Here is a 50,932-nt window from a genome sequence, read left to right on the forward strand (position 1 = left end):
TCGTTTGGAGAACAGGCTAACTTCAAACCGCGGACCTTTCAGGGGAGCAGGTCACTTACATAATTCATCTAATCTATCCCCAGTCATTCCAAAACCAATTTATCGTACAGCCCACGCGATCTATGTCGGCTAAGCGCGCACATACGGTAGATGGAGTCACTATTCTCAAGTGTTGTCATCCAGTTCTACAACTGCGAGACCGGATGACATGGCGGCTTTTGTCCGCAGGCGAGTAACAGAAGCCTGCGCAAACTTCAGGTTTGGCGGGCTTTAACAGCCTTCAGCAGACTGGGAAGATCACCCTGCGACGCAACCGGATTTTCCCAAGCCTCGCTAGTGAACGGCACTCTGGAGTTGGCTTTTGGATGGGGTTGCTACGCCCAGCAAATAAATGATGGCGTTCTGCGCCATGCTCGACGTCGATCCGCTCGCCATCTTCGGCTACAAAAGAAACGGTTACTTCAACAACTTTTCCCAGATTAGACGCATGCTTCAGCTCGGACTGGAGGCCACGGCGTTCTTAAGCTCCTCTTCCGTCTCTATCGGCCCGGCTTCGACTGGCCTGATGATGATGAGATCACCCACCTCTACGGTCGTCCCTAGCACGGGGAAGAGTTCGACAACTCCCAGCACTGGAAGTCGCGCGACTACGGCCTTGTCCGGGCGGTTTTCCGGAAACCGTTCGATCCCGTCGAACCCCGCGCCATCCATATCGACTACCGCCGCAAGAACTCGCCTGACAAGATGTAGCGCTCATCATAGGACAGCACCTCATAAGCTTGGCCTACACTAAGAAATTGTCCATGTACGCATCGGGAAGACCCGACGTGGCGAGAACGTCTTGAAGATCACTGTCGATATCCTTCGTTTGAGATGGAATTGGAGCTGGTGCATTTATAAGGGTATTCTCGAGCACAGCTTGAGGGGCAAACACGAACGCCTCCCCGCCCGCGTCGTCATCGAGGATCGTCGCCTCGACCAGCGAGATCGCGTCGAGCACCGGGCTGGCGCCGTCGCCCACCACCTCCTCGACCGACAGCGTGAAGGTCTCGGAGGCCTCGACAGCCGTGTCCCCCGTCACAACCACCGCGACCGACGCCGTCTGCTGACCCGCCACAAACCGAACCGTCCCAGACGTCGCCTCGTAGTCGGACCCCGCCTCCGCAGAGCCGTCCACCGTCGCATAGCGCACCTCGAACCCCGAAGGCGCAGGCCGCGACAGGGACAGCTCGAACACCGCCAGCCGCTCACCCGTGTCCCCCTCCCGCAACACGGGCCGCGACACAAACAGCGCAGGTCCATTCGCAGCCCCGTCATTGTCCAGCACCCAGGACGTCGCCCGAACCAACGGCGCACCGCCCGCAAAGGCCCCCCCGCTCACGCTGAACGCCTCCAGAACAACCGCCCCGTCGACCTCGTCGACGTTGTCCCCACTCGTCGCCAGCCGCACCGTCTTCGACGTCTCGCCGGCCGCGATGCCCAGAACGGCGCCCGCGGCGCCCACGGTCAGCGTCTCAGCAACGCCTGCGCCTACCTCCTCGGCAGGAACGATCGTGTCGATCGCTTTGACGACCGCTGCAGCGCCGTTGAGCACTGCGGCTGCGGACTCGCGCAAGCCCTCTATGGTGTTATCAAGAGCCTTTTCCAGCAGTCGCGTCGTGCGCTCGGAGAAGCCGAGCCAGCGCAGGAAAGCGGCGAACTTCCACCCGAGTGTGTTGACCCCTGTGTCGCCTTCGGATCGGAGGATCGTTCCGCCGTCTCCGTCGTCCACCACGATAGCGGTGCCGGTTTGGATCCAGACGCCGGCGTCGTGGTCGAAGCTGAGGATGGGGCGTTCGGCGCCCAGCTCCAGCTGGTCGATGTTGGGGAACTCGATCTGGGCGTTGCCGTCGACGTTGGTGGCGTCTTCGGCCTTGACCGTGAAGACCACTGTCGGGTCGAAGCCGGGCGGCAGGGGCGCGGGGATGCGGTCGGGCTCGAAGGCCATGACCTGGACCTGATCCACCAGGCTGCCGTCGTCGCGGGTCAGGCTGTCGGCGGGGATGATGACCTTCAGTTGCTCCCAATGGGCGGGGTCGATGCCGGGGAAGATCTCCGTCAGGTTGGCCAACCCGTTCTCGCCGATCCCGGCCTCGGTCGTCTCGCCGGGGGTCAACTCCGTCACATCCGCCTCGGCCAGGGCCGCGAAGTAGATGTTAAACGCCTTGTCCCCAGAGCGCAGACCAATGGTCTGACCCGCCACCGTCTCGACCGGTTTGTCGATGGTGCCGTAATCGAACTCCGGCCGGTTGGTGACGTTGGAGGCGTCGAATTGCAGATAGGCCAGCGGGATCGGCAGGTCTTCCAGCAGGAACCGCCCCGCCGCATCCGTGGTCGCCGTCACACCAGGCAGGCCGATCACCGAGACGACGACCCCCTCCAGCGGGATGTCGAGACCGTCCTCATCGCGGTAGTTGGCATCAAAGATGAAGCCCTCCACATTGGTCCCCGGCACCTGCGTCAGCGAGACCGTCTGGAAGCTGGCGGGCGGGGGCACCTGCACCGGTGCGCCATCGGCATCGCGGAGGCTGTCGTCGAAAGCCACGCGCACTTCGGTGCCCGCGGGCAGTAGGTCCTCGGGGAAAAACGTCAGCAGCTTGCCATCGGAGGACAGGTCATAGCGACCGGCCAGGGCCTCCCCCAAGGCGGTGATCTGCACGCTGCCCGCATCCAAGGTCGCCTCGTCCATGGGCGCGCTGAAGGCGACGGTGATCTTGCCGTCCAGGTTGGCCCGCTGCGCCCCATCGGCGGGGCGGATCTCGGTCACGCGGGTGGCCGCGTTGATCGTCACGTCGCCGCCGATTTGGCTGGTGTTCCCCGCCACATCCGCGACCGTGCCGGTGACGGCGAAGACCCCGCCCTCCAACGCCGAGGCGAGGTTGAGCCGCACCTCAGACGGGCTCAGCCGGTCGACCGAGGTGACCGTGACCGGACCATCCGCCCCCGTGACGGCAAACGCCTCCGGCAGCGGCGTGTCACCCGAGAGCGGCTCATCGAAGCGAAGGCGCAGGGACGAGACCACCTCGTCGAGTGTCACATCCAGGCCCGAGGCGAGGCCCGGCCCCGTGGCGTCGATGGTCAGGGGCAGGTCGGCCACGACCGATTTCCCCTCCACGTCGGTGACGCGGAACTCGGCGGCAAAGCTCCCTTCGCCCAGGCTGCGCGCCACCAGCGCCTCAGAAATGGCGAAGCTGTTGTCGGGGCGCAGGAACTGCGTGATGTCGATCCAGGGACCCCCATCCACGCGCACCTCCAGCCGGTCCAGCCCCACGTCGTCGGAGACCGTGCCCGTGATCCCGGTGGCCGTTGTCACGCCATCCGTGGCGCTGTCGCCGGTGTCGTCGGCTAGGGCAACCGCGATCTCTGGCGCGTCGCCGCCCAGGATGGCGTCCTGGGGGCTCAACTGGCCGATCCGCGTGATGCCCTCAAACACCAGCCGATGCCCGCCGCCGAAATCCAGCGCGATATTGCCGTCAACGGTCGTCAGGCGTCCGGCCAGATCGCCCAAGCTGGCAACACCCGGCAGGCCCACGAATTGCACCTTGTCCACGCCGGACGTGAACCCCCGGATCACATCCGTGGCCCCCGGCCCGCTCAGATCGGCGCCATTTATGCGGAACACATCCGCGCCCGCGCCGCCCTCCATGGTGTCGGCGCCCGCGCCCCCGATGATCGTGTCATCCCCGGCCCCGGCCTGCACGACGTCATCGCCCGCGCCCGCGTCGATCCGGTCATCCGTCGTACCGTTGGACGAATACCGATCATCGGCCTCAGTCAGGTGCAGCGGCGTCAGGCCATCGGTGTCAACGTCGCGCCCCTGATCCACCGCCAGCACATCCGCCAGGGACACCCCGGACAGGGAGCTGATCCCCGCCAACACAACGGCCTGTCCGTCGGCAAACGTCACCCGCAGGTCGCCGTCCACCCGGTCCACCGAGATGTCAGAGGGGCCCAACCGGCCATAGCCCGCCAGTTCGATCTGGTCCTCGCCCGCGATGTAATCGGCGATGACCTTGGTCCCGGATTGACCCGCCGTGATGGCGAAGCGGTCGCGCCCTGCCCCGCCCACCAGCGTGTCGGACCCCGCGCCCCCGATCAGCGTGTCGTCCCCGCCCTGCCCGTCCAGCAGGTCATCGCCTGCATCCCCATCGAGCAGGTCGCCCCCGTCACCGCCGCGCAGGGTGTCGTTGCCGCCCCCTGCGGCCACCACGTTGGGACCTGCATCCGCCGTCGCAAAGTCCTCAGTCGCCCCGCTCAGCACCACTTCGGAGCCATCGCCAAGCGTCGATGCCGCTTTGCCGGTCCCGTCCACACCCACTGAATTGCGCTGCTCCGCCATGGCCGCACCCCCTCGTCACACTCGCCACCACAGGATCGCGTCGCTGGCGCCAAATCCGCCAACCCACATCCTGCCTTAAATCTTCAATGCGCCGGTCCGCGCACTCTCTCCCAAGCCCAGACGACGCCCAAGCTTCGATCTGCACGGCCATGCTCAATGAGCCCCAGAGTCGCATGTCCCATTCGGATGCCGTCCAACACGACCTTATCCCGAGGGCGAAATAAGCCCCCATTTGCCCCTATCGCCCCCGACACAAAGGAGCGGGCCCTGAAATCCGCCCTCAACTCCACTCCGCATTCCGCGACAAGTCACCACTTGAAATTAAAGAAGTTTTGAGGCAGCGCAGCGAGATAAGTGACGCTCTCAAGCAATTAGATCGCGGCTTCTTCTCGCAATGCGCCGAGAAAGACCGTCGCGAAGACCGCCCTGTTGCGCCGCTCCAGCAGTGTTCTGCGCGGCATGGCTGCGAGCATCCCCTCGGCCTCCTGGATCTGCGGATAGTTCCGGCGCAGGCTGAGCAGCGCTTCGCCATAATCGACGCGAGAGGTGCAGGTAGTCCGGAAGATCCTTGGGCAGTGTCTCGAACGTCCTCTGCTTGAGACGCCATTCGAGGACTTCGCGAACGTTTCAGAGCCCATGAGCAATGGTCGACTTGGCCTTGGGGGCCTCGGATATCGTCGACACGGCATCCCGACAGTGATCGGGAGACGCACTGACGTCCCCTTGAGCGAAGCGGACCTTTAATCGAAAGATCCCCAAGGGCACAGGAGGTCTGGGCGATGATGCTGGTGGCGTGGTGGGCTTCCAGGCCACGGATTCGAGGGCATAGATCGAAGCGACGGTCGTGATCCCGTGTTGGCGGCCCTTTGGGACAGACAGCCGATTGTAGGCGAGCAACGCTTGGTGAAAGGGGCATAACGGTCGTGGAGGATGAAGGGCCGAACAAGGGCGCCGCTCTCATCGTCAGCATCTTCTTTCAGTCGGATCTTGTAGATGGCGCCAGACATGAAACGCCAACGCTGATCCCCGAGACACTGGCCTAGGAGCCATGCATCGCCTGGCGAATGCGATCATCAAGGAGGACGTGTCCATGGTCATCCCGTGGGGCATCGGCTTTCGCCGCCGTGGCCATGTCAATGCAGAGCGCAATGAGGACGCACGGGGCAAGCGCCTTCGCACCAGACGGCATCTTGGCACTTCACCATCCGCGCGCCAATAGAATGTGCAACCCTCTGGGGACTGTTGAAGAGATAGCTTGGGAAGCGCTCAGATTTGGATCGGCCCCAGATAATGGCCTCTGACGGTGACCATGAACTGCCCATGCAGAGGGCGGTTCTCACATCGAATGGCCACATCAACAGCGGGCGGAACCTGCCGGGAGATAGCCTCCAACATGGTCGCATCAACCTCATGATACGGCTCGGTTTGGCGCGTGCTACCCTCCTTTAATGGCCTGCCTCTCAGACACCGGTTGGTTAGAAGGAAGAGGGTGGGTCATACCCTCCATGACGCTCTGAGTGAAGGCGGCCAACTCGTCCCCACCCTTGGTGAACAGGCCGATATGCTCGCCAAGCTTGATGAGGGCGCGAAACTTGTCGCCGTTCAGCTTGATGCGCGACTTGGTAACTTTCGACACGACCTTACGGTTATCGCCATCACCGCTGTAGGTCGCGTCCACTTCTGTTTTGAACTGTGTGACGGCAATCAACGCTTCTTGGGGGGCACGATCTAAGGTGATCCGACGGTTGCCGTTTTCGTCTGTCTCAACGAAGTCGGCCATTGATGAGAAGGCGATAGCGGCCAGGTGCTGGACGACGCGAACGTTATCTATGTCCACCTTGGCGTTGCGGGCGGCTATAAGCTCGACAATTCGATCATCGACACACTTCAAAGTACGCAGGCGGCTGGCAGCCGAGCGATCACCTTTCCTTGGCCTATCAGCCCGCCCTTTGGCGCGGGCATAGGCTTTGGTCGCGTTTAGGTCTGTCAGGTACTCATGACAGAACCGCTCTTCGAAGTCTGAAAGCATGATACCTCCATTGCGTTGCACTGTTGCAGTCTCTCCTTAGGAACAAGATCTAAGTTCCCAATTAGGAATTCCTACCTTAAAATACCTATATGGGAACTTCATTCTAAAGTAAAGCCGCTGTTCTCGAGCAGGAAATGGTCGAAGGACTGGACTCTGCCGTGGCAGCAAGCGCCAATAAATGGCTGATTAGCGGCCGGTCGAACCGGTGCTTTTGGGACCGACCGAGCAGCGGACCACGCTTTTTCGTATTCCCGATCGCCTTCCAGACAGCCGTGCGGGAGGGAGCGCCCACCTGAACGCAGGTCTCTACAGGAGCCATGCCAGGTCGGGGGATGGCGTATCACTGAAGGCTACGGCGCGTAGATCGGCCACGAGCGATCCCGTGTGTGCGCATGCGACGCAGAGCGGAATTTCGAGCCATGAACCCTCGCACGGGTTTCATTCAAGGGTTCTTTTTTGAAGCGATGTACGAAGATGATAGCCGTCCTGTCTAAGACGAGCAGTATGTCACGAAAGTCGTATTTTTTACGACATTTTCGTAGGATACGCATCACGTTACTACGTTGAACGAGACCGCTTCCCGCGCCCCGTTCTTGTCTTTCTTATTCAGCACTAACAATTCGTTGTTCCAGTCGGCATCCACGAACTTTTTGTAGAAAGTGTGGCCGCTTGTCGTGAATGTTTTCACCGTGATCTTCTCGCTCTCTGCGTTGGGCCAACCTTGAAGGCTACTGACAGATGTCCTTGTTTCATTTGACAGTACTGCTTTGAACGTAAAGGTCCGATGCCCCAGCATCTCGGCGGCCTTCTCGGGCCTGTTATGCGCATCTCTGAACGAGCGCGGGGTGATAACCTGTTGTCAACAAAACGACCATGATGCTCAGTAGCAAGGGCTGGCATGTTTTTGTGAAGGCCCCCTTGTATAGCACGGTGGGAATTTACCTGTCAGGCAAAGCTGACAGTTACGAACAACTTTGCCTTGTGAAAGTAGAAAGAGAGGTCGGATGGGTGACAGTGCAAACGAGGTGTTCCGGCAGGCGGTTCGCGAGGCTCTGAAGCGACGTGGGCAGTCTGTTAGCATGATGATCGACGCGGGCGCCGTCAGTCGAAGTGTCGGCTACAAGTTCTTCAGCGGTGACATGGAGAACATCCGGTTGGTAGATGCCGTGGGTGTGGCGCGATACCTGGATCTGTCTCTGGACGATCTTCTGTCGATTGATGGGGTCGAGGGCGGGGATGACCTGGTGTCGGACCTTCTGGCCATTCAGAAACTCGTCATGAGCCTTACCCCTCCCGAACGGGGAGCCCTGCGATGTTCTCTAGAAGCGCTGTCCGCTCGTCAGGATCGAGCGTAGAGACGGCTTTTTCTCGCAGGTCGTCGTCCAACGCCACAATTCTGAACGTCAGGTCAAACCCATCATTGTTTAGCGGTGAGCGCTGGACCTTGAACTTCCCTTGCATATCCAGATCCCTCTGATCCTACCCGCTTAGCGTGTGGAGGTAGGTAATTCTTGTGTTTTTCTGCGGGAGGCCGCGCGGTGCCAGTTTTGCCGTGCGCGTTCTTTTCTTCTTTTCTAATTCTTCGGAAGTAAGGCGCTGTTTCTAAACGGTAATAGTCTTCTAACCATCACACTTTTCCCCCTCACCATTTTTGGCCAAATTTGCAATTCACAGGGTTATCCATAGGTTATCCAAATATGCCCTAGTTGATTTGTTGACGTTTGACTTGTTTATCCGGTAGCTTCCGTCGGCGGCATCTATCACATTTTGCCCCTCCAGTTACCAAATCGGGTACCAGGTCCGAACCGCTGTTTGGAACGGCCTCGCACGCACGCAAAGCTAGATCGGGCGCCGTAGCGAGCTTGTGGACCGCCCGATTGCGGTACGCGCAGCGGCTAGAGGGCAAAGTGTGCGATATCCGCGTTGAGGGCCGCGTGAGCCCGCCGGTGGTTGTAGAAGTCGAACCAGATCGCCGTCCGGCGCGAGCCTCGGACCCGGTCTCTCAGGCGTGCCGGTAGGCGCATTCATTGGTCACAGACCGCTAGAGCCGCTCGATGAAGATGTTGTCCGCTGCCCAGCAGGGCATTGCTGCAAGCAATGGCCCGCAGCAAAAGGAAGCGCTTCTTGCCGTCCATCCATTGCCCAGCTGGCGATCTGCTAGGCAACTCTGCCGGTAGGAAAGATGCGGATGCCTGCCTTTCGAGGCAACTTCGCCCAGGGGAACGCCGAGACCTGCGGCCCTTGGTTGCTTTCTTGGCAGAGCATCGCGCAGCAATATCCCGCGATGGCGTGTTCATAATACCGGCTCTCAAAGGCGCAATAGCCAAGTCAAGCGCGTCGGAGCAGAACTCCGCCTTTAGCGTGTTTCACAGCCGCAAGGACAGCACGCATCAGCTATATCAGTCCACACCTGGCGGGAATTCGTCTGTAACGATGCCCTGTCATACGGTGGATCGCAATGGAGTAGAAGAAGCCCTGCCACATGGGGCCGTAGGTGATGTCGGACCACCAGGGCCTGGTTCGGGCCGGTCAATCGTCAGCTCGCAGAGCAATTTGGGGAACGGTCGGCTGCCATTCGTCGAGCGATTTGTATTCTGCTTCCAGTAGATCGGGATGAGGCCCACAGAGGTCTTTCGAGAAGAGATGACGGACGAAATGCTCCAACGTCCCCCCTCTAAACGCCAATTCGAGCCGCAGATCAGGTAACGCTCACACGCGGTGCGCGGAGGCCCGCAGGACGAACACCGCGAAGGGCGGGCCGAGCGGGCCCAACGCCCAGAGACCGTTCCCAGCACGCCCTCCGAATGGTATTATAGAGCCCGACCTGCACTGACCGCCTCTTCCATTCGATACCGCAGTTGCCCTCCGTCTCGCTCATCGTCACCCAGTACTTCGCCGCTGCCGCCGGTTTCGTCCTGACCCCGGACGGACGCCTGTCCCAAGACGACGAAGCGCTCCTGACAGTGTCGGTCGCCAACGGCAAACTCGCGGCGCAGGCGCATTACGACATCCTCGGACTGGTCGCAGAACGGGTCCCGGACCGGGCGGCGGTCTCCATCCGGCACGCGCGGTCCATCGACATCGACCGGTTCGGGACCTTCGCGCTGGCCTGCAAAGCCGCACCGACCGTCGCGGGGGTGTTGGAGCGGATGGCCCGCTACCATTCGCTCCTGTCGGACAGCGTCCGATACCATCTGGACCAGCGAGACGGGGCTGCGGTGCTGCGGCAGGAGCTTCTGGCAGGGTCGGGCCCGGGCCTCGTTTTCTCGCCCGAGGCCGGGCTCTCTGCGATGTTCCGGGCGATTGATCAGGTGGCCGTGGGAAAGGTAACACCGGACTTGGTCACGTTCCGCCATTCCCCGCCCCGCGATGCGCAGCTCTTCGAGGACTTCTTTGGCTGCCACGTCCAGTTCCATGGGGCGGAGGACGCGATCCTGTTTGGCGAAGCCACGCTCGGGATCGAGAACCGGCTTGGCGACCGCGCGCTGTCGGATTTCCTGACGACGCATCTTGAGGCCGAACTGAGCGCGCTTGAGACCGAACCCACCCTCGTCCGCGCCACCAAGGACGAGATTGCGCGCGTCCTAAGCGAGGGTCTGCCGAAGATGGCGGACGTCGCCAGCACCCTTGGGCTGAGCGTGCGGTCGTTCCATCGTCGCCTTGCCGAACACGGTGTCAGCTTCCAGGCGCTGGCGGAGGAAACGCGCCGGGATCTGGCCCTCAGCATGCTCCGCGACGAGGCATGCGCGTTGTCCGAAATAGCCTTCCTGACAGGCTTTTCCGAGCAGAGCGCCTTCACCCGCGCCTTCAAGCGATGGACGGATCAGACGCCCGCAAGCTACCGGAAGTCGCTCGACCGGTAGGTGCATTTGGCCGCGCCGGTCAAAACGCTGGCAGTCCATGTCAAGAGACGCCTGAGACAGATGCCTATTCCTTGGCCTGCACATTCAGCCAAGGAGCCTCCCATGCAAACGCCCCCAATCCTCGTCATCGGCGCCACCGGCAAGACCGGCGCACGCGTCGTCTCCCGTCTCGACGCCAAGGGCATCCCCGTCCGCCGCGGGTCGCGTGGCGCCACCATCCCCTTCGACTGGGAGGCGCCGGAGACCTGGGCACCCGCGCTGACGGGCGTCCGGAAGGCCTATGTGACGTATTTCCCCGACCTGGCCTTCCCCGGCGCCGTCGAGAAATTGGAGGCGCTGACCGAGGTCGCGAAGGGCACGGGCCTCGAACAGATGGTCCTCCTGTCGGGGCGCGGCGAGCATTTCGCCGGGTTGGGGGAAGAGGTCGTCCGGAACTCCGGCCTAGGCTTTACCATCGTCCGCGCCGCCTGGTTCGCGCAGAACTTTAGCGAAGGCTACCTGCGTGACCCGATCCTAGGGGGCGTGCTGCCCATGCCGGGCGGCGAGATCGCCGAGCCGATCATCGACATCGATGACATCGCCGACGTCGTGGTGGCGGCCCTGACCGAGGACGGCCACTTGGGCGAGCGCTACGAGGTGACAGGCCCACGCCTGATGACCTTCGCCGAGATGGCCGAGGTGCTGTCCGACACGCTGGACCGGCCCATCCGGCACGTGCCGATCAGCTTCGAGGACTTCCACGCGAACGTGGCCGCCGCCGGTGACGACTTCGTGGCCGACGTCTTTACGAAGATCGCCCGCGAGACGCTGGACGGCCGCAACGCGTATGTCACCGACGGTGTGGAGCGGGCGCTCGGCCGGGGTCCGCGCGACTTTATCGAGTTCGCCCATGACGCGGCATCGCGCGGGGCCTGGACCATCGCAGCCTGACCACATGCCCGGCGGCAGCATCCGACCCTGACGGAGCCGTCGTCGGGCCCCAACACGCAAGGACTTCCCTATGACCCTGACCCGATTGGAAAAGCTGGCCCTCTGCCTGTCCGGCCTCACGGCTGTGGGCATCGGAGCAACGATCACCCTGGCACCGCAAACCTTCTATGCCAGCTATAGTATTGCCATCGCGCAAGACCCGAGCCTGCTGAGCGAGTTGCGCGCGCCAGGTGCCGGCCTGACCACGCTTGGCATCCTCATGCTGGTCGGCATCTGGCGCTCCGCCTTGGCGCAACTGGCGGTGGCCGCGACCCTCGTCGTGTTCCTTGCCTTCCCCACAGGGCGGTTCATCGGCCTGGCTGTTGATGGGCTACCCTCCCCCGGCATCCTCGCCGCGCTGGCCCTTGAAATCGCCATCGCCGCCTTCTGCCTCTTCGCCTTTCGCAGACGCCTGATCGCCCGCGCTGCACAGCCTTAGGCGCAAAGCGCTGCATCCCCTTGCCCACACCCAGGAGCCCTCCGATGTCCCCCTTCTTTTCCCTTTCCCTCCAACTCATCGTTATCGCCTATGCGCTCGTCGGCGGGGTCTTCCTGGCCTTCTCGGACTTCATCATGCGCGCACTCGCGCAGACCGGTGGCCATGCCGGTGTTGAGGCGATGCAAGCCGTCAACCGCGCGGTCTTCCGCTGGGTCTTCATGACGCTGTTCATCGGCTTGGCTCCCGTTTCGCTGGCAGTCGCCGCTTCGGGTTTCATCGTCGGCGGCGGGCCAGGAGTGATGCTGACGCTGGCGGGGCTGATCTACGCCATTGGCTGTTTCGGGGTCACGGTCGTCGTCAACGTCCCGATGAACGAGACACTCGCCCGGATGGATGCGGCCTCCGATACGGCCCGCGCCTATTGGACCGAGGTCTACTTGCCTCGCTGGACCCTGTGGAACAGCGTTCGGACAGTCGCCTGCGCCGCCGCCTCGGGCCTACTCCTGCTCGGGCTGCTTTGGTTGGCCGAAACGCAGGCCGCCTGAGCGATTGCGCCGGGGCCCGCTTTGCCCCTTTCGCTTCATCATTATTGACGAGGTCGAACCCCTTGTCGGTTGGCGTCAGCAGACGCAGTGGGTGCGCCACCCCTGTCCAGGCGAAGGCCGCGCATCCAAGCGCGGCTTTCGACCGTGTTAGCCCGGAAGTCCGGCGCAACCGACAGGCCTGCGTCGCGCAGCACCACCACATGCGTCTCCACCGTCTCCCGCAGCTCCTCCGGCTAGAGGGTCGCGTGCAACGCATCCTCCGAGATCAGGACGATGCAGTCCGCCGCCAGCGTTGATGTGCCAGCAGCGTTCTTGCCACAGAGCGGATGCCGGACTGGCTCCGGCACGCTCATCGTCGTCTCACCCATTTGCATGACCCCGACAAATGCCGGTTCCGCAGGCTGGACCCCGCCGCCCGCCATCTTGGCCGCACCGGTCAACACCCTGGCCCCGACGGTCAATCCTTGGCGCCGCTGTCTAGCCTATCCCGTCCCCAGAACCTCGAACAAAGGACGCCCGTCACGCTCTTCCGATGACGCCGCGTGCCGATCCCCGAGCCACACTCAGCAGGAGATGCAGAATGAAAGCCCTGATCATTTGTTCCGTCCACGCCCTCTGTGACATCTCGGCCTTCGAGCGACAGGCCTTCAACGACGCCTGCACAAGGCACGGGATCCCAGCGGTCCTCACCACCGAGGACCACGCGCAAAGCATCGCCGCGATCTCGATGCTTGACCTCATCAACCACTTGCCTGGATCACCCAAGCAACGCCGGGCGCTGCGTGACAGCTATCTGGACTTGCTGAACGAGGCTGTCTGGGGCGCGCCAATCGCCGTGCGCCAGAGCGTCTTCGAGGCCTTACGCAACCCGGGCGGGATGCCACGACCCACGGGCTTCGTCTCGGATTACCCGCAGTTGACCACGAACCTGGTCCGGGCAGCAGCCTTACGCACCGAGGCGACGCGATTGGGCAAACTGTCCCCTGTCCTCGCCCCCCCGGCCTCATCGCCCGTAGCCGCACGGCTAGAGTCCTTAGCCGCCTCGCTCGGCATGGCACACAGCGACATCCACGTCTTAGTCGCCCATCGGCGCGACTATTCCGCGGCCCGGTCGCTCGGCATGCAACCTCGCCTCATTGCGGAACTGAGGTCCTCAGCGCCGCCGGAGGTCATCGGTCGAACAACTCCGGACCTCGTGCGCAGTGTCTCTGCAATTGCCGCCTGACCGAGCCGTGACATCGCCCCATTCCGGAGCAGCTTTAGATCGAAAGCCGGGCAATACGACCCCTCCTCCTCACGCCCGTACTGGTCAGCGCGGGGCACAGCGCCTACGAATGCCGAGACGCAAACAACACGGGGGCAAGGTAGGTGGACGTCTTCGTCGCGACGCTTTTGCCCTTGGCGGTTGTCGTCATCATGGTCAGCCTCGGCTTGGACCTCACCACGGCGGACTTCCGTCGGATCGTGACGCGCCCCCGGGCCTTCTTCATCGGAGCCCTAAACCAGGTCGTGCTGCTGCCAGTGGTGGCTTACCTCATCATCCTGGCATTCGGCTTCACGGGCGAGACCGCGGTGGGCCTTATGATCCTGGCCGCTTGCCCCGGCGGCGCTGCGAGCAACGTCGTCACCAAACTTGCGGATTGGGATGTTGCGCTCTCGGTGACGCTCACAGCAACGTTCAGCCTGACCTGCATTGCGACACTTCCGGTGGTGCTCGCCTTCGCCATGGGACAGTTCATGGGGGAGGCCGTCTCGGACGTGAACATCGCGCAGGCGGCCTTCACGGCCTTTCTGCTGACCGCGCTGCCGATTGGCCTGGGCATGACCCTGCGGATCGCCGCGCCAGGCGCGATGGCGGCCATCGCACCGGCCTTCTCCAAGCTCGCCGTGGTGCTGTTCGTGGCGGTGATCCTCGGGGCCTTCGCGTCGAACTGGGACGTGGTGACCAACAATATCGGGCAGGTGGGCTTCGGGCTGTTGACCTTGCTCGCCCTTCTGACGGCCATCGGCTTGGCCGTGTCGCGAATGCTGGGTGCATCGGACCGCGAGGCGAAGACCATCGCGGTCGAGACCGGTGTCCAGAACGGCGCCCTAGCGCTCGCCATCGCGGCGTTGCTCCTCCCCGATGGCGAAACCTTCGGCGCCTACGCGATCCCAGCCGCGCTCTACGGCGCCGTCTGGATCGGGGCGACTGGGGCTGTCTTCGGGAGTGTCGCCCTAAAGCGCCTCCTAGCGCGCTGATCCGACCCTTCATAGCGGCAAAGGGAACGGGGTCGGCACGCGGGCTAACACCGTGACCTGACGAGCGCCTTCCCCCGGCTCGCTGGAGGTGTCCTGTGCTTTTCTATTTGGGCTTATCGCAGTGACCAAGTCGCTCCTGTTCGAGCGTTAAGAGATCCTACGAGGGACCCCTTAGACTGGCGAATATGTCACTTATGCTGACCTATGTGGGTCTATTTCCCTCTGAACTATGCGGAATATGTTGTAATTTGTTGCGTCGAGGCGGCGGACGGGTGCCATCAAAGGCAATCCAGCCCCTTCGACATGGGGAAGATTCTGACCCCTTGGACCGTAGCGATATCCATCGGACCGAGCGGAGGGCAAAGGTATGAGACGAGCCGCACCATAGGTCGGCGTTGATCTCGACCCTTCCCACCCAAATCAACGGAGGGAAAGGGAGCACAGCACGAGCCTAGGTTCGACAGACGGCTGGCGCGCGTCGGCGGGAAGGTCCGTTAAACAAGTCGCCGGGCGAATCCTGAGCGGCGCGGTCTGGCCGCAGGCCCCCTGCCCCGCGCCGTTTCAGAACAGGAGAACGTCGTCCCGGTCGATGGGCCCGCCTCCCTCGATAATCGCCACGAGCTGCGCCGCCTCCGGGCCATCGCGGCCATCTCGGTCGATCCGCACTTCGCCTGTGGCGCTGTCGTAGGTGAACTGCCCCAGGGCCTTCGCCTGCGCCTCTTGAGCTTCGGTGACGGACCGGGGCGAAATCCGCGCCGATCCAAGTCCAAAGAATTGATCGTCAAGGGCAAGAATATCCTCCTCCGACCAATCGGTGATCCGAACGGGACCCTCCGAGGCATCGCCGGTGTCGACAAACGCAAAGTAATCCACGCCCTCCCCGCCGGTGATCGTGTCCGCACCGCCGAAGCCAGCCAAGATGTTGCTGCCCTCGTTGCCGACCATCCGCGCCGCCGTTTGCGAGCCCCGGATCTCGATGTTTGCCGATCCTTCCAGGATGATCGTCTCAATCTCCGCGCCCCGCAGATCCACGTTCACAGTTGCCCGCACCGTGTCATTGCCCTGGGCCACCCCTCCCGGTTCCGTCCCCGCCTCGACGATGAAGGTGGACGCCCCGTTAACGAGGTAGAGGTCATCGCCCGCGCCGCCGTTCAGCGTCGATTCCATCCCGGTGCTGACCAGGGTATCCGCACCAAGGCCCCCGCGCAGCAGGTCGCTCCCGCCGCCGTCCTCCAGCCGGTTGCGACCGTCGTGGCCGAAAATGTCGTCGTTGTGGATGCTGCCGATGACATTGCTGAGCGAGATGACCACGTCCTCGTTTCCGTAGCCGTCGCGCATCTTCCCTTCGCCGGTCTCGGTCAAGCGAACCACGGCGCCGGTCGGGGCAGCGTTGTCGAGCAAGAGCGTATCGCCCCCGCGCCCGCCGTCCAGCAGGTCCACGCCATCGCCGCCCATCAGACTGTCTTCGCCTTCCTTGCCAAGAAGCGTGTCGTTTCCGGCCCCGCCGATGAAGGTCTCAGGACTGCGGTTGTCATCGCCCTCGATGCGGTCATCAAAGCGCGTGCCAGTCACCCCGTTGACGCCGAGCAGAAGATCCGTATCGCCATAGCCATCGCGGGCGGTCGAGCGGGACAGATCGACGACGATGCCCGCGTCGATGTCGTCATGTTCATAAAGAACCGTGACGCCGGTATCGTCCCCCTCGATGGTATCGGCCCCGCGCCCACCCGAGATGGTGTCGGTGCCGCCCCCACCCACGATGAGTTCATCACGGTCACCGCCAGCGATCACATTGCTGCCAGCGTTCCCGACCAACTGCACGGTCCGAAACGAGCCGGTCAGCGACAGGTCGTCGGTCCCCACAAGGACACCTTCCTCGACGGCCAAACCCCGCAGGTCCAAATCGACACTGCCGACAACGGTGTCGCGCCCCGCGTCGTCAACGCTTTCCAGCACGCGGTCACCGGCATTGTCGACCATGAATAGATCGCTGCCGCGACCGCCGATCATCACGTCGGCGCCCAGACCGCCGTCGAGCACGTCGTTGTTTCGGCCCCCCGACAGGATGTCGTCGCCTGCCCGCCCCAGCAAGACACCGCCCGGCAGCTCATAGTCAATCGTGCGGAGGAAACCTTCGCTGAACTCGAAAATGGATGTGACTCGGGGGTCCTCGAATATCAGGCTGTCGCTCTGGTCTGTTCCTGCAACGACGAAATCCTCGACGGTGCCGGCAACCCGGTTGGACGCGGGGCTGTCATAGGTATCCACCTGCAGAGTTGGCGCCCCACCCCCGTCGCCCTGTTTGCTGACGATCTCTAGGATGGTGCCATCGGGCAGCCGGGCGAGTTCGATATCCGTGAGGGTTTCCGTGCCAAGCGTGATGGCGGCATGCACCGGGTTCAGCGCAAGATCGAAGGCAAGCGCCTGGGTTTCGCTGAGATTATTCGTAAAGATGTCGAAGTTCTGGTTCGACAGCACGCGCAGCACACCACCTTCGCCTTCCACGAGACCCGCCACATTCCCAAACTCCGACTGGAGCAGCTGCGTCCGCGCGCCAATGGTCTGGCCGGTCGCATCGAACGTCTGAATGAATGACGGCCCAAAGAATGTATCCCAGATGGCCGCAAATCCACCGTTCGACGTCGCGATCAACTGCACCTCCTGGGAACCGGAGCCGACGACCTCGAACGGGGATGACCCCCGCGCTTCTATCGGGTCTCCGATGGGCTCCCCTGCGGCATCGAAGACCTGAATGTAGGATTCCAACCGTGTCTCGAAATCCGTCAGGGGGTTTGACCGGTCTACTGCAGTGAAAGCATAGGCAAAGCCGCCGCCCTGCAAGGTCACAACGCTTGTCACATCATGATCGGAAAAGGTGTCATCTGCTGCGGGGGGCAGCACACGCAAATCGCCAACGGGGGCAAAGCTCGCATCCAGCAGTTGGACGACCGGATCGGCGCCGTCATAGCGCCCCCCAGATGCATTTTGCCCGTCGAACGGAGTCAATTGTGCCACGCTCCAGACCAGGGCAAAGCCGCCGTCCGGCAATTGGGTGATCTTGGGCGGGGTTTGGTAGACGGCGTCCCCTGCCGAGACTGTTTCAACCTCGGTCGTCGCCTGCCCCGCGGCGTCGAAGGCTTGCAAGCGAATCTCACTGCCCGTGCGGTCTAGGTCGAAGGGGGTATAGCCAGGATGGTCCCCGCCCAACTCGATCCCGTTGGAGCGAAAGCTGACCAAGACGAAGCCCCCGTCATCGGTCGCCTTAATATCGGTCACCGGCCAAAGGTCTGAAAAGGACAGCGGGTCCCCGACGACAGCGCCCGTGGTATCCAGCACCAGGCCATCGACCGTGCGCACGTTTGCATCCGTGTTCCAAAGGACGATGGTCCGCCCGTCGGTCAGGGTCGCGATGTCGAACCCCCGCGTCACACCTGCGTTAATTTCAGTTCTTTGGGTATCAAAAGCTGACATAACCTGGGCCGATCTCTATGACTTGGAATGTTAAGAAATCAGGGAACAGGGTCCTGCCGTGTCGGTCAAGTTTGCTATGTCCGGCGGCAGGCGGGCCGCCTTGGCTGAGACAGCGCACTCAGGCCCGGCAAACGGGCGTCCGCATAGGTCCCCGCGCCCATGGCAGGGACAGCCAGTCACCCAAACCGGGTCAAAGACGCGCAACGTCGTAGCGTGCGATTTCTCCGTCTGCCGTCGCCAAAGTCATCCCTTCCAACTGGGCCTGGGCAATCAGCATCCGGTCGAACGGGTCCTTGTGCAGCGGCGGCAATGTTTCCGTGTGGGCGGCATGGGCCCAGGTAATGGGCAAGGGCAGCACACCGGCCTGACGCACCCGGTCAAACAAATCCTCGGGGACATCCAACTTGCCAAGGGCACGTTTGATCGCGACTTCCCAGACAGACACGGACGACACGTAGAGATCGGTGCCTGGCGCCGAAAACTGCCGCGCATAGGCGGCCGGCAAACGCGGATGGTTCACCACCGCCCAGAGAATGATCTGTGTATCGAGGAGGAGTTTCACCCCTCGGACCGCCCAGCCGCCGCTAGGAACATCTCCGCAATCTCGGCATCCGTTGCCGCGCTGTCGTCCTCGTCCGGGACCTCGAATGCGCCTTCCATACAGCCGACCAAGCCCCCTGCCCGACCCGGCGCCGTCGCCACGAGCCGAGCCACAGGCCGCCCATAGCGCGTCACTTCGATATCCTCGCCCGCCTCAACCCGGCGGATCAGATCGGCGAACTTCGACTTTGCTTCGGCAATCGAGACTTGCATGGGACCTCCGGGGTTATGACCAACATATAGGTCACAATTACGGGTCTCGCAATGCCCGTCGTCTTGGGACACCCCCTGCCCCGTCGCCAACGATTGCCAACTGGCAATCGGCTACAGCGGATGTCGTTCGGCGTAGGTCCGGAAGAAAGCGAGAAACGCGGCATCCGCGTCGCGGGGTGCCTCCCGCGTGGCGGCCCAGGCGCGCCATTCGGCCTCCACAAAGTAGATGTCATAGCCCGGAAACCTGAGGCGCGCCGTCTCATAGGTGGTCGTCTGCAACGACGCCCCCTTTGCGTCTAACCAAGCCGGTCGCGGCTTGAGGCCGTCGGCCTCTGCCTCCGCTTCCTTGCGCCGCTGTTCCCGTCCCACGCGGGAGGAGGCCAATTCCCGCTCCGCAGCGCCCTGCCCTTCGCCATCCTTTTTCCACCAGCGCAGTTCCACATGGGTCACGCGCCGTCCTGTCTTGATCGGCGCGATCTCAACCACGTAGTCGGACAGTTGATTGACCTCTGCCACAGCGGGCTCAATCGCGCGCAACTTCAAATTGGACCAAGACGTCAGCTTCCCCTTGGGAACACCCAGAATGCCCCGCAGTTCTTCCAAGGTGAAACGGTCGGACGCGCGCCAACGCAGGTTGCCGCGCTTTTGCACCATCTCATAAAGAGTCAGCGCGTACTTCGACGTCAGTGCGAACATGACCTCCCGCTGAAGACGGGCAAAGACGGTCGAGTTTCGGATGATCTTTCGCAAACGCGACGGGATTTCATATTCCAACAGGCCATCTGACCGCAGCGTCTCGATATTGCCCCCCAGCAGTTGAACCCGCTCAATCGCGGGCTCTCCATCCCAGACGACCTCGACTTTGACGATGGCGCTCATCAAGCGCTCCACCGACGCGCCAATCCGGTCGTTCGAGTTGTGGGAGCCCCGCAGCAGCGTTTTCGCGATGACATGGGTCACTGGCTTGTCGATGGCATCCCAGGCATTTTCCAGCAGCAGATTGTAGATGCGACGATCCGCCAATGTTAGCGGGGTCACCTCGACCACATCCACAAGCTCACCCGGCTTGATCAGACTGTCCCCGCTTGGACGGGCATCCAAGGTCCGATAGGTTCGGGGCGGCTTGGTCATAACTTACGTAGATCCCTTACAGATGTCGGCCCTGGACGTATGTTATACATGAAACGACCCGGCGTCTATCGGCCCCAACCCACCCGATATGTAAGCGAAACCATCCGGCAGGTTTGCCCAACGATTCGTACCAGGTGACCATAACACATCGAAAAACAAGGGGTTTTCACGCCGGCCACGGATCGAGCGATTCGGGCTTCAACATCCCACCCAATGTGTAAGGTTTAATCACCCGAGACGTAGCAGATACTCACCCGAAACGTATCGTCACGCACCCAATCTGTAAGAAACCGACAGAAAAAAAACACTACATCAATGTTTTAGGGGACATGAACACAAGAACTTTTAGAATCAAAGAAGCGGTTTTTTATTTCGGGTATCTGTGGATAACTCTAAACTGAAAGGCCGCACATCCGCCAAACAGATGGATCTGGCCGGCAGGGGCCCATGTCCTACCAGACTTCGGCCAAACCCATTCGGTATATCGGATTTCCCAGGTATCACCGCGAAAAACCGCACTTGTGGGGAAGACGTCTTATCTTCCATACTATGTCCGGCCATAGTATGGGATACAGACCATGGATTTGCCTATTCCGGGCGTGGACCTGGACGATCTCGACAGGCTCTCAACCCGCGCGTCAACAGTCATCGAACGATTGCGGGATCGGCTCTATGCTCCCGGCACGGAAAAAACCCTAGACCTGTCCTTCAATGTCCGCACGGCGGCGGACATGGTCGGTCGAACTGAGAAAGCCATCCGCGACGCGGAGGCCGATGGTAGGCTGCCGGAACCGGACAAGGACCCGACCACCAATCGACGCACGGGCTATTCCCTCTCCCAAGTGAACGCTATGCGCGGTGTGTTTGGCACCCTACCCCATCGGGCAGCAGACGATCCGCCCTGTGTCCTGGCGGTGCAGAACTTCAAAGGCGGGGTCGGCAAATCAACGGTCGTGACCCATCTGGCGCAGAACCTGGCGCTCAAGGGGTATCGGGTCTGCGTCATTGACTGCGATAGCCAGGCCTCGACCACCGCGATCTTTGGCCTGAACCCAGACGTCGACGTGGATGAGACCGAGGACACGCTCTACCCGTTCTTCCGACATGGGGGCCCGCCGTCGCTGCACTATGCTCTGCGGGCCACCTACTGGCCGGGCATTGCTTTGATCCCGGCGAACCTGGGCCTCTACGACGCGGAATATGAGTTTGCGGCCCGGATGGCCCGTGAACAAACGCTGGTGTTGGACAGGTTGCGAGAAGGGATTGAGACGATCCAGGACGGGTTTGACGTCATCCTTCTGGATCCACCCCCTGCCCTCGGCATGATTTCTCTGTCGGTTTTGCGGGCGGCAAACGCCCTGTTGATCCCTGCCCCGCCGAACAACATCGACTTCGGCTCCACAGCGCATTTCCTGAAGATGATGGGCGCCACCCTGGCCGAGATCGGACGCCACGGAGGCACGCGCGACTATAGCTTCGTCAAGATCCTGGCGACCAAGATGAACGATCAGAAAAGCGCCCATGTCGCCATCAAGCGCATGATGGATACGGTCTTTCCCTCGGATATGCTCACCGCCATTCTCAAGGACTCGGCCGAGATTGATAACGCGACAGCGAACCTGTCCACCGTCTACGAGCTGACCGGCCCACAGACGCGGACGGAGACACACAAGCGGTGTCGCGTCTACCTCGATGCGATCGGTCGCGAAGTGGAAACGTTGATCCGCAAAACCTGGCCCAGCCATCACGCGGGTCTTCGGAAAGAGGGTGTTCTATGAGCAAGAAGCATTCCGCCGTTTTTGACGACGTTCTGTCGGGCCTGGGTGATGAGGCGGTCCCCCGTGACCGGGCTGGTGCGCGGTTTCTGCAGCGTTCTAATCGTGTGGCGGAGCGTCTGTCTGGCGAGTTGGAAGAGAAGGTCCTGCGCCGGATCGACCCCGCGCGCGCGCGCCTCTGGGCGCGGCACAACCGCGACTATGACCTGCTGACCCAAGACACCTGCCGCGAGTTGATCGACGGAATCCGCAGCCAGGGGCGGCAGGAGTTTCCCGCCATCGTGCGCGAAACTGGCGAGGTGGACACGCCCTACGAAGTGATTTGCGGCGCCCGGCGTCACTTTGCGGTCAGTTGGCTGCGGGCCAATGGGCACCCCGACATCGGTTATTTGATCGAGGTGCGCGACCTGACCGACGAGGCGGCCTTTCGCCTTGCCGATATCGAGAACCGGGACCGAGAGGATATCTCCGATTATGAGCGGGCGGTCGATTATTTGGATGCCGTGGATCGCTATTACAACGGAGAGCAGAAGGCGATGGCCGCCCGGCTTGAGATGTCGCCGGCCTACCTGTCCCGGTTCCTGCAATTAGCCCGCTTGCCGCAAGAGATCGTCGCCGCCTTCGCCAGCATCCGCGATTTGCGGGAGGCCCATGCACGGGCGCTCAAGCCCGCCCTTGGTCGGCCTGAGACGCAGGCGGCCATGCTGGCCGAGGCGCGGGCGCTGGCGGGGCAGGGGGCGCCTGCGGCCGAGGTGATGAAACGACTCCTAGCGGTCACCAAACCCCCGCGCACCGCTGCGGCCAAGCCCCGCGTGTTCCGCCGAAACGCCAGTGAGTCCGGGGTCAAATGCACGCGGAAAGGCCGCAAAACGACGCTGGAGTTTAGCGACAGCATGAGCCGATCCGCGTTAGAGGCGGCCTTCGTCCAGTTCCTCGATGCCCATGAAGCGGAGCGCTCCAAGGGCTGACGCCGGTTCGATTGCCAACTGGCAATCGACGTATACGGGCCTGAAAATGCGTGATAATTCGGGCCTTGCCCCGTCTGGCTGTGACCCGACGCACGCCACGACGCGTTGCCTCGTCGCTTCATTGCGACGTTCATCCTCACGCCGAGCGCGCTTTCCGTTGCGTCAGACGTCTCGCGCGATAGGGTCGCCCTCCACAGGTGGAGGATGTTGTTGTGGCACGTAGTCTTGGGGCGCCCATACGTTTGGATCAGCAGGGGCCAGACGCCACGCAGGCGCTCGTGTCCGCTGGTTTACAAGATGGGTCCGTCGTTCTCGGGTGGCTGACGCAGGCAGGGCTCCGGGTGCAGGATGTTGCGCCGTTTGATCTTCCGTCTGCGACCGGAGCTTTCACGGCTGCGCCCGGCGCACGAACGCCCAACGCCGGGCTTTTGTCAGCGGAATGGATTGGGCTGGATGCCATAGGCCAGGATGCCATTGCTCTGGCGTGGTACGAGGATGACGACGTCTTTGATGGTCCGATCACGGGTCGGGTGGTGACGCAGGTTTTCAACCGTGATGGCACGGCCCTTACAGATCCGGTGGTCGTGGTGGCAGATCGTCAGGTTGATGATGTTGAGGTCACAGCACTTGGGTCGGATCGCTACGCCGTGGCCTATGGGTCCTTTGTGTCGGCAGACGACGCCTCTTCACCGTTCCGGCGGGACGTCCAAATCTTCGATGGTCGGACCGCGCAACCCATTGGCGATCCGATCCGACTTGGCTCTTCGGGCGGGGACGTCTCCGTTGCCATGACAGCTGCCGATACCTTCACCGCCATTTGGGAGTTTGGAAACGGCCTTGCCGGTCAATCCTTTCTGTCCGATGGCACGCCGGTCGGTGACAGTTTCGCATACCTTTTGCCGGAGGGTATCGGCGCTGCTGAGGTCTCAGTGACCGATTTGCCGAACGCTGGATTTGCTGTCGCTTGGTCACAAGATGAGGGGCAGGGGGCGGATAGCGCCTATTCCTTGGTCCTCCAACGCTTTGATGCGACGGGCGTCGCCGTTGGGCCTTTGACGACTTTGACGGATGTCCCGCAGACGTCCTTTTTCGACCACGCGCTGACAGCCCTGGAGGACGGCACGATCATCGCCGCCTGGGAGGATCGCGCCTTTGGTCGGCCAACGGATGTGGTGGCCCGTGTGGTCGCCGCCGATGGGACGCTGGGGCAGGACATCCTCTTGGCCGGTGAGGTAACCGAAGGGCAGGGGGTCCCAGCGGTCACAGCCATTGACGGGCGCAATGCCTTGGTCAGTTGGGTGGAGGTCACCGACAGTTTCTTTTTCGCGGGCGAGGTGACGGCAGCGATCGTCAACACCGACCCGTCGACACCCGCCGTGACCGAAGCAGAGGTGGCCCGCGATCTGCGCGACGCGCTTGTCGAGGCGCAGGCCGTCGACACTGAGAACGTCACGCAGGTCATCGACTATGCCGGATTGGTTGCTGATGGCGGAGAGCGTGTAGGCAAAGCCCTTCGCTCCATCAGCATTGCAAACGCCATGCAGGAGTTATCGACCTTCGGTGCGATCTCTGCCGAGCTGAGACAGGACGTGCGGATCAGCCCGTTCTTCCTGTCGGAGTTGGGAGACGTTGGGTTCGACAACTTGGCCCTGCGCAACGCAGACCTTGTGAACAAAGTGACGACGCTGTTCGGCAAGTTGGACCGAGCGCTCCCCGTCGTCGGGGCCGCGGTGGAGTATGAATTGAACACCCGCGTCGATGGACCCGATCAGGGGGACCTGGTCGAGTTGGCCGACACGCTGGTCTCGGAGTTGGTGGGACGTGCCGCCGGCGGTGTCGCCGCGATTGTAGCCGGAGGGCTGATCATCACGCTGGGCGGACCGGCGATCTTGGTCGGGGCGGTGGCGGGGGGCACGGCCTTGGCGGTCAGCTACTTTACGACCGAAGCTCTGGATGAGGGGAACGCCTTTCAACCCTTCTTTGAGCGTGTCTTCAACGACGGCGCTCCGGGTGTGCCCTATAACCTGAGCAACCCCGCCGACGGCTTGTTGCAGGTGCCTGGCGGCATCATGCAGTTCCAGCAAGCGTCCATGTTTTTCGCCTCAGCGCCGGTCTTTGAGCCGACGGGCAGCGCCCTGACCTGGGACTCTGAGACGGAGATCCAGGGCGGCATGGGGCCCGATACCATCCAAGGCGGGGCGTTGGACAACACCATCAATGGTGCGGGCGGGGATGACAGCCTGTTGGGCGGTCCGGGCAACGATACCCTGGACGGCGGGGCAGGGGGCGACCGGCTGGAAGGGGGGATCGGTGACGACGTCTATATCATTGACGACCTGCGCGACCGGGTGTTCGAAGACCCCGGCGGCGGGTTTGATGAGGTGCGCACCTCGGTCGATTTCAGCGCCGGACAGCAAGAGGTGGAGCGGCTGGTGGCCTTGGGCACGGACGATATCCGGCTTGTGGGCACGTCTGTCGCGAATACCCTGATCGGGAATGCTGGGTCGAATGTTCTGATTGGCGGCGGCGGCCAGGACACGATGCAGGGCGGGGCAGGGGCCGATGTCTTTGTCTTGCTGGGGCGAGACTCGCGGATCGAGATCCAGGACTTCGGCCCGGGGGACCGGCTGGCCATCGACGACAGATTGCTAGGCCTTGGCGAGGCGAGTACGTCGCCGCGGGCCCTCACCCAAGAGACAGCGCTCGCTCTCCTCCGGGAGGGGCGTGCTGGCTTTGACGGGCGGACAGGGACCTTGCTGTTGGACACGGACGGGTCAGGGCCTGGCGGCCTGAAGCCCGTTGTGTCTCTCGGAGGGAGCATTGCCGTCGACGATATCCTCATCTTTTGAAGGGCGTTGCTGCGGCAGTCTTTTCGGAGGCGTGGGTTGCTATCCATGAACGCCTGTCGCCGCGAATGGGGTCACCTGGTGTCATAGGTGGCCCAACAGTCGGTTCGTGAGGTCCATTCAGTCATTAAGGACCGAAAGGATGGTCGGCTGATCGCCGACCGCCTAGTGCGGTACGTCGCGCAAGACATGCACGTCCTGGGGCCGGGCAAATTTCGCATTTTGCTGCGTACCCATCGCAAGTCGCTTCGCTGCAAGGTTCTGCTTCTGGAGGTAAGTGTTGGCTTGCTTGGGCCACCACCCGTCGGAAATGATGGTTCCAAGCAGGCCCTAATGCTCCGTTAGTCGTCTTCCGACGGGAGGAACTATGGCGTTGCAATCTGTGGCAGCATCATCCCGCTTTCAAACGCGTCGGAAGACGGACATCAGCGGCTTGCTTCGTGGACGGCTCTTCGCCCCAGGCATTGTCGAATCTCGGCCTCACGCGGTCGTTGCAGGTGGCGACCAACCCATCCTTTGCCATGTTACCGAGGGTTGGCTTAAGGAAGGACTCATTCATACTCGGCCTCCTTAGGGCGCCTTGGTGTTTAGCTTGTTTGTGTTCTTCGGGGGTGAAGTCGATCCATAGACGGGGCAGCGCGAACACAGGAGGGCAAAGGGAACATGAAGAAAGCATCCATGCTATGGGCACATCGGTCGTATGAGCAAGAATGCCGATCTCAGCGCACTTGATCCGGATTTATGTAAATAATGACAAACGATTACGGACTTGAGTCCGTGTCGAGTCCACCCTCCACGGATGCAGGCAGCCGACTTCTTTATTACAACTGATCGGCCGCTGTCCTGACTCGTCGCGTTGTGCATCATCGGTCGCAAGAACGCGTGGCGCGACATCGTCTCGCCTCTTCGGAGACATTGCTCCGCAAGGCTCTTTGTGAACGAGGGTGAGTGACTGTGTCCCATCAATAAATGAGGACGAGGGGGTCAATTTGGACGCCCACGACAATACCACTGAGACCACGCCGGCCAATAATCGGTCCCTGTTCTTCTCCGATGAAACGTACCCGCATTGGAATTATGAAGGATTGGCCCCGGCTAGAACGGGTCCTTGAGTTCTGATAGGCCGCTATCCTGGTAGAGGAAGGCTTTGTCTTTGATGACGAAGCGAAGGGCTGTTCCAAAATTGGAGACTTCCACAGGCTCGTCACCGCTCAGACCAAGGCACCAATGTGCCGGGGGTGCGATTGTCGAGATCGGTGTTCCGAATGGCCCGACCGTGCCGTTGGGTAAAGCGAAGTTCGGACCGCGGGCGCCCAGGCGCGTTTGGACAGTCTCATCAACGTCAGGGAAGGTGGATGGAAAGGGTTTGGCGCGGTCGAGGGTGACGAGTCCGCCGGCACGGCCTTCTGCTAAGGCCTTCGCGTCGATCTGTATCCCATACTCCGACCAACCCATCTCAGTCTCGACTTCGCTGAGTGCGTCGGGATGGGTCGCCGTCTCGACGAGGTGTCGGTTGTCGGAGGGGATCCGCCACGGAGTCTCGCCGGTCACGCAGCGGCGGGTCAGTTCTAGAACCCTGAGATCGAGGTAAATCCCGCCATATCCTCCCGCGACGCGCCAAGCTCCAAGGCCGTTCTCGTATCGTGGGCCAATCGCCAACGGCGCGAGCCCACCTTCCGGAACCATGACCTGCACGTATGCTGCTTCGAATCCGGGAGGTCTGACCCTATCCACATGACGGTGCAGTCGCCCGACGCGTTGGAGCAGCACGTCCATTGGGCAGAGGTCGGTGATCAGCACGTCGGCATCGATATCAAGCGACTGCTCCAGCGTCTGCGTCCCGATGACGACCACCCCAGACTCGGTTGCGCCGCGGCCCAGCGCGTTCTCTACGGCGGCATCAAGCGCGTGGCGGTCTTCCGCTGCAAAGCGCGCGTGATGCAGGGTAGGGCGGCCTGCGACGGTTAGGCAAAGATCGGGCTGGGCGGCGGTCACGTGCTGCCAGGTTTCGACGGCACTGTCGACTGTGTTGCGGATAACCAAGACACGGGCCCCGCATGCTGCAGCCTCTATGGCGCGCCGTGCGGCCTCAGCTGGATCCATGGTCGGCACTGGGATCGGATGGACTGTTTTCCTCCGCGTATCGGCGTCGGGGCACAGGGGCTCGGACCGGGCTGCATCGTGCCAGATTGTGGGATAGGGAGCCGCTTCGGCAGCCTCGCGCGTGGGGGTGTCCTGTCCCAGCCAAGCGGCTCGCTGCCCAGAGCCGAGGGTGGCTGACATCGGCAGCGCGTGCCCTCCCAGCGCGACATGTTCTGCGACGAGCGGTCGGGCGATGGCGTTCATATAGGCATCCGAGGCATGGACCTCGTCGATTACCAGAAGGCTGCGCGTTAGTGCGGCGGCACGCAGTGGCGCGTGCTTGATCCTCAGGCCAGCCAATAGGGCCTGGTCGATCGTTCCAACCGCGATTGCGGCCGCAAGGAAGCGGCTCGGATGCTCCGCCGCCCAGTGATTGCGATCATCGTCCCATAGGACACGGAAGCCCGGTAGCTTTTTCCCTTCCGCTTCTCCGGCGCGCAGCATTCCGGGCACAGCGAGCACGGCGTCCGGTCCGCCCACGCGAGACATGGCCTTGTGCACGCGCCTATGTAGTTGCCCGGCGGCAGCGCGCGTCGGTACGGCGAAGTAGAGTGCGTCGACCCGTCCGGCAGACCTGAGCTGCGCAAAATGGGCCAGCGCTGCCTCGGTTTTCCCTGATCCGGTTTCCGCCTCAACAATGACCAGGTTGGCAGAAGACGGCACGTCGGCGATCGCCTTCTGAACCCCTTGTGGCTCCGGATGCCCGGTCAGTGCTGCGAAACTCGGTTGAGACGTCGGCCAAGGTGGTGCTGATACTCCAACGGAGTAGAGGGCCCTGGCGGCCCTCCCTCGGGCGGTGGCGCCGTAATCCGGATCGAAATCGAGGACGTGCGGGAAAGCCTGGGCATCGGAGCCGATCCAATCGGCCAGCGCCAGCAGCCCAGCGAAGAGATGCACGAGCCGGGATGACCGAAGTGCATCCGCCGGTATAGCGATCTCGGGAAACCAAAGACGCAAGGCCTCGCCCATCCGACGATCCTCGGCGCGCCAGTCATACCCGGGCGCGTCCGGGAAGACGACGCGCGGATCGTGCGGTGGGACCACATCGTTGAAGGGTAGGGGACGACCGTGGTGTGCGAAGAGCGCGCCAAACCAGGCTTCCTCTGTTTCCGTCTTGATCAGAGGCTCGATCAGCGGCGCAGCCACCCCGTCTAATAATGGTTGGCCATCGAGCAGGCGATCCGCCCAGATGAGCCCTTCGGACAAATGACTGCGCGTTCCGCGCGCGATGTCGCTTGGCCACGCCTTGGCCTGGAAGCTGGGGGAGAGTTTGCCGATGTCGTGCAGGAACGCGAAGGCGGCAAGCCATCCGGTTGCCCGCGACCCGAGCGGCGCGCCAGCTGCTGCCGCGACACGTTTGGAGAGGATTGGGTGGGCCAACAGCATTTCTAGGACGGCGGCGACATCCATCGAATGGTGAGCGAGGTGATGGGATGGCCTGCCCATCTCGTCTGTCTTGCCCCAGCATGATGGGCCCTGCGTCACCTGTCTTCCTGTCCGCCCATCGCAGTGCTTGCTTACTCCGGCACCCATCGCTCAGCATCAGAAATACTTGTAACATCGATATTTTTTATATCAGGACCCCGCATATCTCGAACCTTCTTACAGATCCGATTTTCTCGACAGAACCGCGTGTTTGGCACAGTCTTCCGGGCCTCTTCGCGGCTCTCACACTCAATGAGGTCGACTCCTTTCCTCGCCTGCGTGCGCATCAGCGCGCGGCGTGGCATATGTTTCGCGTACAGCTTGCAGCACTCGCTTTAGAGAGGGCAGGGGTACCTGAGCCTCCAGAGGACGCAGACACTTGGCACGACCTTTTGCTTGCCCTCACGGATGGGGTGGCCGAGCACTGGGCCCTGGTCGTCCAGGACCGCGACCGGCCCGCTTTTCTCCAGCCCCCCGATCCGGGTGGCTTAAAGTGGGAGCCCGTCGCGACGCCCGATGCACTCGATCTTCTCATCACGTCTAAGAACCACGATTTGAAAGGCGCCGTCGCTTCGGTCGCAGCACCCGAGGACTGGATCTATGCGCTAATCTCGCTTCAGACGTCCGAAGGGTACGGGGGTCGCGGTAATTTTGGCATCGCTCGGATGAATGGGGGATCGTCGAGCCGGACAATGCTCGGACTTGCTCCTGTTGGATCGGATGGAAGGCCCGATCTGTCCGCTTGGTGGCGGCGCGATCTCGGCCTTGTTTTGCGCAACCGAAATACACCAACGGTTGGGACACGTGGCGGCCCTAGTCTGCTCTGGACATTGCCCTGGCCGGAAGGACGCCAGATCGACGTGCGCGAGATGGATCCATTGGCCATTGAGGTGTGCCGCCGCATCCGGCTGACGGAGACGGGCGGTACGATCCGGGCCGAGCGGGCCGCGTCCGAGGCTGCGCGGGTGGAGGCCAAGGCCTTTGCCGGGGTACTGGACGACCCTTGGGCGCCTATCAGCGTCAAGGATACGAAGCCCAAGGCTTTGACGCTGGGCGAGGGCGGGCGCTTTCACTATCGACGCATGGTTGATCTGCTGTCCGGGGCAGACTGGAAGGCGCCTTTGGCCGCACGGCTCGACGACGAAGTGGCGGGCGACATGGTGATCGTTGCGGAGGCCCTAGCGCGGGGAAACTCCAAGACGGACGGGCTGCACTCGCGCATCCTTCCGATGCCGAAGACCGTACGCCGCGCAAAGGACCTGCCCGCACGGCTGTCGACGGTCGCACAAGCGCAGCTGGCCGAGATTAAGAGCGCTGACGGCGCATTGCGAGAGGCCGTGGCCCTCTACGCGGCGGGCGGACTCTATGATGGTGTCCGCAAACCGCAACGCCAGCGCGCCTCGGAAGCCCACGCCAGGCTGGATGCCCTCGTCGACGGTGTATTCTTCGACCACCTTTGGGCGCGCGTTGCTGCGATGGAGGAGAGTCCCGACGCTCAGGCTACTGCAACGCGCGCCTTCCGCGACGCCTTGGTCGAAGCGGTTCGTGCCGAGTTGAACCGTGCCTTTGGCACCGTTCCTTGCGCCCGCATCCACGCGCCACGCGCCCGGACGCGCGCGAGAAGCAAACTTGAGGGTGTCCTGCACAAAGAGGGCCTATTGGAGACGACGCATGTCTGATGATCCCGGTGCCATTGCTTTGTCGCTTGCGAAGCAAATGAGGAGTTTTGACCCTGGCGCCTTAGCGGTGCTGCGGCGCATGGGCGCCGACGGGGCCGCACCAGCCTACTGGCGCCTGGCTGCGTCCCGCCCGCAGCTTTCGCAGCGGCCAGATCGGTGGGCCCCCATCGTACGCGCATTGGCGATCTTGACACCCAAGGGAGCTCCCGAGCAGCGAGGCAACTTGTACGAAGCGACCCGCCCCTTGGGGATGGCACTCTGCGATGGGGGTGACCCCAGCTGGCCCAACGCACCACGCCCGATGCTGAGTGAGCGCCGCTTGGCGCAGATCATGGCCGCGCGTGGGGTACAGCGAGACATTCTACTCACCCGTGCAATCCGGGCCCTGGCTGCGTCAAAGCCTGTCAATGCAGGCCTGCGGGTCCCTGATATCGCTTGGGTCTTTCTAGTTCCTGACCGCCCAGAGACCCTTGCCGAGCCCTACTACTGCCGCCTCGACCGTGCTGAGCGCGCCGCGAACGAAACCGAGGATACGACAGCCGATGCCTGACCCCCGCTTCTTGCAGATCCATACGCTGACCTCCTACACGGGTGCGCTTCTCAATCGCGACGACAGCGGCTTGGCCAAACGGTTGACCTATGGCGGCGCGCTTCGCACGCGGGTCTCGTCGCAATGCCTCAAACGGCATTGGCGGACAGCCGAGGATCCGCATGCGCTGCATGCAATCGATGGAGCAGAGGCAGCGTTCCGGTCACGCGATCTCGTGACGAAGCTCGTACTGGGCAGCCTCGAGCCCGAAGACGTCGCTAAAGCCATTGAGCCGGCTTTCCAAAAGGCCGTTTACGGCGACAAGGCAACCACCAAGCAAGGCCGTCAGACCCTTCTGTTTGGCAATCGGGAAATCGCTTGGTTGCGCGCAGAAGCCGAGCGCCTGGTGCGAGAGGCCGCAGGTGATCCAAAGGCCGCCGCGACGGCTGCGACCCAATGGGGCAAGGACTTCAAGAAAAACATCGCCGCGATGCGTGAGGGTGTGGCCTTACCCGGTGGGCTGACAGCGGCATTGTTCGGGCGGATGGTGACGTCAGATACCTCAGCGAATATCACCGCACCCGTCCATGTTGCCCATGCATTTACTGTCCACGCCGAGGAAAGCGAGTCTGACTATTTCACTGCCGTCGATGACCTTAGCGAGGACGAGCCTGGCGCCGACACCATCCAAGAGACGGAGCTGACCTCAGGGCTTTTCTATGGCTACGTCGTGGTCGATTTACCTTGTCTGATGGAGAACCTTGGCCCTGCCGCAGTCGATCTGGCAGGGGCGGTCCTGCACAACCTCGTCCATCTGATTGCTGAAGTATCGCCAGGCGCTAAGCTCGGCTCTACCGCGCCGTACGGTCGCGCGAGCCTGATGTTGCTGGAGGCGGGCGACCGCCAGCCTCGGTCCCTGGCCGAGGCATTCCGGACCCCATGCGATCCAGATATGGCCGCAGCGACCGATGCGCTGAAGAAGCATCTCTGTGCCCTCGACCGGGCCTATGCCACGGGCGAGGCGCGCCGGATGCTCAGCCTGAGTGATGCCGTTTTCGACGGTGCGGAAGCGGGGACGCTTAAGGAAATCGCTGACTGGGCAGCCGCTCTTCCAGGGCGCCTGGTATGAATTTGGAGACGACGCGCTGGCTCATCCTGCGGTTAAACGGGCCGATGATGTCCTTTGGCTCCGTTGCCATAGACCACGTCGGCCCTACGGCACGCTGGCCTGGCGCCTCAATGCTCACGGGGCTGATCGGTAACGCACTTGGCTGGGATTGGGACGACCGCGCCCTGCATCAGGCGCTCCAGGACCGGCTGCGTTTTGGAACGATGGAGATGCGCGCAGGGGACCGGTTGACGGACATACAGAACGCGCGTCTCGCCAAGACCGATCGCGGCTGGACAACGCGCGGCGCGCCTGAGGGACGAACGGGCAACAGCTATGACGCGCCCCACCGTCGTCGTCGGGATTACATCGTCGATGCCGAATATCGGATTGTTCTGGCACTCAACGCGCCCGATGCGATCCCGACGCTGGACGATGTCGCCGCCGCTCTCGACCGCCCAGCGCGACCGCTTTTCCTCGGCCGTAAACCTTGCCTTCCCGCGCAGCCCCTGATGGCTGGAGAGGTTTGGGGCGCCACGGTTTACGAGGCTCTTGGGGCTCTCGACCGCGACCAGCCACGTCTCGCCACTTGGCCCGCGGAGGACGGACCACCCGGAATACGTACAATGGACATCGCCGATCAGCGCATCTGGTCGAGCGGGCTGCATGGCGGGACGCGCGCGATCGTGGAAGGTCGGCTGTGACGCTTCACCTGGCGCGTCTGCCAATTGACCTATCCGCTCTTGCGCGGGCTGCCGGTGAGCGCGGTTGGACCCGAGGACGCCGCGCCGCTTTCGACGAAGGCAGAGCATTACACCATCTATTAGGTGAGGCGTTCGGCCCAAGAACGATGCAGCCGTTCCGCCTGGCCGTAGCGCCTCGGGCGAGAGCGGGGACGCTTTGGGCTTACACGACAGCCGATGCGGATACGCTGCGTGACACGGCTGCGCCGGTCGCTTTGTCTGAGGCGGCAGAGGCGGCGTTGCCGCTATCGCATCTCAAGACCAAACCGATGCCTGAGGTTGCGGTAGCGGAGCGTCGTCTTGGCTTCGATGTCCGCGTGCGTCCTGTTGTCAGGCTTGCCTCTGCCATTGAAGGACCGCCGGCTCCCCATGGGAAGCCCCAATCCAGGTTCAAAGCAGGCTCTGAGGTTGATGCTTATCTTGGAGCGATTTTGCGCGACCCGGACCGGACCGCATCGGCTCAGGCGGGGCGCAGCCGCGAAACTGTCTATGCCGCTTGGCTTGCTGATCATTTGCACACCGCTGCTGAGATCGAGGACGTTCGCCTGGCCGCATTTCGCCGCAGCCTCGCCGCGCGCGGGAATGGGCACGGTGCCGAGGGGCCGGACGCGATCCTGCATGGCACCCTCGTCGTGCGTGATCCCGAAGCTTTCTTTGACCGTCTGCGCCGCGGTATTGGCCGGCACAAAGCTTACGGCTACGGCATGCTCCTGCTGCGCCCTCCGGGCAATCCAGTCCCGAAGGGGGGAGGCGCGTGCTGAAGGGACGCCTTGGTCTCGACAGCGCCAAGGTCCCGCATGGGGACCGGGCAGGGCTCCTTTACCTCGCCCGTGGCCAGCTGACCGCCCGCGACGGCACGCTCGCCTTTCTACGCGGGTCCGAAATGGGTGCCGACGCTTTGACGTCTGGGGATCATGCCATCCCGCTTCAGGGGGTTTCTATGATTTTGTTGGGTCCAGGTTCGACCGTGAGCCACGATGCGCTTCGCCTGCTGGCCCATGCGCGCACGGCGTTGGCGGCCGTGGGCGAGGACGGCGTGCGCCTTTATACCGCGCCACCGCTTATCCCGGATCGGTCCGGACTTGCCCGGCTCCAGGCCCGGATATGGGCGGATGAGGACATGCGAATTATGGTCGCCCGCCGCATGTATGCAATGCGCTTGGGCGAGGTCCTTCCACACCGGACCCTTGATGTTTTGCGTGGCATCAAAGGGGCCCGCGTCAAGGAAAGCTACAAGCTGATGGCGGAGCGGTTCAGCGTGTCCTGGAAGGGACGTCGCTATGATCGCGCGAATCCGCAGGCTGCCGACTTGGCCAACCAGGCACTCAACCATGCTGCCTCCGCTGTCGAAGCCGCAGCTGCCATCGCCGTCAGCGCCACGGCGACCGTGCCCCAGTTAGGTTTTATTCACGAGGATCCGGGGCAATCCTTCGTGCTCGATATCGCAGATCTCTGGCGCGAAACCGTGACGCTGCCCTGCGCCTTCCGAGCCGCAAGACGTGCCGCTGAACGCCCCGATATGCCCATCGAGCGCATCGCGCGCCGCCTGACTGGGGAAACGCTTGCCAAAGAGAGCGTCATTCCGGCCATGATCGAGCGTATCAAAGTCTTGATTGAAGAGGGCCCGTGAGTACCGATTACGCATTTGAGCGGGACAATCCATGCCGATGACAATGGTCGTCACCCGAGACGTTGAAGCCCGCTATCGGGGCTTTCTCACCTCGATCATGCTGGAGGTCGCGCCCGGTATCTACGTTGCGCCAGATTTATCGGCAGGTGTCCGGACACGTATCTGGACTGTGCTGTCGGGGTGGTACGACGTGCTTGGCCGCGGCGCCATCGTGATGGTCTGGCGTGATCCGTCGGCCACGGGCGCCTTGGCGATGGAGATGTTGGGCGAACCGCCTAAGGAGATCGTAGACGCTGACGGCATTCTACTCGTAAAACGGAAGTAGACACCGTAAAATACAACTCCGCTTTTTGACATTTATATATTTCTCAGAGAGTTGAGCTGAAGAGGCTCCCCCGCACCCGCGGGGATCGACCCCACGACGACGGCACAGGGAAGTAATTCCCCGGGGCTCCCCCGCACCCGCGGGGATCGACGTCACTAGGTCTATAGCAGTATTGAGGACACTACGTTCGGACGCAGGCTCGGCCCGGGCCGTGTAGGGGGAGGGATCCTACCTCTCGCCCAGCGCTTTATACATCAGGATGAGACCACCACGGGGGGACTACCCGCTTAAGGGCGGTAGCCGCGCCGCGTTTTCACTCGCAGAAATGCGACCAACGCATCGGCAGCTTGCCCGTCATCGTCGAACTGCTCAGCCATTAGATGGCCAGCCGTGCCGATCCGCCCCCATTCCCGGAACAGGTTCGCCCCGCCGAAAAGGTTTGGCTGGATGTGCAGCCGGTAGAAGCGGTGCATGTTTTGGTCGGGATCGACCCTCTCGATGCGGATGTCTTGTGGGAAGAGTTCAAGTTGATGCATTGGGGACGCCCTCCCGAAGCAGACGGCTGATCGTCGAGCGATGAACCCCGAAGAGACGGGCGGCTTCTGCTTCGGAACGTCGCCCAGACGCGACCAACTCGCGGATCTCCTGGCGCTGCTCTTCGGAGAGCTTGGGCTTGCGACCCGGATGACGGCCCTTCTTACGCGCCCGTTCCAACCCCGCGCGCGTCCGCTCGCGGATCATCTCCCGTTCGAACTCGGCGAAGACCCCGACCATCTGCATCATCATGCGCCCGGCAGGGGTGGTCGTGTCGATGGCTTCAGTGAGAGAGCGAAACCCCGCCTTAGCGGCGTCGATCTTCGCCATGATGTCCAGGAGGTCTTTCAAAGACCGCGAGAGACGGTCCAGCTTCCAAACGACGACCACGTCCCCCTCGCGGAGCTGGTCGAGCATCCGGTGCAACTCCGGCCGATCCCAACGGCCACCTGAAGCGCGCTCCTCGAAGACGCGCCCGCACCCCGCCGCACTCAAGGCATCGAGCTGCGCGGCTGTCGCCTGATCGTCAGTGCTGACACGTGCATATCCTAAATTCATGCAAGTAGTGTTGCATAAATATGTTGCTCAATCAACATATTTTGCAACATAATTATACACCGGAGTTATGGTGGGACTGGGCGCCGTTGCACAAACGACCGTTTTTGACGCATAGGTTCTGACAGGGGGTTTTTGTCGATCCCATTCATCACCAGACCTCTGGACTTTCACTAACAGCAACGTCCGGGTTGTTAACGCACAATTAACTGCTCGCGCAGACAAACGGGTTCGCTTCGATGTTGGGGGATCCATGCAACACAGTTTCAGTGACTTCCTCAGACACGGCGGTGAAGCCCAGTATGTTCTTGCAAGGCGCAATGGCCGCATCGTTGGTCGTCGTTTGGGATTGTCACTCAAATCGACGTTTCCAAACTATTCCGCCCTGAAGGCCGATTTCAGCGACCGCCTCGATCAGGTGATTTCCGAAAACACTCGGATGCTCCTGAACGCGCTGACGCCGCCGGACACTGTCCCAACTGTCACCGAAGCCGATCTACGAGATGTGTCGGATGCAAAGACTGAGGCGCTTGATGCATGGGACGTCCGCCTTGAGAGCATTTTCAGCCAATACCAAAATCACCAACAGCGATTGCGGCCCCTTCGAACGGCTATGGAAGAACGTCTTTTGCGCGCCTTCGCAGGGTTGGTAAACCAACTGCGGCAGGAAGACCTTGGGATTGTGCAATACATCTGGCGCTCGCGGGACGATGCCAAAGTTCGTGACAGCCATGCTACTTATGATGATCGCGTTTTCCGTTGGGATGATCCGCCGCAAGGCGGCCATCCTGGCGAGGCACACAATTGCCGTTGCTATGCTGAACCTGTTTTACCTGGCGCACAAAGCAATGTTGTTCTGGCGGATTTTGCACCCACGGCAGATGGTTTCCCTGCTCTCGATCCAACTGACGCGATACGTGGCTTGCGCGCTCTGACTGGCGTTGGCGCGGCGCTTCTCGCGTCTGATGCGCTGCAAGATTGGACGGACGCTATGCGTGATCGGCGCGTAGATGAGGCAGGCGCGCGGCTTGGGGTGGATGTCACAACTGTCGAGGGTCGCCTGGCCGCAACAGCCTATGCCCTCGTGCAGGAAGGGATCAGTAGCGGCGGATACCCCATTCTACCCAAGAACTCTGAGTTTGCGCGTATCGGCGCTGAGGCAGCAGCGCTTTACGAATTGCTGAACCCCGGCACCATTCTGGACACCGGCATTGGCGGCGATCCCGCGAAACAGCGGGCTTTGCAAGATTTCATTGGAGCCGCTGGTGAAGCATTCGCACGCGGTGATTTACAGCTTCGGGAAGGCGAACTGGCACAAGGCTGGATCGAGGTCCTCCCAGAACTGACAGAGGATGAGCGCCGTTTGGGTGAACTACCTGGCTTTACACCAGAACGGATCGAGCAATGGCTTGAAACCTATCCCATCGAAGAGCTGGGCCTGCCAAACAACACCGGCTCCCCCATTCCGGATGATCCAACGGGCAACATCATTTCAACCCCGATCCCAGAAGGGACGGGGCCGAGTATCGTTGAGGCGCGACCAGGGACCACAACGACACCTGACGGGAACAGCATTCTTCCCCATGGCGCGAAGGGGGATGGGCAAGAATATATCACCGGCAAAGGTCATACGGTCGAGCAGATTGATGAAATCATCGCTAACCCTCGTCCCGACTTGAGCGGCTTTATCGAAGGTCGTGGTCTCCTCAAAGGACAGGATGTTAGACTATTGACGGGCTCAGATGGTCACTGGGTTAAACTGGACGCGGATGGAAACGTCAGGGCGACAAGCAATCGAAATTTGCCGCTGAGCCACCAAGAAAACGATCCTGGCGAGATTATCCGGCCTTTGGAGTGAACATGAACAAGCGATTTGAAGAGCTCCTTGCCCAAGCACAAACTGGTCGAGGCACCGATACACTTTCCGAAGCAGAACTGCTCGAGTTCAATGAATACCTCGCGGCACGGGGTTTTGGTGTCTCTAGGATGGAAGTGTTTCGAGCGGAGGGCGGCACGGTGTCCCCCAATCATGGCTACGAAGTTTCGCCTCAACCTTTTCCCGGTGATGATGAGCATTGGATGCATCACTTAGACCCTGCCCGTTCTGCCGCCTATGTTCGCAGACAGGTCCAGTATGCCAGAGAAGACGGGGCATTGTTCGACTACAAGGTATGGGCTGAGCAACCTTAAAGCTTAGGCCAAGTGGTCAAAACTCATACGTTTCTGTCATCGGCGATAACGACCGATTTTGGCATGCCCCTTCCTCCCGGAGTAGGCGCTTCTCTTTTCGCAGCTCCCCGATCTCGCGTTCCAAATAATCGGACTGGACGGTTGGTTTCTCAGAATTGCGCCGGTTCTGTTGTCTCTTGCGATTCAGCGTCGTGAAGCCGATCCCAAAATCCGCCGCTACCTGCTTACGTAACAGCCTGCTGGTCAAAGCCATCTGAACTGTTTCGGCGCGGAATTTCTCGGTTGGTCGTGATGCTATCGGTGCTGTCCTTTGTGACACAAAACGAAGTCAACGGAGCGGCACAAATCTGGGACATGTCCAGCAAACCGACGGACACCGGCCTCATGTCCCGCCTCACCTCCAATGCGAAGCTCCATGCCGAATGCCTGAACGCGCACTGGTTCATGAGCCTTGCCGACGCTCGCGACAAGCTGGATGTATGGCGCAAAGACCACAACGAAGTTCAGCCGCACAGCGCCATCGGCTACAAGGTTCCGGCGGACATCCATAATCCCGATGGATCAGCCAGCCCGCCGTCGTGATCAGAGGCCGAAAACTCTTGGCCAAGGCGGTACAGAGAAAAGGCTCAGAGCAAGGAAACAAGAAACTCCAGGCCTAGTCGCTTCGCGGTCGGGGAGCACAGCAGCCAGGGCAAAATCTACACCACGTTGAGAGATTTCACGGGAGGCAGGTCACCAGCAGACAAGTCTGACGGTCGACGTCATTTCTCTGGGAGGGAATGGGTCAGCCAATGACGTGACGCCCTCCCCGGCAAGCTGACGCGCTTTTCCGAGAGATCGCCGGGATCGCCGACGGCAAGACGTCTCGCGAAAAACGTAGGTAAACAAGAGATTAACATGTACGGTCCCCGTGCAGTCCGGTTCAGGCACCGCTGCTCGTCTCGCGACGCGATTTTGTTTGGAGTGTTTCATGCCTTTGACACCTGAGTCCTGGCTCGGCCAGTTTACCGTCAACAACACCACGTTTGGTCCTGGGGGGTCTCTCCAAGAAGAGCCTGTTGTCATCCAGCTGACCACCGGCAACATCGTTGTGTTTTGGGCAGACAACTCCGACGCGGTCGGCGGCACTGGCAACGGTTTTGACATCATCGGCCAGATCTATGACCCGCTGGGCAATGAGATCGGCAACGAGTTCATCGCCAACGGCTTCGATTCGGATGACGAACGCGAGTTCGATGCCGCAGCGCTGGAAGATGGCCGTTTCGTCGTCGTCTATACTGACGATGACGGCTCGCCCACGAGCAACAGAATTCGCGCCTCGGAATGGACGACCAACGCCGACGGCACCATCGGAACACGCGACAGCTTGACCATCGCATTCACGCCGACGGCGGGCGACGTCGTTTCTAAGCCGTCGGTGGCGTCCCAGAGCGATGGAAGCTATGTGGTGGCCTATCAATTCACCGATGACTCTGCCGCCGACGGGTCGGACACGGAGGTGCAAGCCGTGCGCGTGGCTGCGGATGCCACGGTTGGGTCGCCTGTCACGGCCCTTGCCGGATCCGCCTCCTCGGACATCACCGATATCGCGGCGCTGTCGAATGGCAATTATGTCGTGGTGCACGAAGACCGGGACAGCGTCCGTGCGGACGATGCCCTTGTCTTTAGAATACTCGATGGGACCACGGGCATAGGGGGCAGCGGTGCGGCGTTTGTGACGGACACTGCATCGAACGGCGAAAGTGATGTGGATGCATCCGTCATCGGGTTGACCGGGGGCGGATTTGTCATCGCTTGGCAGAACGTCGACAGCAACGACACCGACATCAAGTTCCAACGGTATGACAATGACGGCGTGGCGCAGGGCGCTGTCACCCTGGTCGACAGCGACGGCACGACCGACAACAATAACGAACCGCACCTGATCGCGTTGGCCGATGGCGGCTTTGTCGTGGCCTATGACGACGATGAGGACGGCACCTTTGCCATGCAACGCTTTAATGCCGCAGGTGTCTCGGTTGGCGCGACGGTAACGCGCGCGCCCGGCGGTGAAACCCAGATGGGCGGGATTGGCCTGGCCGACGGACGCTTCATCACCACGTTCAAGACCACGGCCGACATTGAGGCGGAAATCTTCGATGTGCGCGACAACGTCAATGCGCCGGTGTACGCCCCCAATGACTTTCAGATCGGCACCCTTGGCGACGACACCTTCTCGGCCAGTAGTGACAGGGTGTTTGGCCATGATGGCAATGATACGATCACGGATGGATCCGGACCTAATCAGGTTTTTGGTGGCGCCGGGAATGACAGCATTGGGATTTCAGCGGTTTCAGCCAATGAATCCCGCGATGGCGGCGATGATATTGACTGGCTTTTTGGGTCAGGCATGGCCAATGGCACGATCTATGACCTTCTAAACGAGGAGGTCCGGTTTAGCACCAACACCGAGGCCGTCACCAATTTCGAAAACGTCCGTGGCAGTAGCGCCAATGAGGAATTTATCGGCGACGATGGTAGCAACGAAATATCGGGCGAGGGTGGTAATGATACAATCAAGGGTGGCTTCGGTTTTGACAGCCTGAACGGTGGGGATGGCAACGACCTATTTTTCAACGCAACGAGTGAGGGCTTCGATAGTATTGATGGCGGTATCGGGGACGATACGCTAAATATCGAAGATACCTATGTCATAAATCTCCAATTCGACCTTGAGGCTGCCATCTGGGGCGTCAGGGATTTTCCAAACCGCACGCTTCTGAGGGTGGAAAACATCGACTCGGCGGCGGGCAACGATCTGATCACCGGCGTCGCCAGCGATATTGGCGTCACCTTCACGTTTCTCGGCAAAGGCGGAAATGACACCATAACCGGCGGTGCCAATGTCGAAGTCATCGATGGCGGCGACGGAAATGACAGTCTCGATGGCGGCGCCGGGGCTGACAGCCTCGACGGCGGTGCGGGCAACGACACGCTCCGGTCAGGAGAAGAGCCGGACGCGGCCGATAGGCTCCGCGGTGGGGACGATGACGACGTGCTCGAAAAGCAGAGTTTCACGCAAGCCGGGGTTATCGGGACGTTTGATGGCGGCGCTGGAACAGACCTGTTTTTCTTTTCATCCTCGGGCAGCATTGATCCGACGTCGTCCCAAGTGGTCGACCTGGGCGCGGAGCGTATCCTGTTCAACGGGTCGAATAGGGATATCGTTACAAATATAGAAAACGTTCGCGTGGCTGGTGCAGCCGGGATCCAGGGCGATGACGGAGATAATGAGCTTTCTGCGGTGGGCCACTTCGCCAATGTCATCCGTGGTGGAGGTGGCGACGACACGCTTGAGGGCGGTGCCGGAGGCGATACGCTCGACGGTGAGGACGGGTCGGACACCGCATCCTACGAAAGGTCCGGCGCGCGCGTTGTCATCAACCTAGAGGCCAATTTCGAAGCCGGTGGCGACGCGGCAGGCGATACCCTCATTTCTATCGAAAATCTGCGCGGCTCTGCATTCAGTGACATCCTGCGGGGTGACGATGCGGCCAACGTGATCGAAGGGGGTGCCGATGGCGATGTGATTGACGGACAGGACGGGTCCGACACCGCGTCTTATGAGCATTCGGATGCGCGTGTCTTGGTCAATCTCGCAGCCGGGTTTGTGTCTGGTGGGCATGCCACGGGGGATACACTTACGTCTATCGAGAACCTGCGCGGCTCTGCGCTCGATGACGTCCTGCGCGGCGACAACACGGCCAACGTGATCGAAGGTGGCGCTAGTGCCGATGTGATTGACGGGCAAGGCGGGTCCGACACCGCGTCTTATGAGCATTCGGATGCACGCGTCGTGATCAATCTCGGCGCGAATTTCGAAGCCGGTGGGCATGCGGCGGGCGACACGCTGACGTCCATCGAGAACCTGCGCGGGTCTGCCTTTGGCGACGTGCTGCGCGGCGACGGCACCAACAACGAGATCGAAGGCGGCGCCGGTGCCGATGTGATCGATGGACAGGGCGGCACTAACCTCGCGTCCTATGCGCATTCGGATGCGCGTGTGGTGATCAATCTAGGACAGGGGTTCTTCAGCGGCGGCGACGCCTTGGGTGACACGTTGCTCAATATCCAAAATCTACGCGGCTCGGCATTTGATGACGTGATCCGGGGCGATGACGCGGCCAACTTGGTTGAAGGCGGCGACGGCAATGACGAGCTAGACGGGCTGGTTGAAAACGACACCCTGCGCGGCAATGACGGCGATGACACGCTGATCGGTGGGGCAGGCGAGGATCGCCTCGAAGGCGGTGATGGCGTCGATAGTCTCTCTGGCGGCACGTTTGCCGATCGTTTGGACGGAGGTCTTGGCGATGACATGATCGACGGCGGCAGCAATTTCGACACCGTACTTTACGTGGGGCTCGACGCCGGGGTCGTCGTCAACCTGGACGCTGGGACGGCGACGGGTGGCGGCGGCACCGATACGCTTGTTCGGGTGGAACACGCTTTCGGCTCGGGCTTTGACGACGAGATTACCGGAACCGAGATCCACGGCAATCGGCTTGAGGGGTCCCTTGGGAATGACACTCTCTTCGGGCTTGCAGGCAACGACGTCTTGATCGGCGGGGGTAATAACGACAGCCTTTTGGGCGGTGCCAATAACGACAGGTTGCTGGGCGGGTCGGGAACAGATTTTCTGGATGGCGGGTCCGGGCGCGACCTCTATTTCGGGGGCAGTGGCGCGGATGTATTTCATTTCGCCGCAATTTCGGAAATGGGGATCGGGCAGTTCGGTCGAGACGAGGTTCGCGATTTTTCCCGGGCGGACGGCGACAAGATAGACGTCTCTAATATCGACGCTGATCTCAGCGCTGGAGGTGATCAGGCCTTTTCTGTTGTCACGACCTTCTCAGGGGCGGCTGCTGAGATGGCGCTGGTGGAAACGACAAAGGCGGGCGTTGCCGTGACGATTGCGAGCCTCGACGTGAATGGCGATGCGGTGACGGACGCTCAGATCTATGTGGTCGGCACCGTGGCTCAATCCGATTTCATTCTTTGAAACGGTCGGGTCACTTCTTGACCTGAGACGCCTGTGGCTGCTGCGGATATGTCCGTTGGAAGTTTCTAGAGTCTCGGCTGATTGATGGTCATAGACAGAAGATGACGGCGGCGGCCACGGCAATGGGTAAGCGTCTATGAAAGTCACGATATTAACATAATGTTGATTATGCGTTATGTCAGTATTGCCGACATTTTTCTGACCCGCCTCACTCAGGTTCGGCCCAAACCGGACCTAGGCCTCCGCTCGACGATGCCGCGCTGCGGCCCGCCAGACCAGACCTTCGCTGTGATAGCGCGATTGCGGGGAATAAGGACGCTAAGTAGTAAGCTGAATTCCGCATCTGTTGCCGAACTAAAAGGTTTGCTCTGTGGGATTGGAAACGAAAGCCACACACTGCGTGAGTGAAAGGCACAGATTTAGCTAAACTGAGGGGTGGCGTAAGCTTTTCATGTGAGAAGCCAGCTGATGTTGCCGACACCGACCGTCAACTTGCGGCGGATAGAAACAACAATTTGACACTGCTTGGCGGCAGAAATACCGTTTTACGAAAGGGTGCGGGGGAAACTTCTCCTGGATACGCGAATGCGGACGCGCTCCCAAAGTGGGGTCGCTAGACCTGTTGCGGTGTGGTCTTGGGGTGCGATGCGGCCATTGTTCCAGGTGTGTCGCGAAGGCGAGGATAGAATCGGATGAGAACGATACTTGCGGTGGCGGCGGTGTGTTTTGCCGGGGTCAGTGCACATGCACAAGAGACCTTGCGTGTCGCGACGGAAGGGTTCTATGCGCCGTTCAGCTTTTATGACAACAACGGCGATCTGGCTGGGTTCGACGTAGATATCGCCAACGCGCTTTGTGGCGAGCTGCAAGTCACCTGTGAGATCGTCCAGAACGACTGGGACCTCCTGATCGACGGTCTGAACGAGGGAGCCTATGACGCGATCGTCGCGTCCATGTCGATCACGCCGGAACGGGAGGAGAAAGTGTCTTTCACGCTCCCCTACTACTCCAACATGCTCACATTCGTTGGCAAAAGCGGCAGCGGGATCGAGATCACGCCTGAGGGCCTCGCTGGAAAGACCGTGGGCGCCTTGCGCAGCACTGTGAGTTCCGAGTATCTCGAGGCGACCTATAGCGGGGTGGTTGAGGCGCGCCTTTACGATACCCAGGACGAGGCTTTGGCGGCGCTTGTGGCCGGTGACATTGACCTCGTGATCGGGGACAACCTTCCGAGCTATGCGTGGTTGCAAACCGCTGAGGGGCAGGGCCATGAGTTCATCGGTGAGTTCATCGATATCAATGACCGAATCAGCATCGCCGTCGATAAGGGCAACGATGCCCTGCTCGATCAACTGAACGAGGCGTTGATCGCGATTATTGAAAACGGGACGTATCAGACGATCAACGCCAAATACTTCCCCTTCTCGATCTACTTCTGAGCTGATGTTTGGGGCCGCAGGGGTTCGAGGGCGGCTCCTTCTCGCGTTCTTCGGCATCAGCAGCCTGGGCGTTTTCATCGCGGCTGCGGCGCTCTTTTCTTTCTCGACCGTGGGTTCCGTCCTCGACAGGATTACGTCGCAAAACGTACCCGCCGCCCTGGGCACCATCGAGATGTCGCGGCAAGCCGAGCGTATCGTGGCCACCGCTCCCACGCTTTTGTCCGTGCCCAACGAGGTGGAGCGGGAGGAGATCTCAACCCGGATCTTTGCCGAGATTGAAGAGCTGAACGACCAACTCGCCGTCCTGCGCAACGGCAACCTGTCGGCCACTGAGGCGCGGCGGTTGGAGCCCGCGATCATGCGGCTTGGTGGTAATATCCGTCAATTGAATGTCACGGTCGGGGAACGGCTTGAGGTGAACTCCATCAAGGACCAGTTGGTCGAAACGCTGGCCCTCACCGACAGCGCGATCCAGGGCGCCCTTTCGCCTGGTGTGATGATCCTCGACGCCCGCTTTGCTCAGCTTCAACGTCAAGCTGCCGAACCGAGTGCGAGCGTTGCGGAGTTGAATGAGACACTGGCGGAGCTCAAAGAACTGGTGTCGAGCACGCTGCCCCAACAGACCGCCCGGTTCGAGGCGGCGGCTATCAACGACATGCTGGTGCGCGCAGCGCTGGCCACATCGCCCTCTGAGATCAGCGCCTTGGCCTTCCCCCTCCGGCGGTCGCAACAAAACTTCGAGCGTCTGGTGACCCAGATCAACGAAGCGACGCAAGAGCGCCTGGCCCCGCATATCGAGACCTTGGCTGGCTTGGCGACGGGGCTGAACTCAATCCCGCGGATCCGGGAGAGGGAACTGCAACTCGATCAGATTGGCCAGGACCTCGTCCTGCAAAACGCGGAGCTTTCGGCGGAGCTGACTGAGATCGTCGACACCTTGGTCATGCAAACCGAACAAGAAATCGCCACCAGCAGCCGTGATGGCCGCTCCGCCCAGACGGTTGGTGCTTGGGTGATCATCGGCGTCACGGTCCTGAGCCTTGCGAGTGCGGCACTGGTGATCTGGCGGTATGTCAGCGGCAACCTTGTGGCCAGAATTACGGCGCTTAGCGCAAGCATGTTGGCCATCGCTGGCGGAAACCTTCGCGCGCCACTGCCCGAAGCAGACGGAAACGATGAGATCGCGAAGATGGCCGCGGCGCTTACTGTCTTTCGCGACACCGCCATTGAGGTGGAAGAGACGAACCTGCGCGAGATTTCGGAGACGCGTCGCCTGATGACCGACGCGATTGAGACGATCTCAGAAGGATTTGTCCTCTATGACGCCAATGACAAGCTGGTCCTCTGCAACAAGACCTATCTCGAAATGCTTGGGCCCGATCTAAAGGATCAGGTCAAACCGGGTGACCGCTTTGACGACATCATCCGTCGGACTGTTGCACATGGCTTGGTCCGTGACGCCGTCGGGCGGGAAGAGGCGTGGATCGTCGAGCGGCTGGCTGCCTACCGCGACCCAAAGGGCGACCACGTCCAGCAATATTCCGATGGCCGCTGGATCAAGTTCAGCGAGTTCAAAACCGAGGATGGCGGGACCGTCGCGATCTATAGCGACATCACCGAGCTACGGAATGCGTCCGACAAGGCGCAGGCCGCGAGTGAGGCCAAGTCGACATTCCTTGCGACGATGAGCCATGAAATCCGAACCCCAATGAACGGGGTTATCGGGATGACGAACCTCCTCCTCGACACCGATCTGTCATCTGAGCAGCGCGACTATTGCGAGACGATCAATACGTCAGCCGACAGCCTTCTGACGATCATCAACGACATCCTAGACTTCACGCGGGTCGAGTCCGGTAAGATCGAGCTCGAGCATCACCCGTTCGATCTGCGCACCTGTGTCGAAGAAGCGCTCGACCTTGTGGCGTACGCTGCCGCAAAGAAGAAGATCGAATTGGCCTATGCCATTGAACCGGGCACCGAGGAGTTTCTGGTCGGCGACGCCACGCGTTTTCGGCAAGTCCTCCTGAACCTCGTCAACAACGCAGTGAAGTTCACGGAAACCGGCGAAGTCGTTGTGACGATTGCACCGGACCCGACAACGCAAGCGTCGAGCACGTTAAGCACCATGCGCGTCGCCGTGCGGGACACCGGGATCGGCATTCCGCAGGATCGGATGGACCGACTTTTCCACTCTTTCAGCCAGATTGATGCGTCGACCACGCGCCGCTATGGCGGCACGGGGCTTGGCCTGGTGATCTCACAACGCCTCATGCGGCTCATGGGGTCTGAGATTGAGGTGGAAAGCGAGGTGGGCGTCGGCACAACTTTCCACTTCCGCCTCACGCTGCCCATAGCCGAGGCGCCCCCGCGCACCGACCGGACGCTTGAGATGGCGGATTGCGCGGGCAAGCGCGTCCTCATCGTCGACGACAACGCCACCAACCTCAAAATCATCGCGCGTCAGACCGAGGCCTGGGGCATGGTCCCCACCGTCACGGCCTCCCCCGCGGAGGCGCAGGCGCTACTGGCGACCCCGTCAGACTTCGACCTCGTGATCACCGATATGAGCATGCCCGACATCGACGGTGCGATGCTCGCCGAATGGATTCATGCGCGGCCCGGTGGCGCGACGCTCCCCATTATCCTCTGCAGCTCGCTCGGCGGGACATCCCCCAGCAAGGCATCGGGCGTTGATCTTGACCTCTTCAACGCCGTTGTCCCCAAGCCGCTGAAACCCTCAGCCCTGCTGGACGCTATCCTGTCTGCCCTCACCAACCGCCAGGCCCAAGTCGCCCACGACATTACCACCCCTATGCCCGTGACGCCGATGCAAGAGACGCTGGCCGACACGCTCCCCTTGCGTGTTCTTTTGGCCGATGATCATCCCACGAACATCAAGCTTGGCGTTTTGATCCTGGAGCGGATGGGCTATCGCGCTGATATCGCCAACAATGGTCTCGAGGTCCTCCAAACCCTCGAGCGCGCGCCCTACGACCTCGTGCTGATGGATATCGAGATGCCCGAGATGGACGGTCTCGAAGCGACCGCCAACATCCGCAACGCCTATGCCGAGGGCGGCCCCAAGATCATAGCGATGACCGCCAACGCCATCCAAGGGGACCGAGAGCGTTATCTCGCCTCTGGCATGGATGAGTATGTCAGCAAACCCATCTCAATCCCCGCCCTGCAAACCGCCATCAAAGCCTGCTTTGCGGGTGGCCCCCCAGACCAGACGCGCCCGATGCTTGAACAGACCCCCGATGACACCGCCGCGCAGTTCGACCCTTCGGCAATCACCAACCTTATGGAGATCATTGGCGGTGACGCTGAGGCATTCGCCATGCTGAAGCAAAGTTTCCTTGATGAAGCCCCAAAACTCCTCGCCCAGATCAAAGCAGGGGATACCGCCGGCGACGCCAAGATGGTGCGCCGCGCGGCCCATACGCTGAAGTCGAGCGCCAATGACTTTGGCGCGCTCCGCCTCGCGCAGCTTTGCAAGTCCATCGAAGCGGATGCACAGCGCGGCAGCCTCACGACCTTGGCGACGACCCTCCCCGTTTTAGAAGCTGAGTTTGAAGCCGCGGTCGACGCGCTGAACGCCCATCAAATGCCCACCGAGAAAGCGACATAACCATGGCCCTTACACGCATCCTAGTGGTTGATGATGCCCTGACCGACCGGATGAAGCTAACCCTCGCGCTCAAGTCCCGGGGGTTTGAGGTGACAGGGTGCGCCAGTGGTGCCGAGGCCCTGGAGGCGGTGCAGAGCGCCGCCTATGACCTCGTCATGCTCGACCTTGTGATGCCCGAAATGGACGGGAGCGCTGTGCTGGAAGCGCTCAGATCCGACGCGGCGACCGACGCGATCCCAGTGATCATCGTCTCGTCCACCGACGACCCCGATGAATTGGCGCGTGTTTTGGCTTTGGGTGCCATCGCCCACCTGTCCAAACCGTTTACGCCCGAAAGCCTCGGCGAGGTCCTTAGCCGGGTTTGACGATCCCTGCGGGCACGTCGCGCTTGACCTGTTCGGGTTTCACGATCTCGTCGCTCTCCTTGGGCCGCACCAGGATCATCCCGCCGATCATGCAAACGAGCGCCGCCCAAATCCACATGGACCCGGTCTCGGACAACAACAGGATGCTCCAAATCACGCCCATAATCGTCGCCACATACCCCGACTGACTTGCAAAGACCGCGCCTGTCTTGCGCACCGCCACCGCCAGGAGCCATGTCGCGCCCGCCGACAACGCGGCGAACAGAACAATAACGGTCATCGTCGTCTGATCCATGGCCGAAACGCCAAGCGTCGCGCCCATGCCCACGGCGGCGATCCAGGCGAAGCCGGATGAACCCAGCATGGTGAGGAACACCAACTCCCACGGATCGGTTTCCTCGGATGGCACGGCAACCATGAGTATTCCCTCGACGCCAGCGCTGATCGGCACCAGCAAAGCGACCATCAGCCAGATCGGCGCCCAGACGGCCGCCTGATCCCCCACCGGGCGCAGCACAAGCGCCACGGCGACAAGGCCCAGCCCCAACCCCAGAAACCTAAGGATCGTGGGTTTTTCCAAACGAAGCGCTGTAGTGAACAAAAAGACAATCATCGACTCCATCGCGAGGATGATCGAGAGCTCGATGCCTGAGATGTGTTCGGAAGAGGCAAACAACGCCAGTTGCGGGATTGCCCCGGCAAACGGCCCAATAATCAGCGCAAACCGCAGCTTTTTCCACGTCAGCTTGGGGATGTTACCGCGGACAAGGCACATCGCCAACCCAAGGAGCATCGTGATCGACGAAACCCAAGCCGCCATGCCTAGCGGATTGTCAATCGACGTCCCCGTCAAAATCTTGGAAAGCGCCGGGTAAAGCCCCGTGATCACCCCCATGAGGATGAGGAGCATCCCTCCGCGTAGCAGGTCGATCTGGCGCCTATAGGCCATCTCTCGGCGATGCACCTCGCCGGCCATCTGGGTGAAGACACGACCCAAGTCCCCGAGCGGGTCGCTCCGCTCGTTCACCTTTTCCAGGGGGAGGCGTGCGGGATTAAAATCCGTCTCATTCACGATCCGCGCCGCGTCCGTCAAAAGGTCCACGTCGCGTAGGTACTCAAGCTCCAAGTCGCGAAGGCGCTTCTTTTCCAGACAGGCCGACACGCGCGCTTTTAACAGAAGCGGGTCCACGTTCTTCGGTAAAAAGTCGACGGCCCCAAGCTCAATCGCTGTCACGATCTCCTTCATGTCGTCGAGAGAGGAGATCACCAAAACCGGGATTTGCGCCAAGAGCGCATCAGCGCCCATGACGCGCAGCACGTCGTAGCCGTCCATCTCGGGCATGACGATATCGAGTAAGACGAGATCGATGTCTTGGGCGCGCAGCACCTCGAGCCCCTGTGCGCCCCCATCGGCACTGACAACCTGATGCCCAAGCGCCTGGATCGCGGCCGTTAACTTGATCCGGCTCGTCGCGCTGTCATCGACGACCAGGACGCAGAAATCTCGATGCGAGTAAAGAATGCTGACGCCCCTACTAGTTCACAAACGCGCTTGTCAAAGGCTGAAAAGACACACCAGCCAGGTGAAAATGTTGCTTATGCTACGGCAGTTTGCAAGGTGTTGGTCTCGTACCGTGCCACCTCGCAAGAGTTAGCCGCCGCTGGCGAACTCCGGCCAACCCGGCGGCAGGTCATTCGCAGGAAATTGATTGAGGGATCAGGCAAAACCGCTATTGAACAAGGTAGTGACCACGACGGGACGGGTGAACCTACGTGCAATTTCCAAAAAATCTGCACGCCTGTGTTTCACAGAAGCCGAGCCCCTACTTCTCGGTAGAGTAACTGCCTGTCGCGAAAGCATCTCACCGGAACGGTTCAGTTGGGTATAATCGTTAGTTTCGTTCGCGTAGTCAGCTTTCTGCGCTGATCTATGCTCGGCGAAAAGTGCAGTGCTTTGAAGTTCGGTTTGCCTTGTGGCCTCAGAATTTACCTGCTCCCCTTAGAGTCCGCGCTTATAGGTTAGCGCTGTTCAGGGTTTGGTGCTCTTGTGACCGTTGGTGATACTCCCAAGGGGTGAGCCCGTCGAGGCTCGTGTGGGGGCGGTGGTGGTTGTAATCAGCGCGCC

The 50,932-nt window shown here is 61.3% G+C and carries 35 protein-coding genes; 24 read left to right on the forward strand and 11 right to left on the reverse strand.

Annotated features, from left to right (window positions below; genetic code table 11):
* Positions 1-784: 784 nt before the first annotated feature.
* Positions 785-4,378 (reverse strand): Ig-like domain-containing protein, encoded by a 3,594-nt coding sequence (locus K5R33_RS18395; RefSeq protein WP_220750550.1) that lies wholly within the window; start codon positions 4,376-4,378, stop codon positions 785-787.
* A 1,435-nt stretch (positions 4,379-5,813) separates the two neighbouring features.
* Positions 5,814-6,407, reverse strand: coding sequence for a terminase small subunit (locus K5R33_RS18400; RefSeq protein ID WP_220750551.1), 594 nt, complete (start codon positions 6,405-6,407; stop codon positions 5,814-5,816).
* A gap of 1,004 nt (positions 6,408-7,411) precedes the next feature.
* Between K5R33_RS18400 and K5R33_RS18405 the strand changes: the two genes are divergently transcribed.
* The 5 genes from K5R33_RS18405 to K5R33_RS18425 all read left to right on the forward strand — a co-directional run bounded on the left by K5R33_RS18405 (position 7,412) and on the right by K5R33_RS18425 (position 12,223).
* A complete protein-coding gene (locus K5R33_RS18405; protein ID WP_220750552.1) occupies positions 7,412-7,762 on the forward strand; it encodes a hypothetical protein in 351 nt (116 codons plus the stop codon).
* A gap of 1,503 nt (positions 7,763-9,265) precedes the next feature.
* Positions 9,266-10,270, forward strand: coding sequence for a helix-turn-helix domain-containing protein (locus K5R33_RS18410; protein ID WP_220750553.1), 1,005 nt, complete (start codon positions 9,266-9,268; stop codon positions 10,268-10,270).
* Positions 10,271-10,372: 102 nt separating this feature from the next.
* The gene (locus K5R33_RS18415) at positions 10,373-11,200 is read left to right on the forward strand and encodes a Rossmann-fold NAD(P)-binding domain-containing protein (protein ID WP_220750554.1); all 828 of its coding nucleotides are present in this window, start codon (positions 10,373-10,375) and stop codon (positions 11,198-11,200) included.
* A gap of 70 nt (positions 11,201-11,270) precedes the next feature.
* Entirely contained in the window at positions 11,271-11,678 is a 408-nt protein-coding gene (locus K5R33_RS18420; RefSeq protein ID WP_220750555.1) for a DUF4345 domain-containing protein, read from the forward strand.
* 44 nt (positions 11,679-11,722) lie between these two features.
* Positions 11,723-12,223, forward strand: a complete 501-nt coding sequence (locus tag K5R33_RS18425) for an anthrone oxygenase family protein (RefSeq protein WP_220750556.1) — start codon at positions 11,723-11,725, stop codon at positions 12,221-12,223.
* A 233-nt stretch (positions 12,224-12,456) separates the two neighbouring features.
* Here K5R33_RS18425 and K5R33_RS18430 read toward each other — a convergent pair whose 3' ends face one another.
* On the reverse strand, positions 12,457-12,666 hold the full coding sequence (locus K5R33_RS18430; protein WP_220750557.1) for a hypothetical protein: 210 nt from the start codon (positions 12,664-12,666) through the stop codon (positions 12,457-12,459).
* A gap of 137 nt (positions 12,667-12,803) precedes the next feature.
* Here K5R33_RS18430 and K5R33_RS18435 point away from each other — a divergent pair, with 137 nt between their 5' ends.
* Positions 12,804-13,448, forward strand: coding sequence for a hypothetical protein (locus tag K5R33_RS18435; RefSeq protein ID WP_220750558.1), 645 nt, complete (start codon positions 12,804-12,806; stop codon positions 13,446-13,448).
* A 143-nt stretch (positions 13,449-13,591) separates the two neighbouring features.
* Complete coding sequence (locus K5R33_RS18440) at positions 13,592-14,464, forward strand: bile acid:sodium symporter family protein (protein ID WP_220750559.1); 873 nt, start codon at positions 13,592-13,594, stop codon at positions 14,462-14,464.
* Positions 14,465-15,025: 561 nt separating this feature from the next.
* Here K5R33_RS18440 and K5R33_RS18445 read toward each other — a convergent pair.
* The 4 genes from K5R33_RS18445 to K5R33_RS18460 form a co-directional block, all read right to left on the reverse strand.
* Positions 15,026-17,935, reverse strand: a complete 2,910-nt coding sequence (locus K5R33_RS18445; protein ID WP_220750560.1) for a calcium-binding protein — start codon at positions 17,933-17,935, stop codon at positions 15,026-15,028.
* 190 nt (positions 17,936-18,125) lie between these two features.
* Positions 18,126-18,497: a type II toxin-antitoxin system VapC family toxin gene (locus K5R33_RS18450; protein ID WP_220750561.1), complete on the reverse strand. Its 372-nt coding sequence runs from the start codon at positions 18,495-18,497 to the stop codon at positions 18,126-18,128.
* The gene (locus K5R33_RS18455; protein ID WP_220750562.1) at positions 18,494-18,748 is read right to left on the reverse strand and encodes a type II toxin-antitoxin system Phd/YefM family antitoxin; all 255 of its coding nucleotides are present in this window, start codon (positions 18,746-18,748) and stop codon (positions 18,494-18,496) included. Before K5R33_RS18455 ends, K5R33_RS18450 begins: the two co-directional genes overlap by 4 nt.
* 111 nt (positions 18,749-18,859) lie before the next feature.
* Entirely contained in the window at positions 18,860-19,879 is a 1,020-nt protein-coding gene (locus tag K5R33_RS18460) for a replication initiation protein (protein ID WP_220750563.1), read from the reverse strand.
* 578 nt (positions 19,880-20,457) lie between these two features.
* Here K5R33_RS18460 and K5R33_RS18465 point away from each other — a divergent pair.
* From K5R33_RS18465 to K5R33_RS18475, 3 genes are all read left to right on the forward strand, one after another.
* Positions 20,458-21,657: an AAA family ATPase gene (locus K5R33_RS18465; RefSeq protein ID WP_220750564.1), complete on the forward strand. Its 1,200-nt coding sequence runs from the start codon at positions 20,458-20,460 to the stop codon at positions 21,655-21,657.
* Entirely contained in the window at positions 21,654-22,622 is a 969-nt protein-coding gene (locus tag K5R33_RS18470; RefSeq protein WP_220750565.1) for a ParB/RepB/Spo0J family partition protein, read from the forward strand. The genes K5R33_RS18465 and K5R33_RS18470 overlap by 4 nt, the downstream gene beginning before the upstream one ends.
* Positions 22,623-22,834: 212 nt before the next feature.
* Complete coding sequence (locus K5R33_RS18475; protein ID WP_220750566.1) at positions 22,835-25,471, forward strand: calcium-binding protein; 2,637 nt, start codon at positions 22,835-22,837, stop codon at positions 25,469-25,471.
* A gap of 1,092 nt (positions 25,472-26,563) precedes the next feature.
* On the opposite strand, the gene cas3 is transcribed toward K5R33_RS18475, so the two are convergent.
* On the reverse strand, positions 26,564-29,143 hold the full coding sequence (gene cas3, locus K5R33_RS18480) for a CRISPR-associated helicase Cas3' (RefSeq protein WP_255576517.1): 2,580 nt from the start codon (positions 29,141-29,143) through the stop codon (positions 26,564-26,566).
* Between the two features lie 305 nt (positions 29,144-29,448).
* On the opposite strand from cas3, the gene K5R33_RS18485 reads away from it, so the two are divergent.
* Genes K5R33_RS18485 through cas2e form a run of 7 tightly spaced genes read left to right on the forward strand, consistent with a single transcriptional unit; the run spans position 29,449 to position 35,049 of the window.
* Positions 29,449-30,714 carry a hypothetical protein gene (locus K5R33_RS18485; protein WP_220750568.1) on the forward strand — a complete coding sequence of 422 codons (1,266 nt, stop codon included), beginning with the start codon at positions 29,449-29,451 and terminating at the stop codon, positions 30,712-30,714.
* On the forward strand, positions 30,707-31,264 hold the full coding sequence (locus K5R33_RS18490) for a hypothetical protein (protein ID WP_220750569.1): 558 nt from the start codon (positions 30,707-30,709) through the stop codon (positions 31,262-31,264). Before K5R33_RS18485 ends, K5R33_RS18490 begins: the two co-directional genes overlap by 8 nt.
* Positions 31,257-32,372 carry a type I-E CRISPR-associated protein Cas7/Cse4/CasC gene (gene cas7e, locus K5R33_RS18495; protein ID WP_220750570.1) on the forward strand — a complete coding sequence of 372 codons (1,116 nt, stop codon included), beginning with the start codon at positions 31,257-31,259 and terminating at the stop codon, positions 32,370-32,372. Before K5R33_RS18490 ends, cas7e begins: the two co-directional genes overlap by 8 nt.
* Positions 32,369-33,055, forward strand: a complete 687-nt coding sequence (cas5e, locus tag K5R33_RS18500; RefSeq protein ID WP_220750571.1) for a type I-E CRISPR-associated protein Cas5/CasD — start codon at positions 32,369-32,371, stop codon at positions 33,053-33,055. Before cas7e ends, cas5e begins: the two co-directional genes overlap by 4 nt.
* Positions 33,052-33,855, forward strand: coding sequence for a type I-E CRISPR-associated protein Cas6/Cse3/CasE (locus K5R33_RS18505; protein WP_220750572.1), 804 nt, complete (start codon positions 33,052-33,054; stop codon positions 33,853-33,855). The genes cas5e and K5R33_RS18505 overlap by 4 nt, the downstream gene beginning before the upstream one ends.
* Positions 33,849-34,724, forward strand: a complete 876-nt coding sequence (gene cas1e, locus K5R33_RS18510) for a type I-E CRISPR-associated endonuclease Cas1e (protein WP_220750573.1) — start codon at positions 33,849-33,851, stop codon at positions 34,722-34,724. Before K5R33_RS18505 ends, cas1e begins: the two co-directional genes overlap by 7 nt.
* Before the next feature lie 31 nt (positions 34,725-34,755).
* On the forward strand, positions 34,756-35,049 hold the full coding sequence (gene cas2e, locus K5R33_RS18515) for a type I-E CRISPR-associated endoribonuclease Cas2e (protein ID WP_220750574.1): 294 nt from the start codon (positions 34,756-34,758) through the stop codon (positions 35,047-35,049).
* Between the two features lie 287 nt (positions 35,050-35,336).
* Here cas2e and K5R33_RS18520 read toward each other — a convergent pair whose 3' ends face one another.
* On the reverse strand, positions 35,337-35,585 hold the full coding sequence (locus K5R33_RS18520; protein WP_220750575.1) for a WGR domain-containing protein: 249 nt from the start codon (positions 35,583-35,585) through the stop codon (positions 35,337-35,339).
* The gene (locus tag K5R33_RS18525; RefSeq protein ID WP_220750576.1) at positions 35,572-36,141 is read right to left on the reverse strand and encodes a recombinase family protein; all 570 of its coding nucleotides are present in this window, start codon (positions 36,139-36,141) and stop codon (positions 35,572-35,574) included. Before K5R33_RS18525 ends, K5R33_RS18520 begins: the two co-directional genes overlap by 14 nt.
* A 250-nt stretch (positions 36,142-36,391) precedes the next feature.
* Between K5R33_RS18525 and K5R33_RS18530 the strand changes: the two genes are divergently transcribed.
* The 7 genes from K5R33_RS18530 to K5R33_RS18560 all read left to right on the forward strand — a co-directional run bounded on the left by K5R33_RS18530 (position 36,392) and on the right by K5R33_RS18560 (position 48,807).
* A complete protein-coding gene (locus tag K5R33_RS18530) occupies positions 36,392-37,996 on the forward strand; it encodes a phage minor head protein (protein ID WP_220750577.1) in 1,605 nt (534 codons plus the stop codon).
* Positions 37,997-37,998: 2 nt separating this feature from the next.
* Positions 37,999-38,328 (forward strand): hypothetical protein, encoded by a 330-nt coding sequence (locus K5R33_RS18535; protein ID WP_220750578.1) that lies wholly within the window; start codon positions 37,999-38,001, stop codon positions 38,326-38,328.
* Positions 38,329-38,619: 291 nt separating this feature from the next.
* Positions 38,620-38,910 carry an integrase core domain-containing protein gene (locus tag K5R33_RS18540; RefSeq protein ID WP_308442992.1) on the forward strand — a complete coding sequence of 97 codons (291 nt, stop codon included), beginning with the start codon at positions 38,620-38,622 and terminating at the stop codon, positions 38,908-38,910.
* Between the two features lie 388 nt (positions 38,911-39,298).
* Positions 39,299-43,369 (forward strand): beta strand repeat-containing protein, encoded by a 4,071-nt coding sequence (locus K5R33_RS18545; RefSeq protein WP_220750579.1) that lies wholly within the window; start codon positions 39,299-39,301, stop codon positions 43,367-43,369.
* Positions 43,370-44,061: 692 nt separating this feature from the next.
* Positions 44,062-44,808, forward strand: coding sequence for a transporter substrate-binding domain-containing protein (locus tag K5R33_RS18550; protein WP_220750580.1), 747 nt, complete (start codon positions 44,062-44,064; stop codon positions 44,806-44,808).
* A 4-nt stretch (positions 44,809-44,812) separates the two neighbouring features.
* Complete coding sequence (locus tag K5R33_RS18555) at positions 44,813-48,442, forward strand: response regulator (RefSeq protein ID WP_220750581.1); 3,630 nt, start codon at positions 44,813-44,815, stop codon at positions 48,440-48,442.
* 2 nt (positions 48,443-48,444) lie between these two features.
* Entirely contained in the window at positions 48,445-48,807 is a 363-nt protein-coding gene (locus K5R33_RS18560) for a response regulator (protein WP_220750582.1), read from the forward strand.
* Here K5R33_RS18560 and K5R33_RS18565 read toward each other — a convergent pair.
* Entirely contained in the window at positions 48,794-50,329 is a 1,536-nt protein-coding gene (locus K5R33_RS18565; protein WP_308443254.1) for a response regulator, read from the reverse strand. The two genes, K5R33_RS18560 and K5R33_RS18565, sit on opposite strands and share 14 nt — an antisense overlap.
* Positions 50,330-50,932: the final 603 nt, after the last annotated feature.

Origin of the sequence: Jannaschia pagri (assembly GCF_019655435.1) — a bacterium.
In the GTDB taxonomy this organism is placed as follows: domain Bacteria; phylum Pseudomonadota; class Alphaproteobacteria; order Rhodobacterales; family Rhodobacteraceae; genus Jannaschia; species Jannaschia pagri.

Bases quoted from the DNA above. Each gene is read 5' to 3' on its own strand.
- K5R33_RS18395 (WP_220750550.1), bottom strand. From the start codon at position 4,378: ATGGCGGAGCAGCGCAATTCAGTGGGTGTGGACGGGACCGGCAAAGCG.
- K5R33_RS18400 (WP_220750551.1), bottom strand. From the start codon at position 6,407: ATGCTTTCAGACTTCGAAGAGCGGTTCTGTCATGAGTACCTGACAGAC.
- K5R33_RS18405 (WP_220750552.1), top strand. From the start codon at position 7,412: ATGGGTGACAGTGCAAACGAGGTGTTCCGGCAGGCGGTTCGCGAGGCT.
- K5R33_RS18415 (WP_220750554.1), top strand. From the start codon at position 10,373: ATGCAAACGCCCCCAATCCTCGTCATCGGCGCCACCGGCAAGACCGGC.
- K5R33_RS18420 (WP_220750555.1), top strand. From the start codon at position 11,271: ATGACCCTGACCCGATTGGAAAAGCTGGCCCTCTGCCTGTCCGGCCTC.
- K5R33_RS18425 (WP_220750556.1), top strand. From the start codon at position 11,723: ATGTCCCCCTTCTTTTCCCTTTCCCTCCAACTCATCGTTATCGCCTAT.
- K5R33_RS18435 (WP_220750558.1), top strand. From the start codon at position 12,804: ATGAAAGCCCTGATCATTTGTTCCGTCCACGCCCTCTGTGACATCTCG.
- K5R33_RS18445 (WP_220750560.1), bottom strand. From the start codon at position 17,935: ATGTCAGCTTTTGATACCCAAAGAACTGAAATTAACGCAGGTGTGACG.
- K5R33_RS18455 (WP_220750562.1), bottom strand. From the start codon at position 18,748: ATGCAAGTCTCGATTGCCGAAGCAAAGTCGAAGTTCGCCGATCTGATC.
- K5R33_RS18460 (WP_220750563.1), bottom strand. From the start codon at position 19,879: ATGACCAAGCCGCCCCGAACCTATCGGACCTTGGATGCCCGTCCAAGC.
- K5R33_RS18465 (WP_220750564.1), top strand. From the start codon at position 20,458: ATGGATTTGCCTATTCCGGGCGTGGACCTGGACGATCTCGACAGGCTC.
- K5R33_RS18470 (WP_220750565.1), top strand. From the start codon at position 21,654: ATGAGCAAGAAGCATTCCGCCGTTTTTGACGACGTTCTGTCGGGCCTG.
- cas3 (WP_255576517.1), bottom strand. From the start codon at position 29,143: ATGGGTGCCGGAGTAAGCAAGCACTGCGATGGGCGGACAGGAAGACAG.
- K5R33_RS18490 (WP_220750569.1), top strand. From the start codon at position 30,707: ATGTCTGATGATCCCGGTGCCATTGCTTTGTCGCTTGCGAAGCAAATG.
- cas7e (WP_220750570.1), top strand. From the start codon at position 31,257: ATGCCTGACCCCCGCTTCTTGCAGATCCATACGCTGACCTCCTACACG.
- cas5e (WP_220750571.1), top strand. From the start codon at position 32,369: ATGAATTTGGAGACGACGCGCTGGCTCATCCTGCGGTTAAACGGGCCG.
- cas2e (WP_220750574.1), top strand. From the start codon at position 34,756: ATGCCGATGACAATGGTCGTCACCCGAGACGTTGAAGCCCGCTATCGG.
- K5R33_RS18520 (WP_220750575.1), bottom strand. From the start codon at position 35,585: ATGCATCAACTTGAACTCTTCCCACAAGACATCCGCATCGAGAGGGTC.
- K5R33_RS18525 (WP_220750576.1), bottom strand. From the start codon at position 36,141: ATGAATTTAGGATATGCACGTGTCAGCACTGACGATCAGGCGACAGCC.
- K5R33_RS18530 (WP_220750577.1), top strand. From the start codon at position 36,392: ATGCAACACAGTTTCAGTGACTTCCTCAGACACGGCGGTGAAGCCCAG.
- K5R33_RS18535 (WP_220750578.1), top strand. From the start codon at position 37,999: ATGAACAAGCGATTTGAAGAGCTCCTTGCCCAAGCACAAACTGGTCGA.
- K5R33_RS18540 (WP_308442992.1), top strand. From the start codon at position 38,620: ATGCTATCGGTGCTGTCCTTTGTGACACAAAACGAAGTCAACGGAGCG.
- K5R33_RS18545 (WP_220750579.1), top strand. From the start codon at position 39,299: ATGCCTTTGACACCTGAGTCCTGGCTCGGCCAGTTTACCGTCAACAAC.
- K5R33_RS18550 (WP_220750580.1), top strand. From the start codon at position 44,062: ATGAGAACGATACTTGCGGTGGCGGCGGTGTGTTTTGCCGGGGTCAGT.
- K5R33_RS18555 (WP_220750581.1), top strand. From the start codon at position 44,813: ATGTTTGGGGCCGCAGGGGTTCGAGGGCGGCTCCTTCTCGCGTTCTTC.
- K5R33_RS18560 (WP_220750582.1), top strand. From the start codon at position 48,445: ATGGCCCTTACACGCATCCTAGTGGTTGATGATGCCCTGACCGACCGG.